Source organism: Pseudarthrobacter sp. H2, assembly GCF_050157045.1.
Classification (GTDB): Bacteria; Actinomycetota; Actinomycetes; order Actinomycetales; family Micrococcaceae; genus Arthrobacter.
This window is the reverse complement of the sequence record NZ_CP189594.1, coordinates 5,159,062-5,215,816: the sequence shown is the minus strand read 5'-3', so window position 1 is coordinate 5,215,816 and position 56,755 is coordinate 5,159,062. Positions and strand designations below refer to the sequence as shown.

At 67.0% G+C, this 56,755-nt stretch carries 47 protein-coding genes and 5 pseudogenes (2 of these 52 running past the window's edge); 23 read left to right on the top strand and 29 right to left on the bottom strand.

Annotated features, from left to right (window positions below):
* From ACQCSZ_RS24160 to ACQCSZ_RS24135, 6 genes are all read left to right on the top strand, one after another.
* Positions 1–278: the 3' portion of an XdhC family protein gene (locus ACQCSZ_RS24160; protein WP_427006101.1), read on the top strand. The gene continues 889 nt to the left of window position 1, outside the view; the window shows 278 of its 1,167 coding nt (coding positions 890–1,167); the start codon falls outside the window, past its left edge; the stop codon is at positions 276–278.
* A 91-nt stretch (positions 279–369) separates the two neighbouring features.
* A complete protein-coding gene (locus tag ACQCSZ_RS24155; protein WP_211881901.1) occupies positions 370–882 on the top strand; it encodes a (2Fe-2S)-binding protein in 513 nt (170 codons plus the stop codon).
* Positions 879–3,248 carry a xanthine dehydrogenase family protein molybdopterin-binding subunit gene (locus tag ACQCSZ_RS24150; protein ID WP_427006100.1) on the top strand — a complete coding sequence of 790 codons (2,370 nt, stop codon included), beginning with the start codon at positions 879–881 and terminating at the stop codon, positions 3,246–3,248. Before ACQCSZ_RS24155 ends, ACQCSZ_RS24150 begins: the two co-directional genes overlap by 4 nt.
* Positions 3,245–4,099: an FAD binding domain-containing protein gene (locus ACQCSZ_RS24145; RefSeq protein ID WP_211881899.1), complete on the top strand. Its 855-nt coding sequence runs from the start codon at positions 3,245–3,247 to the stop codon at positions 4,097–4,099. The genes ACQCSZ_RS24150 and ACQCSZ_RS24145 overlap by 4 nt, the downstream gene beginning before the upstream one ends.
* Positions 4,100–4,121: 22 nt before the next feature.
* The gene (locus ACQCSZ_RS24140; RefSeq protein ID WP_427006099.1) at positions 4,122–4,850 is read left to right on the top strand and encodes an SRPBCC domain-containing protein; all 729 of its coding nucleotides are present in this window, start codon (positions 4,122–4,124) and stop codon (positions 4,848–4,850) included.
* Positions 4,851–5,022: 172 nt separating this feature from the next.
* Positions 5,023–6,411, top strand: a complete 1,389-nt coding sequence (locus ACQCSZ_RS24135; protein WP_427008444.1) for an IS1182 family transposase — start codon at positions 5,023–5,025, stop codon at positions 6,409–6,411.
* A gap of 379 nt (positions 6,412–6,790) precedes the next feature.
* On the opposite strand, the gene ACQCSZ_RS24130 is transcribed toward ACQCSZ_RS24135, so the two are convergent.
* The gene (locus ACQCSZ_RS24130) at positions 6,791–8,185 is read right to left on the bottom strand and encodes an IS1380 family transposase (RefSeq protein ID WP_427004787.1); all 1,395 of its coding nucleotides are present in this window, start codon (positions 8,183–8,185) and stop codon (positions 6,791–6,793) included.
* A 181-nt stretch (positions 8,186–8,366) separates the two neighbouring features.
* Here ACQCSZ_RS24130 and ACQCSZ_RS24125 point away from each other — a divergent pair.
* A pseudogene (locus tag ACQCSZ_RS24125) lies at positions 8,367–8,726 on the top strand (transposase); the annotation flags it as partial.
* Between the two features lie 8 nt (positions 8,727–8,734).
* Here the strand turns inward: ACQCSZ_RS24125 and ACQCSZ_RS24120 are convergent.
* Positions 8,735–10,404: pseudogene (locus ACQCSZ_RS24120) on the bottom strand (ISAzo13 family transposase); the annotation flags it as partial.
* 53 nt (positions 10,405–10,457) lie between these two features.
* On the opposite strand from ACQCSZ_RS24120, the pseudogene ACQCSZ_RS24115 reads away from it, so the two are divergent.
* A pseudogene (locus tag ACQCSZ_RS24115) lies at positions 10,458–11,367 on the top strand (IS701 family transposase); the annotation flags it as partial.
* Between the two features lie 1,582 nt (positions 11,368–12,949).
* Positions 12,950–14,154: pseudogene (locus tag ACQCSZ_RS24110) on the top strand (IS30 family transposase).
* A 77-nt stretch (positions 14,155–14,231) separates the two neighbouring features.
* On the opposite strand, the pseudogene ACQCSZ_RS24105 reads toward ACQCSZ_RS24110, so the two are convergent.
* Positions 14,232–15,959 (bottom strand): annotated as a pseudogene (locus tag ACQCSZ_RS24105) (IS1634 family transposase).
* Positions 15,960–16,481: 522 nt separating this feature from the next.
* Between ACQCSZ_RS24105 and ACQCSZ_RS24100 the strand changes: the two are divergent.
* Genes ACQCSZ_RS24100 through ACQCSZ_RS24090 form a run of 3 tightly spaced genes read left to right on the top strand, consistent with a single transcriptional unit; the run spans position 16,482 to position 18,520 of the window.
* On the top strand, positions 16,482–17,174 hold the full coding sequence (locus tag ACQCSZ_RS24100; protein ID WP_427006098.1) for a histidine phosphatase family protein: 693 nt from the start codon (positions 16,482–16,484) through the stop codon (positions 17,172–17,174).
* Positions 17,175–17,198: 24 nt separating this feature from the next.
* Positions 17,199–17,753, top strand: coding sequence for a DUF3090 domain-containing protein (locus ACQCSZ_RS24095; RefSeq protein ID WP_427006097.1), 555 nt, complete (start codon positions 17,199–17,201; stop codon positions 17,751–17,753).
* Positions 17,753–18,520 (top strand): SCO1664 family protein, encoded by a 768-nt coding sequence (locus ACQCSZ_RS24090; RefSeq protein WP_427006096.1) that lies wholly within the window; start codon positions 17,753–17,755, stop codon positions 18,518–18,520. Before ACQCSZ_RS24095 ends, ACQCSZ_RS24090 begins: the two co-directional genes overlap by 1 nt.
* 460 nt (positions 18,521–18,980) lie before the next feature.
* Here the strand turns inward: ACQCSZ_RS24090 and ACQCSZ_RS24085 are convergent, their stop codons facing one another.
* From ACQCSZ_RS24085 to ACQCSZ_RS24045, 9 genes are all read right to left on the bottom strand, one after another.
* Entirely contained in the window at positions 18,981–19,121 is a 141-nt protein-coding gene (locus ACQCSZ_RS24085) for a hypothetical protein (protein WP_427006095.1), read from the bottom strand.
* Positions 19,122–19,274: 153 nt separating this feature from the next.
* Entirely contained in the window at positions 19,275–20,633 is a 1,359-nt protein-coding gene (locus tag ACQCSZ_RS24080; RefSeq protein ID WP_427004280.1) for an IS4 family transposase, read from the bottom strand.
* Between the two features lie 135 nt (positions 20,634–20,768).
* The gene (locus ACQCSZ_RS24075) at positions 20,769–21,551 is read right to left on the bottom strand and encodes a phosphatase PAP2 family protein (protein WP_427006094.1); all 783 of its coding nucleotides are present in this window, start codon (positions 21,549–21,551) and stop codon (positions 20,769–20,771) included.
* Between the two features lie 243 nt (positions 21,552–21,794).
* Positions 21,795–22,838 carry a sugar kinase gene (locus tag ACQCSZ_RS24070; RefSeq protein ID WP_427006093.1) on the bottom strand — a complete coding sequence of 348 codons (1,044 nt, stop codon included), beginning with the start codon at positions 22,836–22,838 and terminating at the stop codon, positions 21,795–21,797.
* On the bottom strand, positions 22,835–23,527 hold the full coding sequence (locus ACQCSZ_RS24065) for a bifunctional 4-hydroxy-2-oxoglutarate aldolase/2-dehydro-3-deoxy-phosphogluconate aldolase (RefSeq protein WP_427006092.1): 693 nt from the start codon (positions 23,525–23,527) through the stop codon (positions 22,835–22,837). The genes ACQCSZ_RS24070 and ACQCSZ_RS24065 overlap by 4 nt, the downstream gene beginning before the upstream one ends.
* A gap of 5 nt (positions 23,528–23,532) precedes the next feature.
* The gene (gene dgoD / locus ACQCSZ_RS24060; RefSeq protein WP_427006091.1) at positions 23,533–24,681 is read right to left on the bottom strand and encodes a galactonate dehydratase; all 1,149 of its coding nucleotides are present in this window, start codon (positions 24,679–24,681) and stop codon (positions 23,533–23,535) included.
* A 6-nt stretch (positions 24,682–24,687) separates the two neighbouring features.
* Positions 24,688–25,581, bottom strand: a complete 894-nt coding sequence (locus tag ACQCSZ_RS24055; RefSeq protein ID WP_427006090.1) for a carbohydrate ABC transporter permease — start codon at positions 25,579–25,581, stop codon at positions 24,688–24,690.
* Positions 25,578–26,531, bottom strand: a complete 954-nt coding sequence (locus tag ACQCSZ_RS24050; protein WP_427006089.1) for a carbohydrate ABC transporter permease — start codon at positions 26,529–26,531, stop codon at positions 25,578–25,580. Before ACQCSZ_RS24050 ends, ACQCSZ_RS24055 begins: the two co-directional genes overlap by 4 nt.
* A gap of 162 nt (positions 26,532–26,693) precedes the next feature.
* On the bottom strand, positions 26,694–27,989 hold the full coding sequence (locus ACQCSZ_RS24045) for an ABC transporter substrate-binding protein (protein WP_427006088.1): 1,296 nt from the start codon (positions 27,987–27,989) through the stop codon (positions 26,694–26,696).
* A 138-nt stretch (positions 27,990–28,127) separates the two neighbouring features.
* Between ACQCSZ_RS24045 and ACQCSZ_RS24040 the strand changes: the two genes are divergently transcribed.
* Positions 28,128–28,892, top strand: coding sequence for a FadR/GntR family transcriptional regulator (locus ACQCSZ_RS24040; RefSeq protein WP_427006087.1), 765 nt, complete (start codon positions 28,128–28,130; stop codon positions 28,890–28,892).
* A 2-nt stretch (positions 28,893–28,894) separates the two neighbouring features.
* On the opposite strand, the gene ACQCSZ_RS24035 is transcribed toward ACQCSZ_RS24040, so the two are convergent.
* The 4 genes from ACQCSZ_RS24035 to ACQCSZ_RS24020 form a co-directional block, all read right to left on the bottom strand.
* Positions 28,895–29,767 carry an NAD-dependent epimerase/dehydratase family protein gene (locus ACQCSZ_RS24035; RefSeq protein ID WP_427006086.1) on the bottom strand — a complete coding sequence of 291 codons (873 nt, stop codon included), beginning with the start codon at positions 29,765–29,767 and terminating at the stop codon, positions 28,895–28,897.
* 17 nt (positions 29,768–29,784) lie between these two features.
* Positions 29,785–31,137: a phosphoribosyltransferase family protein gene (locus ACQCSZ_RS24030; protein ID WP_427006085.1), complete on the bottom strand. Its 1,353-nt coding sequence runs from the start codon at positions 31,135–31,137 to the stop codon at positions 29,785–29,787.
* 118 nt (positions 31,138–31,255) lie between these two features.
* On the bottom strand, positions 31,256–33,601 hold the full coding sequence (mgtA, locus tag ACQCSZ_RS24025; protein WP_427006084.1) for a magnesium-translocating P-type ATPase: 2,346 nt from the start codon (positions 33,599–33,601) through the stop codon (positions 31,256–31,258).
* Positions 33,490–33,990 carry a cation-transporting P-type ATPase gene (locus ACQCSZ_RS24020; protein ID WP_427006083.1) on the bottom strand — a complete coding sequence of 167 codons (501 nt, stop codon included), beginning with the start codon at positions 33,988–33,990 and terminating at the stop codon, positions 33,490–33,492. Before ACQCSZ_RS24020 ends, mgtA begins: the two co-directional genes overlap by 112 nt.
* 221 nt (positions 33,991–34,211) lie before the next feature.
* Between ACQCSZ_RS24020 and ACQCSZ_RS24015 the strand changes: the two genes are divergently transcribed.
* Positions 34,212–36,692, top strand: a complete 2,481-nt coding sequence (locus ACQCSZ_RS24015) for an HAD-IC family P-type ATPase (RefSeq protein WP_427006082.1) — start codon at positions 34,212–34,214, stop codon at positions 36,690–36,692.
* A 35-nt stretch (positions 36,693–36,727) separates the two neighbouring features.
* Here ACQCSZ_RS24015 and ACQCSZ_RS24010 read toward each other — a convergent pair whose 3' ends face one another.
* Positions 36,728–37,573, bottom strand: coding sequence for an alpha/beta fold hydrolase (locus tag ACQCSZ_RS24010; protein WP_427006081.1), 846 nt, complete (start codon positions 37,571–37,573; stop codon positions 36,728–36,730).
* Between the two features lie 128 nt (positions 37,574–37,701).
* Positions 37,702–37,911, bottom strand: coding sequence for a hypothetical protein (locus ACQCSZ_RS24005; protein WP_427006080.1), 210 nt, complete (start codon positions 37,909–37,911; stop codon positions 37,702–37,704).
* 193 nt (positions 37,912–38,104) lie between these two features.
* On the opposite strand from ACQCSZ_RS24005, the gene ACQCSZ_RS24000 reads away from it, so the two are divergent.
* The gene (locus ACQCSZ_RS24000; protein WP_427006079.1) at positions 38,105–38,344 is read left to right on the top strand and encodes a hypothetical protein; all 240 of its coding nucleotides are present in this window, start codon (positions 38,105–38,107) and stop codon (positions 38,342–38,344) included.
* Positions 38,345–38,396: 52 nt separating this feature from the next.
* Here ACQCSZ_RS24000 and ACQCSZ_RS23995 read toward each other — a convergent pair whose 3' ends face one another.
* The 4 genes from ACQCSZ_RS23995 to ACQCSZ_RS23980 all read right to left on the bottom strand — a co-directional run bounded on the left by ACQCSZ_RS23995 (position 38,397) and on the right by ACQCSZ_RS23980 (position 40,652).
* Positions 38,397–38,810 carry a VOC family protein gene (locus ACQCSZ_RS23995; RefSeq protein ID WP_427006078.1) on the bottom strand — a complete coding sequence of 138 codons (414 nt, stop codon included), beginning with the start codon at positions 38,808–38,810 and terminating at the stop codon, positions 38,397–38,399.
* Between the two features lie 197 nt (positions 38,811–39,007).
* Positions 39,008–39,574, bottom strand: a complete 567-nt coding sequence (locus ACQCSZ_RS23990) for a type 1 glutamine amidotransferase domain-containing protein (protein ID WP_427006077.1) — start codon at positions 39,572–39,574, stop codon at positions 39,008–39,010.
* 57 nt (positions 39,575–39,631) lie between these two features.
* A complete protein-coding gene (locus ACQCSZ_RS23985; RefSeq protein WP_427006076.1) occupies positions 39,632–39,871 on the bottom strand; it encodes a hypothetical protein in 240 nt (79 codons plus the stop codon).
* 184 nt (positions 39,872–40,055) lie between these two features.
* Positions 40,056–40,652, bottom strand: a complete 597-nt coding sequence (locus tag ACQCSZ_RS23980; RefSeq protein ID WP_427006075.1) for a hypothetical protein — start codon at positions 40,650–40,652, stop codon at positions 40,056–40,058.
* 230 nt (positions 40,653–40,882) lie between these two features.
* Between ACQCSZ_RS23980 and ACQCSZ_RS23975 the strand changes: the two genes are divergently transcribed.
* Entirely contained in the window at positions 40,883–41,335 is a 453-nt protein-coding gene (locus ACQCSZ_RS23975) for a DUF4232 domain-containing protein (RefSeq protein WP_427006074.1), read from the top strand.
* A 67-nt stretch (positions 41,336–41,402) separates the two neighbouring features.
* Here the strand turns inward: ACQCSZ_RS23975 and ACQCSZ_RS23970 are convergent, their stop codons facing one another.
* Complete coding sequence (locus ACQCSZ_RS23970) at positions 41,403–42,380, bottom strand: ABC transporter substrate-binding protein (RefSeq protein ID WP_427006073.1); 978 nt, start codon at positions 42,378–42,380, stop codon at positions 41,403–41,405.
* A 215-nt stretch (positions 42,381–42,595) separates the two neighbouring features.
* Here ACQCSZ_RS23970 and ACQCSZ_RS23965 point away from each other — a divergent pair, with 215 nt between their 5' ends.
* Positions 42,596–43,105, top strand: coding sequence for a MarR family winged helix-turn-helix transcriptional regulator (locus ACQCSZ_RS23965; protein WP_427006072.1), 510 nt, complete (start codon positions 42,596–42,598; stop codon positions 43,103–43,105).
* Here ACQCSZ_RS23965 and ACQCSZ_RS23960 read toward each other — a convergent pair.
* Positions 43,086–44,183 (bottom strand): hypothetical protein, encoded by a 1,098-nt coding sequence (locus ACQCSZ_RS23960; RefSeq protein WP_427006071.1) that lies wholly within the window; start codon positions 44,181–44,183, stop codon positions 43,086–43,088. The two genes, ACQCSZ_RS23965 and ACQCSZ_RS23960, sit on opposite strands and share 20 nt — an antisense overlap.
* Positions 44,184–44,304: 121 nt before the next feature.
* On the opposite strand from ACQCSZ_RS23960, the gene ACQCSZ_RS23955 reads away from it, so the two are divergent.
* The 4 genes from ACQCSZ_RS23955 (at position 44,305) to ACQCSZ_RS23940 (ending at position 48,892) form a co-directional block, all read left to right on the top strand.
* On the top strand, positions 44,305–46,179 hold the full coding sequence (locus ACQCSZ_RS23955) for a Na+/H+ antiporter (protein ID WP_427006070.1): 1,875 nt from the start codon (positions 44,305–44,307) through the stop codon (positions 46,177–46,179).
* A gap of 90 nt (positions 46,180–46,269) precedes the next feature.
* Positions 46,270–46,524, top strand: coding sequence for a DUF2630 family protein (locus ACQCSZ_RS23950; protein WP_427006069.1), 255 nt, complete (start codon positions 46,270–46,272; stop codon positions 46,522–46,524).
* A 51-nt stretch (positions 46,525–46,575) separates the two neighbouring features.
* On the top strand, positions 46,576–47,553 hold the full coding sequence (locus tag ACQCSZ_RS23945; RefSeq protein ID WP_427006068.1) for a CapA family protein: 978 nt from the start codon (positions 46,576–46,578) through the stop codon (positions 47,551–47,553).
* A 94-nt stretch (positions 47,554–47,647) separates the two neighbouring features.
* On the top strand, positions 47,648–48,892 hold the full coding sequence (locus ACQCSZ_RS23940) for a multicopper oxidase domain-containing protein (RefSeq protein WP_427006067.1): 1,245 nt from the start codon (positions 47,648–47,650) through the stop codon (positions 48,890–48,892).
* A gap of 134 nt (positions 48,893–49,026) precedes the next feature.
* On the opposite strand, the gene ACQCSZ_RS23935 is transcribed toward ACQCSZ_RS23940, so the two are convergent.
* The gene (locus ACQCSZ_RS23935; protein ID WP_427006066.1) at positions 49,027–49,242 is read right to left on the bottom strand and encodes a hypothetical protein; all 216 of its coding nucleotides are present in this window, start codon (positions 49,240–49,242) and stop codon (positions 49,027–49,029) included.
* A 31-nt stretch (positions 49,243–49,273) separates the two neighbouring features.
* Positions 49,274–50,359 carry an LLM class flavin-dependent oxidoreductase gene (locus tag ACQCSZ_RS23930; protein WP_427006065.1) on the bottom strand — a complete coding sequence of 362 codons (1,086 nt, stop codon included), beginning with the start codon at positions 50,357–50,359 and terminating at the stop codon, positions 49,274–49,276.
* A 125-nt stretch (positions 50,360–50,484) separates the two neighbouring features.
* On the opposite strand from ACQCSZ_RS23930, the gene ACQCSZ_RS23925 reads away from it, so the two are divergent.
* Both ACQCSZ_RS23925 and ACQCSZ_RS23920 read left to right on the top strand, forming a co-directional pair.
* On the top strand, positions 50,485–52,653 hold the full coding sequence (locus ACQCSZ_RS23925; protein ID WP_427006064.1) for a transglycosylase domain-containing protein: 2,169 nt from the start codon (positions 50,485–50,487) through the stop codon (positions 52,651–52,653).
* 188 nt (positions 52,654–52,841) lie between these two features.
* Positions 52,842–54,161 (top strand): ammonium transporter, encoded by a 1,320-nt coding sequence (locus ACQCSZ_RS23920; RefSeq protein ID WP_427006063.1) that lies wholly within the window; start codon positions 52,842–52,844, stop codon positions 54,159–54,161.
* Between the two features lie 17 nt (positions 54,162–54,178).
* On the opposite strand, the gene ACQCSZ_RS23915 is transcribed toward ACQCSZ_RS23920, so the two are convergent.
* The 3 genes from ACQCSZ_RS23915 to ACQCSZ_RS23905 all read right to left on the bottom strand — a co-directional run.
* Entirely contained in the window at positions 54,179–54,784 is a 606-nt protein-coding gene (locus tag ACQCSZ_RS23915) for a DUF1992 domain-containing protein (RefSeq protein WP_427006062.1), read from the bottom strand.
* A 188-nt stretch (positions 54,785–54,972) separates the two neighbouring features.
* Entirely contained in the window at positions 54,973–55,896 is a 924-nt protein-coding gene (locus ACQCSZ_RS23910; RefSeq protein WP_427006061.1) for a DUF6282 family protein, read from the bottom strand.
* 35 nt (positions 55,897–55,931) lie between these two features.
* Positions 55,932–56,755: the 3' portion of an MFS transporter gene (locus tag ACQCSZ_RS23905; RefSeq protein WP_427006060.1), read on the bottom strand. Its footprint extends 565 nt past the window's final position; only the last 824 of its 1,389 coding nucleotides appear in the window; the start codon falls outside the window, past its right edge — the gene reads right to left on this strand; its stop codon occupies positions 55,932–55,934.

Genomic DNA, 56,755 nt, shown 5'->3' with positions numbered 1-56,755 from the left:
GGGCGATGGGGTCCCGGCGCACCCACCACGACCGGCTGGAGCGGCTGCGCGAGGCCGGCCTGACCGAGGTCGAATTGTCCAAACTTTCCAGCCCCATCGGCCTGGACCTGGGGTCCCGGACGCCAGAGGAGACGGCCGTCTCGATCGCCGCCGAAATCATTGCGCTGCACTGGGGCGGGGAAGGCGGACGATTGAGCAGCATGGACGCGCGGATCCACCACGAACCGATGGCCGACCCCGACCATGTGGACGCAGGGTACCAACGTGGGAATCCCTGACCCGCAAGCCTTCGCCGTGATGTAGCGTGTGACACATCAAGACTGGAAGCCGGGCAGCCGTGCTCGTCCTCCAAGGCGAGAGGAGATCTCAATGGCGAGTTCCAAAACGATCACCGTCGAAGTCGACAATGTGAGCTATACCGACGACGTCGAGCCGCGGCTGCTGCTGGTTCAATACCTGCGCGAACGGCTAGGCAAGACCGGCACATTGATTGGCTGCGACACCAGCAACTGCGGCGCCTGCACCGTCCATCTGGACGGCGTCAGCGTGAAGTCCTGCACCATGTTCGCTGTCCAGGCCGATGGCCACCGGGTCACCACCATCGAAGGCTTGGCCCGGGACGGGAAACTCGCCCCGCTGCAGCGGGCCTTCCACCAATGCCATGCGCTGCAATGCGGCTTCTGCACGCCGGGCATGATCATGCAGTCGGCGTCCCTGCTGGAAGAAAACCCTCACCCGTCCGAACAGGAAATCCGGGACGGTCTGGAGGGGAACCTGTGCCGGTGCACCGGGTACCAGAACATTGTTGCCGCGGTCCGGGCCGTCGCGGAGGGCACCGTGTCCTCGGACAGCGACGAAACGGAAACGGCAGGTGTGGCATGACCACCGCCGAAGTCGGCAGGGCCCGCCTCCGCAAGGAAGATGCCCATCTGATCACCGGGCGCTCCAGGTACACCGACAACATCACGCTGCCCGGCATGCTGCATCTGGCGATGGTGCGCAGTCCGTTCGCCCACGCGAAGATCACCTCGGTCGACGTCGCCGCCGCGGAGTCTTCCCCCGGCGTCGTTGCGGTGCTCACCGGAGCCGATGTGGCCGCCGAGCAGGGCAGCCTGCCCAACGCGTGGCCGATTACGCCCGACCAAAAGGCCCCCGCGCACCCGGCGATCGCCGTGGATGAGGTTGCCTTCGCCGGCGAGGTGGTTGCCTGCATCATCGCCCGCAGCGCCGCCGCCGCCCGCGACGCTGTCGAGCTGGTCGACGTCGACTACGAGGGGCTGCCCGTCGTCCTGGATCTGGAGGAAGCGGCGAAGGACCTGGTGCTGGCCCACCCGGGCCTGGGCACCAACAAATCGGCCACGTGGGTCTTTGACTCGGGCGAGGCCGGCACCGGTAAACCGATCCGTGAGGCACTGGAGGGCGCCGAGGTCCTCATTGAGCGTACGTTCTACCAGCAGCGGCTCATCCCGTCGTTCATGGAGCCCCGCTCGACGGTAGTGGACCCCACGGGTGAGCAGATCATTGTGTGGTCCGCCACCCAGATACCGCACATTCTGCGATTGATGCTGGCGCTGACCCTGGCCATCCCGGAAAGCAAGGTGCGCGTGATCGCCCCCGACGTCGGCGGCGGCTTCGGCGGAAAATTGCAGGTGACCCCCGAAGAGGCCATTACCGTGCTGGCGGCCCGGCACACCGGCAAGCCGTGCAAATACACCGAGACCCGCAGCGAATCCCTGATGGCGGCCCACCACGGCCGGGCCCAGGTACAGCGGCTGAAGCTCTCGGCCACGAAGGAGGGGATCGTCACAGGACTGGACGTTAACCTGCTGGCGGACATGGGAGCCTATCTGGGCCTGGTCACCTCCGGCATCCCGATCCTGGGCGCCTTCATGTACAACTCGATCTACAAGTTCCCGGCCTACCGGTTCGAATGCACGAATCTGTTCACCAACAAGGCGTGGACCGACGCATATCGCGGTGCCGGGCGTCCGGAAGCCACTTTTGCGATCGAGCGGATGATGGACGAACTCGCCGCCGAACTGGGGCTGGACCCGCTTCAGGTCCGGGAAAGGAACTGGATCAAACACGAGGAATTCCCGTTCACCACCGTTGCCGGGCTCGAATACGACAGCGGCAACTATGAGGCGGCCACCGCGAAGGCGCTGGAGCTCTTCGGCTACGATGCGCTCCGGGCTGAGCAGGCCCGGCGCCGCGAAACGAACGACACAGTCCAGCTTGGCATCGGCATCTCCACCTTCACCGAAATGTGCGGCCTGGCCCCGTCCCGGGTGCTCGGTGCGCTCAATTACGGCGCCGGCGGCTGGGAGCACGCCCAGGTGCGCGTGCTCCCCACCGGCAACATCGAGGTGGTCACCGGGTCCTCCTCCCACGGCCAGGGCCACGAAACCGCGTGGAGCCAGCTCGTGGCGGACAAGCTCGGCGTGCCGTTCGAGAACGTCGAAGTGCTGCACGGCGACACGCAGATCTCCCAGCGGGGCCTGGATACCTACGGATCCAGGTCGCTGACAGTCGGCGGCATGGCGGTGCTGGCCGCTGCGGACAAGGTGATCGAGAAGGCCAAGGTCGTGGCCGCTCACCTCATGGAGGCCAGCGAAGACGACATCGAGTTCGCCGATGGCAGGTTCAGCGTGAAGGGCACCGATCAGTCGACGGCGCTGGGCGAAATCGCGCTGGCGACTTTTTCGGCACACAACCTGCCGGACGGGTTTGAGCCGAACCTGGATTCCGACGCGACCTTCGACCCGCAGAATTTCTCCTTCCCGCACGGCACCCATCTGGCGGCCATTGAGGTGGACACCGAGACCGGACGGGTCTCGATCCGCAAGTACGTCTGCGTGGACGACGTCGGGGTTGTGGTCAATCCGCTGATTGTGGAGGGCCAGGTGCACGGCGGTCTGGCACAGGGAATCGCGCAGGCACTCTATGAAGAGGCTGTGTACGACGACGCCGGAACCCTGGTCACGGGCTCGTTTGTGGACTATCTGGTTCCCGGCGCACCCGACCTGCCGCACTACACCACGGCACGCACCGAGACGCCCTCGACCACCAACCAGCTGGGGGCCAAGGGGGTCGGGGAGGCGGGTACCATCGCCTCGACGCCCGCCATCGTCAACGGTGTGCTGGACGCGGTGCGGCATCTGGGCGTGAAGGACATCAGGATGCCCTGTTCGCCGTCCCGTGTGTGGGCCGCACTTGAAGAAGCCAGGATGACCGGAGGTGTCCGATGATTCCGAGCGCATTCGACTACGCCGCGCCCAATACCGTCGCGGAGGCGTTGAGCCTGCTGGCCTTGGCCGGCGACTCGGGGAAGCTGCTGGCCGGCGGGCAAAGCCTGATCCCGGTGATGAAGCTGCGTCTTGCCGACCCGCAGATGGTGATCGATCTGGGCCGGGTTGAAGGGCTGGCCGGGGTGCGCGAGGACGGGGATGCCCTGCTGATCGGCGCCATGACACCGCACCACCAGGTGGCCACCGACCCGCTGGTGGCCGCCTATGTGCCTTTGCTGGCAAAGGCCGCGGCAACGGTGGCGGATCCGCAGGTCCGCCACCGCGGCACGTTCGGCGGCGCCCTGGTGCATGCCGACCCGGCGGGCGACCTGCCCGCGCCGGTGTTGGCCGCAGAGGCGACGTTCATCCTGGCCGGCCCGGGCGGGGAACGCCGGGTGGCCGCCGCGGACTTCTTCCAGGGCTACTTCACCACCGCAATCGCCGAGGACGAAATTCTGACCCACGTGCGGGTGCCGAAGTACACCGGCTGGGGCGCGCACTACGAGAAGTTCACCCGGGTGGCCCAGCAGTGGTCCATCGTCGCGGTCGCCGCGATGGTCCGGGTGGAGGGCGGCACCATCGCCGAGGCCCGGATCGGGTTGACCAATATGGCCAGCACTCCTGTGCGGGCCACGGCGGTCGAGCAGGCGCTGGCGGGTGCTCCGCTGACCCGGGACGCGATCGCGGCCGCCAGCTCGCACGCAGCCGAGGGGACCGATCCGGCCAGCGATCTCAATGGCGACGCAGCTTACCGACGCCATCTTGCGGAGGTTTTGACCAGGCGGGCGGTCGTCACGGCCGCGGGACTCTAGCGGAACACGTCGAGAGGCAGACGTGGAACTCAAACATCACTTCGTCGTTCCCGGTTCGCTGGAGGACACCTGGCATTCCTTCAACCAATTGGAAGATATCGCGCCGTGTTTCCCGGGAGCGGCTCTCACATCCGTGAGCGGCGACCGGTTCACCGGAACGGTCAAGGTCAAGCTCGGACCAATCGCCATGATGTATGCCGGCACCGGTGAATTCCTTGAACGCAACGAGGATTCGCACACCGTGGTCATTGCCGCGACCGGGAAGGACAAGCGCGGCAATGGCACGGCAGGTGCCACGGTGACAGCGGTGCTGACGCGGGATGGCGACGGCACCGCCGTGGACGTGGCCACCGACATGAACGTCACCGGCAAACCGGCCCAGTTCGGCCGGGGTGTCATCCAGGACATCTCGGACAAATTGCTGGCCCAATTTGTCCAGTGCGTGGTCGGGAAAGCGGGCGGCGGGGAGGCCGGGCAGACCGCGGAACCGGCAGCCGGGACGACCACGGGACCTTCGGCGACAGCACAGGACACCGTGGAACCGGCCGAGCCCGCCTCCACGGGGGCCGCGCCACCGGTAACCCGGCCTTCGGCGGGAGAGCCTCCGTTCAAACCCCAGTCCGTGCCGGCAGCCGAATTGGACCTTGGCTCGACCATGTGGCCGATACTGGTGCGCCGTTTTGGTCCTGTCGCGCTCTGCGTCGTCGCCGTACTGGTGCTCATCGTCTGGCTGGCTCGCCGACGCCGCTAGGACAGTGCGTGGGTCAGTAGTGAGGGTGCCGGTTTTTAAAACGCCGGCAGATTAACCGGGGCCGGTTGGGGGTGGCTGGGAGAATCGGGGTATGGATACCGGTTCTTCCGCGCAGGATGGTTTGTTCGACGAGTCGCTCGTGGAGCGGGTCGGGCAGCCCACCGATGTGCCGATGGATGCCAACGGCGGGGTCAACAAACGCTTCAAGGCCTTCGAGCCCGATGCGGTGATGCTGGTCCCGCCGTCGCTGGATGAATGGTTGCCCCAGGGCCATCTGGCCCGGTTCATCGCCGAACTCGTCGACGGGGAACTGGACCTGACCCGGTTCCACGCCTCCTACGCCAAGGCCAAGGGCCAGCCGCCGTATGATCCGCGGCTGATGCTGCGGATCCTGCTCTACGGGTACTGCGTCGGGGTAAGGTCCTCGCGGGAACTGGAAAAATCCTGCACGGACGTGGTCGCGTTCCGCTGGCTGGCCGCCCAGCAGGCCCCGGATTTCCGGTCCATCGCCCGGTTCCGCGAACGCCACCTCGCGGCGCTGGCCAACGTGTTCCTCCAGGCCCTGGAGCTCTGCCGGGCCGCGGGCATGGTCTCGTTGGGCCATGTCGCACTGGACGGGACGAAGGTGCGTGCCAACGCCTCCCGGCACAAGGCCATGAGCTATGCCCGGCTGACGGAGAAACAGAAGGTCCTGGCCGATGAGATCAGCGACCTGATGGCGGAGGCGAAGACCGTGGACGCGGCCGAGGACGCCCGCTTCGGGCCGGGCAAACGCGGGGATGAACTGCCTGCCGAACTGGCCAACCGGGCCCGGCGCGCCGAGGCGATGAAGACCGCCCGGGCATCCATCGAGGCCGAGGCCGCGGACAGGGCCCGCCGTGAGGCCCAGGAGAAGGCCCGGTCCCGCGGGGACGACGACGGGGATGTCTCGGGCAAGGGCGATGCCGCCGCTGCCGCGGCGGTGCCCAAGCCCACCGCCCAGCGCAACTTCACCGACCCCGACGCGAGGATCATGAAGACCGCGGACGGTTCCTACCACTACTGCTACAACGCCCAGGGCGTCGTTGATAAAGATCACCAGGTCATCGTTGCCACCGAACTGACCAACACCGCGGTGGACGTCCAGCAACTGGTCCCGATGGTCCAGAACGCGCAGGACACCCTGGAAGCCATGCCCCGGAAGTGGAGCGCCGACGCCGGGTACTGCTCGGCGGCGAACCTGGAACACGTCAAAGACCTCGAAGCCGGTGGCGGCACCGAGTTCTTCATCTCCACCCGGCGGATGAAACACGGACGCCCGGTCCCGGAATCGCCCAGGGGCAGGATCCCGGCGGACGCGACCCTGGCCGAGCGGATGGCCCGGAAACTGAAAACGAAGAAGGGCAAAGCGGTCTATGCCCGGCGCAAAGCCATCGTCGAACCGGTCTTCGGACAGATCAACACCCGCCAGGGCAAGCATGTCCTGTTACGCGGGCTGGAGAAGGCATCCGGGGAATGGAAGCTGATGGCCGGCTGCCACAACCTGCTCAAACTCTTCAGCTACCGCACCGCCACGGCCTGAACACGGCCGGGACGGTGCCCCGGGATCGGGCCTGCGCCACCGAACCGCTACCCATCGGAACCTTCACCGCTTCCTCCCGCGAAAACGCCGGAAGGCCCGCCCCCTTCCCAGGAAAAATAGACCGCCCCCGGGCCCGCACGGCCCAAACCGGCCGAACCGTCAAACCACTAACGACTCACGCACCAAGACAAACACCAAAGTTCTGACCCCCAAGGAACGCTAGTAGTACTTAGCCTTGATCCACCGATCCGCCTGGGTGGATGGTCTGTATCCGGTTTCGGCTCGTTGTGCGGCCTGAGGGTATGCCGGGGTGCCGGGCCTCGCTGCCCTGGGTGTTCCACGGGTTTCCTGGTTGCGCCGTGCGGCTGGGTGGACGGGTTCAGGCGGCTTGCGGCGGCGGGTAGAGCTGGTCGAACAGGTCCTGCCATGATGTTTGCCAGGGCCAGGCTTCGGGGAGGTGAAGACGGATGCGTCGGGCGCTGGTGGCGATGCGGGCCGGGACGTGGATGAGTTTGCGGCGGATCGTGCCGGTACGGGCCTTGCCGAAGGGCCCGGAGGCGAGGATCCCGGCGGCGCGGGTGAGGTTGTAGGCCATGACCGCGGCAACGAGCCATGCCGAGTTCGCGGCAAAAACGCTGGAGGGCAGGTGCGCCAGCGCACTGTCCTTCAGGTCTGCATTGACCTGCTCGATAATGGCGTGTTTCCGGTGGGTCTTGTCCGCCGCGACGGTGTCCAGGACCCCGGCGTCCACGGTGGTGAAGAACCCGTGGTGCCGGTGAGTTTGGAACAGGGTTTCCTGCCCCTCGTCGGCTTTGCGGTTCAGTTCCGGGATGCGGCGCACGACCAGGCGGCCGGTGATCTGCTCGTCCTTTTTGCGGGAGCTGAACGCGGTGAACACGGTCTCGGCGACCTCGGCCTTCGAGACCCAGGTGTTGGTGGTCTCGTCGAAGACCGCGTCGGTGTATTCGATTGTTTCCCACGCCGTCTCCGGGATCCCGGCGATGGCGCGTTTGACGGCCGGGTCCATGCGCGCGGTCACCGAGACCTCCGCCCCGCCGGCCAGCGCTGCGGACACCGCGGCATGGCCGTAGAAGGCCGAATCGAAACGGCAGAGCACCCGCCCGCCGGTGTGGACGCGCTTGAGCGTGGACAGGGCGTCGGTGATCAGGCGTTTGGCTCCGCGGGCCGAGTTCGCCGCGCCCTTGCGCAGCCGCTGGGCGGCGACCACGGGGGCGGTGTCCTTGGTGGAGACCGTGGCCAGCAGGGCGTTCAGCCCGCGGACTCCCGAGTATCCGTAGCCGGAGCCCTGCTTGGCGTAGCCGTGGACCTCGATGATCGTGTCATCGACATCGACGAACACGAAGTCCTCCACCCCGGGACGCCCGAGCAGCGGGGCCCGGGTCCCCAGGTTGGCCAGGAAACGGGACGCGACAGCGTCCAGTTGCCGCACGTGACCGAACGTGAAGGACCGAAGAAACGAACCCAGCGTCGAGGGCGCGTAGCAGGCCTTGAAAAGCCGCTTCATTCCGCCGTGGCGCAGCAGGGCCATGTCATCGATGCTGTCCGCGCCGGCGACCATCCCGGCGACCAGGGACGCGACCTTCAGCCCGGCGTTCGCACCCTTGTCCGTCGGGACCGACAGCCATTCATCGGCCAACTCATGCAGCCCGGCGTCCCGGGCCAACGTCATGACCGGCAACAGCCCTGCCGCCGACACGAGATTCGGCTCGTCAAAGGAAACTGACACCGCGGACGGTTTATGGGAAACTTCCACTTACGAGATGCCTCTCTTTTCGGTGGTCAAAGGGTTCTAGACAAGCTCCATTTTCCTTGAAAAGACGGGCATTCTCGGTTTAAACCGCCGTCGGCGCCCCGACCAACATCGGTGGATCAAGGCTTAGTTAGGTCGGCGTGGCGGCTTTTAATCCCTGACCGATCCTGTTAATTTTCGAGGCATGAAACCGGATGAGCTTGCCGAGACCAAAGCGGAACTGGAAGCGTTCGTTCAGGATGTGTTCGCGTCGCTTCCGCGTAAGGATCAGCGGAACAAGGGGAACCTGTATCTGCACGGTCTGATGCTGGACGGGCGGCGGAAATCGATGCAGCCGATGGGCGGCCGGCTCGGGGTCGATTACCAGCAGCTGCAGCAGTTCGTCTCGTCCTCGCCCTGGCCGGTCGAGCCGGTCCGCCGGGTCCTGGTGCGCAGGGCCGTCGAGGTGATCGGCCCGGATGCGTGGGTGGTTGACGATACCGGGTTCAAGAAGGACGGCGGCTCCTCGCCGTGCGTTGCGCGGCAGTATTCGGGCACCCTGGGGGCTTGTTCCTGAATAACTGTCAGAGTTGATCTGATGGGTGGTCCTCGCCGGACAAGCGGGCTCGGATCTGTTCCAGGGTGCGGGCGGGCGATCCGGGCAGCGGTGTGACGGCGACGCGGTGCAGGTCCAGAAGGCGGTGCCCGTCCTGGAACTGGTTGGAAAGGTTGGTGCGGCCGACCCCCAGCAGTTGGGCCAGTAAGGTGCTGGTGATCGCCTTGCGGCGGCGTAACAGCGCCGTCAGGAGGCGGTGGTAGTGGTCCAGACTGCTGGTCTGCGGGTGGAGGTAGCTGCGCGGGCGATGGAAGCGCCGCCGAAAGGCCGCCTCGGCCAGAGCATCCCAGTACGGCTCCGAGGCTGCCGCCAGGCGTTCGAAGTTAGCCCGTGGCATGCCGGTCAGGGCCGGATCGCTGAGCATCGTGGTCAGGGCGGGGTCGATCCACCGGATGGTCGCCGGCACTTCCGGGGCTCGGGGAGGAAGGGGTGCCACGGCGTAGTTCCAGTCGCCGTGGAACGCATTGGGTGTAATCGGCAGGGCGTTGAACTCGGCGGCGGATACGGTGGTGCCCAGGCAGTAGCTGCCGGTATCCAGCTCGGCCCCGATGCTTAACCCGCCCCGGGTGGTCGTCGCGGCGATGGTTTCGATGACGACCTGGTAGCTGGTCAGCGGCCGGCCCCGCCAGTTCGCGGTGATGTGGCAGAACATCCGGTGTTCGATTTTGTTCCATTTCGACGTGCCAGGCGGAAAGTGGCAGACCGTGATCTCCAGCCCGCTCGCGAGGGCGAAGGCGGCCAGGTGTTTCTTCCAGGTCCAGCGGCGGGGATCGTTGGAACCGCCGGCGTCGGCGGTGATCAGCAAGCAGGTGGCGTCCGGGTGATCGGCCCGTCCACGGCGCTGCCACCAGCGGCGTATGGATTCCACCGCGAACTCGGCGGTGTCGTGGTCAGTCCCGACGTTGACCCAGCCGGTGTTGGTGGCGATGTCGTAGATCCCATAGGGAATGGCCACCGACTGGTCGCTGGTGGTGAAGGTGTGGCAGTCGACCCTGATCGGGTCCTTGCCCGGCCGCCAGGTGCGGCCGGGCCGGTCACGGTTGCCGAGCCATTCCTTGGCCTTGGTGTCGACACTGATCACCGGCTGCCCATCGTCGAGGAAGGCGGTGGCCGTAACGTTCAGATGGGCGAACTGGGCATCGCGATCCAGGTGGTCGGCACCTTCGGTGGTCTTGACGGTGCCCTGCAGGCTGTGGCCCAGCTTGTGCAGCAGGCGTCCAACGGTTGCGGCACTGACCCGATGGCCCTGTGACGCGAGGGTCGAGGCGAGGGCGCGCAGCGACAGGGTGGTCCATCGCAACGGGGAGACAGGATCACCACGGGTGTGCGGCTCAATCAATGCCTCCAGCGCTGGCAGCAGACCGGGGTCGGTGACCGTCAACGGCTTACGGCCGGCTCCCGGAGCCCGGACCCTGCTCGTCGGCACCGGGTCTCCGGCCAGTTCAGTGACGCCCCGAGTGACGGTGGCGATGCTGGCTCCGGAAGCAGCAGCCACCAGCGTGATCCCGCCGTGGCCGATGGCCGCAGACTCGCTGGCCAAGTAGAGCCGACGGCGGCGTTCATCAAGATGCGGCAGGATCCGATCGAACTTTGCCCGTAACACGGCAACGGGCGGACACACAGTCATGGTCCACCCTCCCACCAACTCCACCTAAGCAAGCACTAATTGAAATACAAGACCTGGGCAAGATCGGCAACTGCCAGATCGCCGTCAGCATCCACGCGGCCACCGACCAGGCGTCCTGCCCGCTGGACTGGCGGCTCTATGTGCCAGAAGCCTGGGATGACACGTCCGCGGACACGAACGCCCACGCCGAAATGATCGCCGCCCGCCGGGCCAAGGCGCAGATCCCCGAGGTCCAGCGCCATCGTACGAAGTGGGCGATGGCGCTGGAGATGATCGACGAGCTCGGCGTCTGGGGCTACCGGCCCCCGATCATGGTCGGGGACGCCGGCTATGGGGAGATCACCGCGTTCCGGTCCGGGCTCAGCGAACGAACGATCCCCTACATGGTCGCCGTCAAGCACTCGACGACCGCGCACCTCCAGGACACTCCCATCGGCGTGGCTGAGTACGCCGGCAAAGGCCCCCGCTCACACCAGCGCCGCTACCTGGACGCCCCACAATCACTCAAAGACCTCGTCATGGACGCCGGCCGCCGGAAGCTACATCAGGTCACCTGGCGGCACGGCACCAAGTCCACCACGAACAACAAACACGCCTCGATGACCTCCCGGTTCATCGCACTGCGTGTCCGGGCAGCCAACCGCGACATCCCCCCGCGCCGAGGACGGTTCCCTCCCCGCCGAGTGGCTGCTCGCCGAATGGCCCAAAGGCGCACCCGCACCCACCGACTACTGGCTCTCCACATTGCCGGAGACGACACCGCTGAAGGAACTCGTCCGGATCGCCAAAATCCGGTGGCGCATCGAGCACGACTACCGCGAACTGAAAACCGGCCTCGGGCTCGACCACTTCGAAGGCCGCACCTGGCTCGGCTGGCACCACCACGCCACCCTCGTCACCGCCGCCCACCTCTTCATCACCACACTGCGCCTCACACGCCCAAAAGCGCCTGGGGCAGCCTGAGCCTCTACGGCATCCTCCGCGAGCTCCAACACCTCGTCGCCGCACGGACCGGATACTGCCCCTACTGCCAGCCACGAGCCCCAACCTAACTAAGTACTACTAGTCACGGGGAATACTCACACAACAGGTACCGGAACCTCGACGACGCGGTTCCGTCCGCTCACGGGGATCTAGTGAGTGGACGGAAGTACAGCGGCAAGCCTCGCGTTCTGAGCCTTCACACAACGCTCTCTGAAGCCTGCAAAAGCTCATGGAAGGCTTTGGCCACCAGCAGCACGGCCACCAGCAGCACGGGCGGCGGCGGGCGGCCAGCGGGCGGCGGGCGGCCAGCGGCCAGCGGGCGGCCAGCGGGCGGCGGGCGGCCAGCGGCCAGCGGGCGGCCAGCGGGCGGCGGCGGCCAGCGGGCGGCGGCGGCCAGCGGGCGGCGGCGGCCAGCGGGCGGCGGCGGCGGCCGGCGGGCGGCCAGCGGGCGGCGGCGGCCAGCGGGCGGCGGCGGTCAGCACGGGCGGCCGCCATGGCGTTGTGGCTCCTAAAACGCCGACGCATCTGACGCATGTCAGATTGAGCCCTCAGAACCCCGGCGAGGGGCGTCAGCAAATGCAGCATGCAATCCTAGCCTGACATGGGAGCCGGTCCTGCCCTGACGTCCATTTGGGGTATGCCCCAACCGGACGGTCAAAACGCTCCCCCACGCTTTATGACCCACTCCGGCGTCGCGGACATGAAGTCCATTGGGACTTCTCTTCGCCAGGCATGCGAGCAGTTCGAGCAGTTCGAGCAGTTCCGAACCAAGATGGGCGCTGCCCTGGCGCAAGCCGCCATCTGGTAGGCGTTTGAGGCGGGCCGTTCGGGCCGCGTCGTAGCCCGCCGTCTTCTCCTAAGCCGAAGTTACGTCTGGCATGACGTGCGGAATCCCCGCGTTCTTCAGTTCTAGCGGTCGTTGCAACACCCCAGATTTTCGGGAGTTGCAACGACCTTGCCGTCTTCAAATCAAGAATCTTCTTTAAAGGGAAAATCGGGTCCTCCGCCCACGCCGTCACAGAAGAACACCTACAGGCGGTACTCGCAGGCCGAGAAGGATGAATTCTTCGCTGTGCTGGAGCGGCTGGAGTGTGCCGCCGCGGCGGCCAGAGAGCTCGGATTCAAGGCGGCAACGTGCCGCAAGTGGGTCCGGCAAGCAGGGATCCACCTCAAGTCGGGTGTGAAGGGTTCGGAACCCCGCCGGGAGTATACGCAGGCTCAGAAGGACGAGTTCTTCACGCTCCTGGACCGCCTCGGGAACGTCTCGGCTGCGGCTTCAGAGCTGGGGCTGAGCACCGCCGCCTGCTACGCCTGGGTCCACGAGACCGGAGCATTGCCTAAACGGGCAAGGAAGATCAAGGGGCCCAACCGGAAATACTCGCAGGCCCAGAAAGCCGAATTCTTCACTGTCCTGGATAGTGTCGGCAGCGTCACCGAAGCGGCCAGGCAGCTCGGCCTGAGCAAAGATACGTGTCATAACTGGGCCAAGGCCGCCGGCATCCGCAGTGTCCGCGTGACGGTGGGAAAACGCGAGGAGTTCTTCCGCCTGCGCGCAGCCGGGGTGGGCCGGCGTGAAGCAACAGCGGCCGTCGGTGTTGACCGTAAAACGGCCTTCATGTGGGATAACGGCATAGTCCAGGCCAAGGGGAAACTTGTTTACCCTGAGCCCGCTGCCGTCGACTATAAACGGGAGGTGACTACTGCGATTGCGCCTCCCGAGGCCACCGGCGGAACAACGAATGTTTCGATTCCCCAAACGGCACTGGAGAAGGTGATCGATCCCCGGTACCTGTCGCTGCGGGACCGCGAGAGGATCCGGGACATGAAGTCCCAGGGCTCCTCCATCAGGGCCGTGGCAGCGGCCCTGGGGCGCTCCCCGTCCTCGATCAGCCGCGAGGTTTCCCGCAACAGCCACCCGGTGCTCGGCTACCAGCCCTACGGCGCCCAGCGGGCCGCCGTGGCGCGCCGGTCGCGGCCCAAAACCAGTAAGCTGAGCGGCAACCGGCGGCTGCGGGATTTCGTGAAGGGCAAGCTGCTCACCCGGTGCTCGCCCGAACAGATCTCCCACTTGCTGATCAAGGATTTCCCCGATGACGAGCAGATGCGCGTGAGCCACGAAACGATCTACCAGGCCCTCTATCTCCAGGCCCGTGGCGGGCTCAAGCGCGAGGTCAAGGACGCCCTGCGCACCGGGCGCACCCGCCGCAAGGCCCACAAGAACCCGGAGGAACGCACCAGCCGCTTCCGGGACCCGATGATCAATATTTCCGAACGCCCGCCCGAGGTCGAAGACCGTGCGGTCCCGGGCCACTGGGAGGGGATTTGATCACCGGCGCCTACAACCAGTCGGCGATCGCGACTCTCGTGGAACGCACCACACGGTACGTGATGCTGGTGCACCTGCCCACCGACCACAACGCCGAATCCGTGCGTGACGGGCTCATCGAGACCATGAGCGACCTGCCTGCACACCTGCGCGGCTCGCTCACTTGGGACCAGGGCGCGGAGATGGCCCTGCACAAGGCCTTTGGCATCGCCACGGACATGGATGTCTACTTCTGCGATCCGGGAAGCCCCTGGCAGCGCGGGTCCAACGAGAACACCAACGGGCTGCTGCGCCAGTACTTCCCCAAGGGAACCGACCTGAACGCCTACGGGCCCGAAGACCTCGAACACGTCGCCCAGGAACTCAACGCCCGCCCACGCAAAACGCTCGACTGGGATACCCCCGCCGAGCGCCTTCGTGATCTACTGGTAACCACCTAACCACCACAGGTGTTGCAACGATCCCCAGAATTCGCCGTTGGCGGGGATTCCGCTGTTTCCGGGGTTCCTCCTTCTGTCTACTTCAGGGTCAGCGGGAAGCTTTGGCCGATCAGGTCGAAGGCCTTGTGTTGGATGGGGGTGGGCACGGCCAGGGTGGGGATCAGGGGCGCGGTCTCCTCGGCGCCGTAGCGGATCTCGTTGCGGGTCAGGGTTCCCAGGTGGTCCAGCAGGGACCGGAAGCTGTGGGCGGGGTGTCCGTCTGGGGTGGTGCGCCGGCTTGCTTTGGTCTGCGCTGCGGCCGATCGTTTTGCGGGGGCGACGGGGTTCTCCGGTTCGGGGCGGTTTTCGTCGGTGAACGTCAGGGGTGCCCAGGCCCGGCGGAGGTGCCAGGTGAGGTAGGCGGCGAGCATGCAGATGAATACGTGGGCGCGGACCCGGGTTTCGGTGTGGTGGTGGATCGGGCGCAGGTCCAGGTCGATGGCCTTGATGGAGCGGAAGTCGCGTTCGACGTTGGCCAGGGACTTGTAGGTCGCGACGACTTGTCCGGCGTCCATGTGGGTGTCCTGGATGGTGGTGCGGATGATGTAGATTCCGTCCAGGGCCGCCTCGGCGGCGATTTGTTCCTCGTTGCGGGCGTACGCGAACGAGGTGTCGCCGATGGTCAGGGTGTAGTGCTTTTCCATCTTGTATCTGCCGACGACCTTGCCGGCGCGCACGCCGATCTTCCCGGCGTCTTTGAGCCGCCCGGCTTCGGCGGCGGCGGTGATTTTGGCCAGCTCCGTGTCGGTGGCTGCGAGCAGTGCGGTGCGTTTGCGGGCCCGTTCGGCGGCCAGGAGCGGGTTGCGGCAGGCGATGAGGCGTTCGCCCGGGTAGTCCGGGTGGGCGATCTCGGCCAGGTCCTGCTCGTCGAACAGGCTCATCTGCAGGGGCCGTCGTCGGCGGCCAGGGCCTGGATGGCGGGGGCGCGCAGCGCGGTGACCCAGCCCAGTCCGCCGAGTTCCTTGAGCTGTTCGATCCGGGCGGAGGTGATCATGCCGCGGTCTCCGACCATCACCATGTCCGCCAGGCCGTAGCGGGTTTTGAAGTCCTTGGCGAGGGCCTCGAACGCGGCCGGGTCCGCGGTGTTCCCGGGCACGACACGCACCGAGACCGGCCGGCCCTCGGGGTCGGTGAGCAGACCGTACTCGATCTGCTCCAGACCTTTCTTCCCGTCGCGGGAGTAGCCGCGGGCCGCGAGCGGGCACTTGTGCCCGGTGACCCAGGACGAGGACAGGTCGAACAACGCGAGCCGGTCCGGGTTGGCCTCCGGGGACAGATGCCTTTTCGCCAGCGCCTTCTCGATGGTTTCCTGCCGGCCTGCGAGCCAGTCCATCGCGGCGTAGACCTCATCGGTCGTGGCGCCGGCGACTCCGAGGTCTTCGGCGAGGGTTGTCGGCGGCCCACCAGCGGGTGGTCGCCAGCTTCGAACCGGGTCTGCAGACCCGGGCGATCACCAGGGCCAGGGCCAGGTCCCGCTGCCCGCAGGCCGGGCCGAGCAGAGCGGGAATGCCGAGGGCTTTGGCCTGGGCGAAGACCGCGGCGACGTGGCCGTGCGGCAGGGACCGGGTGATGGTGGCCACGGCGTCCGCGGGCACCAGGTGCCGGCCCTTGAGCCCGGCGTCGATGAAGTCGACCACATGCCCGGGCAGGGCCGAAAGGTTCGCGACCGTTTCGTTGCGGACCTTCCCGCCCTCGCGGTAGGTCCGGCGCAGGTACGCCGACCGGTATACGCGCTCCTGGCCATGCTTGTCCGTATGGGACTTCACAACTCTGACTACATGAACCGCGCCGCCTCGCTTCATCATAACAACATTTTAGAGTGCTTTTCCCTCACATTCGGGAAAGACACGACAACTATTCTGACTACGCGAAACCGTATAAAACGGGCCCCCCGCCCGGAAACTCAACGAATCCGGGCGAGAGACCCACGTAACTTCCGCCTAAGAGTGCCGCGCCCTGGTTCCGGGCGCACAGCGCGGGGTCGGTGTGGTCCATCACAACCAATGGCACACGACCCGCTCTGAGAGGGCGGGAACTACTGGATCCGACGCGGAGCGGGTACAGGACGTCCTCCATGCGGGGGTCGACTTCGGCCGGGGGTTCGGGCTGTGCCGGTACTTCCGGTTTTGCTGCGTCGGCCATGAGCTGGTCAATGCGTGCCGAGTCCGTCTGGGCGGCTTTGAGCGCGTCGGCGTGCTTGAAGGGTTCCGCCAGTGCTTTATCTGCCTGTTCGACGCGCGACCCGGTACGGTTCACACCGCCATCGAGCGGGTGGTTAGGCTGGGTGGATGGCGACAGTTATTCTCGTGCGGCACGGCCGCACCACAGCCAATGCCACTGGACTGCTGGCCGGTCGGGCCGTCGGCGTCAGCCTGGACCAGATCGGGCGCGACCAGGCGGCCCTGACCGGAGACCGGCTCGCGGCCGTGCCCGTAGTCGGGGTGGTGTCGAGCCCTCTTGAGCGTTGTCAGCAGACCGCCCAGCTCATCCTCGATCGCCAGGCCGGCACGCCGTACGCGCCGGTCGATCTCGATCTCACCGAGTGCGATTACGGCCAGTGGCAGGGCCGCACGCTCAGTGATCTCGCGACCGAGGATTTGTGGCCGGTTGTGCAGTCGCAACCGTCCGCCGTCGTCTTTCCCGGCGGTGAATCCATGGCCGCGATGCAGGCCCGGTCGGTGGCAGCGATTCGACGCCACGATGCAGCCTTCGAAGCCGAGTACGGGCCAGGGGCCGTGTGGGTGGCGGTGAGTCACGGTGACATCATCAAGTCAATCCTCGCCGACGCGCTCGGCATGCACCTTGACCTGTTCCAGCGTATTAACGTGGGCCCCGCCTCCGTATCGATCGTGCGCTACGGCGCTAGCCGGCCGAGCGTCTACGCGACCAACACCGACGCGGGTGATCTGTCGTGGCTGTCGAACGGCATCCACTCCGGCGATGCGCCGGTGGGCGGCGGTGCAGGGCAAAAGGCGACATGAACCTCATGTGCCTAAAATACTGACATGCCTACACGTGTTCACGAGTTTGCCTGGCCTGATCGGGTCGTCGTTGGCACCATTGGCCTTCCGGGGGCGCGCACGTTCTACCTGCAGGTGCGCGCAAGGACGCAGATCGTGAGTATTGCCCTGGAGAAGCAGCAGTCGGCTCTGCTCGCCGAGAAGATCGAGGAAATTCTCGACCAGCTCATCACCGTCGAGGGCAACCCCTTCAGCGTTCCCACGAGTACTCCCATTGAACTCGTCGACAATGACCAGCTCGAGGCCGTTCAGGAGCAGTTTCGCACCGGCGCCATGAGCTTAGGTTGGGACCCAACCACGGCCCAGGTCGTAATAGAGGCCTACCCCATCACCGATGTCGATGCTGATGACAACGACGAATCGCTTGATGAGGACGGCGCCAACGAGCCCGAAATGCTGCTGGTGCGAATGCCGGTCGGCACCGCCCGCGCATTCGCCAAGCGCACCCGTGAGATCGTGGGCGCCGGGCGTCCGACGTGCTCGCTCTGCGGTTACCCCATAGACGCCGACGGGCACATCTGCACCCTTCCCGAGGTCTGATGCCAGCGCCGGACCTAGTGACCGCCGAGCTGACGCTCACCGGCCGCATCACGACGGCTTCAAACGCTACATTCCTGGGCAGCATCGGCGACGTGGCGGTCGTCTATAAGCCGATAGCAGGCGAAAGTCCGTTGTGGGATTTTCCCCACGGCACCCTGGCTCACCGGGAGGTGGCCGCCTACCTGGTCTCGCAGGTCTTCGGCTGGGACGTCGTGCCGCACACCTGGCTGCGCGATGGTCCGATGGGCGAAGGAATGGTGCAGCTCTGGCAGGAGCAAGACCCCGCCCAAAGCGCCGTGAACCTGGTCGCGACGGACCACGTGCCGGAGACGGGCTGGAAACACGTTCTCGAGGGACGAGATGAGAGCGGACGGATGGTCGCCCTCGTTCACGAAGACTCGCCAGCGCTCAGACGCATGGCGGTGTTCGACATGGTCGTCAACAACGCCGACCGCAAAGGCGACCACATTCTTGCCATGACGGACGGACACCGGCACGGCGTGGACCATGGGCTCACCTTTCACCGTGACCACAAGCTGCGCACGGTGCTGTGGGGGTGGCTGGGAGACGCTCTGACCACCGAGGAACGCGACGGCATCGATCGTGTCAGCGAAGGACTGCACGGTGGGCTGGGCCGAAACCTGGCGGACTTGCTCAGCGCCGAAGAAATCGCATCGCTCGCCGCGCGCTGCGCCCGATTGCGCTTGGCAGGGCGGTTTCCGGCTCCGAGCGGTGAGATGTCGGCGGTGCCCTGGCCGCTGTTCTAAGGGACTTACGGCTACGGGCTTCGCAGGCTGCGTCACGTTGATGGCATGGATCTTAAGGTAGCGACGGAGCTCATCATTCCTGAGCGCGAGCCCGGCTGGCAATTCGCCAAGGAGCCAGGCCCCGGCGGGCAACCCTCTGTTCCGAAGGTTTGGCGATGGGATGTATGTGTGCTCGTCCCCTTGGTCGGAGATGTCGGAATAGTCGGGCATTGGGGGTGGCCATGAACCGGCCGGCCAGGTTGGTGCCCGCACTTGAGGCGGTTGATTTGGACGGAGCGAAGCTCGATTTGATTCCATTCGGTCAGGGTGTCCACAACGGAACGCAGGACGGGTGCAGTGTGGTCACCGTGGACTGGCATTCGCAGCCTACCCGCGGCCACTTCGCTACAAGGGCTGCCGCCGGCGACCCGGGTACCCAGCCTCCGCGGTCAATACATTGAGATCGACGCGCCCGCATGGGTCATGCCTGCGTGAACCAGCCGATGGCCCAGAGCATGACGAGGCCGATGAAAGCGAATACCGGAATCAGACAGCCGATCATCAACTTGGAGGGTGCGTCGACCTGGAATGACCGATTCGGGTCAGCAGGGTCGTAGGCCACCTCCAGAATCTCTCCGGGCGTCGGCCGGTTGGCGTAGGAGACTTCGGATTCCCCGACGTACAGGACGCCGCGCTGGTCAATGAACTGATATCGCGGCCAGAAGCGGACGTTCCGGTTCGTGTTTCCCCCGCCGTTAGTCCCAATGCCGTTCGGTTAGGGGCCGGGATCCGGTGTCAAGATCCTGGTGTCGAGTGTCGCGGGATAGGTCCGACGGTCGACATCCCGTTCCTTGGCGCGGTACTTGGAGATCGCGCGTTTGACCACCCGGGGCCGGGAGCGGATGCGGCGGGCGGGCAACGGTTCGGCCAGCATGGCCGCCCCGATGCGACCGACCAGGTCCACCACGGTTCCGCTGAGGATCCCGCGGGCCTGGACCACCTGGTCGCGGGCGGACCTCAGTCCGATGGTGAAGGACAGGCGGTCCGGATCGATCTCGGGATGCCGCAGCGTCACATCGGTCATCGCGGTGCGCAACACCTGGTAGCAGGACAGCAGCGCCCAGGTCTCCTGGATGACCGCGGCAGGGTGCCGGCCGCGCAGCACCCGGCCGTTCAGGATGCGTGATTTCAATTCGCAGTAGGCCGTTTCGATCTCCCAACGCTCATGGTAGAGCCTGACCAGTCCCAGGGCGGGAGCCTGGATCGGGTCGAGCAACGTGGTGACCAGCCGGTATTCGGCGGTGAGCGTTTTGGCCTCGGTGGTGACCGTGAGTTCGGCGTCGATGACCCGTACGCGTTGGCCGGCGGCATGGGAGAGGTAGGAACCGTCGGCCAGCTGCTGAAGGACCGGCAGTTTCATGGCGCTGAGACCGGTCCTGGCGCGGAAAAGGAAGTCCGCGCCCGTTTCGGCCACTTCACGGAAGAAGCCGTAGGTGGCGAAGTTCCGGTCCCCGAGCAGCACCATGCCCGGTTGCAGGCAGGAGATGAGCTGCCGGGCGTAGGTCAGCTCGCCCACGGCGTCGGTGCCGAAGGCCGCGTCGATCACCGAACGGGTCCCGGCCGTGAGGATCGCAACCAGCCGGATCATCGGGTACCCGGCCTCCCCGTTGACGCCGCCGCGCGGCTTGGGGTACCTGGCCCGGTTGGCCTCGGTATCGGCCACGGCCATCTGCGTGCCGTCGATGGCCACGACCAGCCGGCCAGCGAACCGGGTCACCTGCCGGGACCCGCACACCGCAGGGCCCTTGAGAAGGGTGAACAGCTCACGCAGCGGGGCCGTTCCCACCCGGCGCATGGCCTGGCTCAAGGATGAGGCCGAAGGTGTCTTCACCGGTGCCGGCGGCCCCGTGACCAGGCGTGAAAAGACCTGCTTCCAGCCCTGGTCGGCGAACAGGACCCCGGCGAGCAGCAGGTAGATCACCACCCGTGAGGGCAGCCTGCGCACCCGGCGTTCCCGGCCTCCGGCGGCCTCGAGCGCGGCATCAACCATGTCGAAGGGAACGACACGGGTCAGCTCGCCCAGATGCCCGGGTGCGAATACCCCCGGAGCGTGATTGATGGCAGAATCGGGCATAGTGGCTCCCGTGGGGGTGGATCAGTCTTGGTGGACCGAACTACTCAAGCAGGAGCCACACCCATATCCCCACGGACACGCCGATTCGACGGGACTTGACCCTGGACCCGAACGCCTAACCGAACGGCATTGGGGTTAGTCCTCGCCGGTATCGGCTTTCGAGAGGGTCCCGGTGACCTGCTCGCCCCGGATCCGGGCGGTCCGCCAGGTATCCACGGCCATCACGGCCCCCAGGATGACCAGCGAGATGGCGAGGGACGCGAGGGCATCAGTCATCCAGTGATAGCCGAGGTACAGCCGGCTGACCGCAGCGAAGAACACGCCGACTCCGGCCACCACGAAGCCTACGACGGCGGCCCTGGGGTTGCGGCGGCGCGAGAAGACGAGAAACGTCGTGATGAGCAGGAAGTCGCAGGCCCCCAGGACGTGTCCGGACGGAAACGAGAAGGTGTGGTCGGCGCCGAAGAGCATGAGGTCTACGGGAGGGCGTCCGCGGTTCACAATGTGGCCGATCAGCTGGGCAAGGACGACGCCGGTCAGCATGGCGGCCGCCAGCAGGACCGGGCGCCAGGCGTGCTTGGCCAGGAACGCCCAGGCCACCGTGACCACCAGGACGATAATCGGCAGGCCGACCGGGCCGAAGATGACCGCCAGGATGATCATCACCGTGGTCAGCGGCTCGGACCGCAGCGTCAGGAGCCAGGACCGCACGGGTTCGTCTCCGTCGGACAGGCCGCCCCGCAGGAGGACACCCGCCAGGACAGCCGTGAACAACAGGGCACCCGCGATCATCAGGACAACGGCAAGGCGGTACAGATTCTTCCGCGCCTGCACGCTCATGAACCGTTCTTCCACCACGAACTTCTCATGGAACACCCGCCACCGGCCCCGCGGCTTGCCCGTTCGACCCTCAGCCATTGTCCGTTTCCTCCTCTGTGCCGTGTGTGGACCTTCTCTGCTGAAGATTACCGCCATTGTGGAGTTCAGGGGCGCCCGGGCATGCCGGCGGCTGCCGGGCTCCCCTGTCCGGCCCGGCTCCCTTCCGCGGCAATGATTTTCACGGCAGTTCCAGGCTTTCTGAGTCGATGGCAGGTTGAAAACGGTCGGTTCGGTGGAGGACCGGCGGCCGGGCTGTGGCTTCGCCGGCTCTGCGGGTGTTGTTCAGCGCTGCGTCGTTCCGCTTCGCGTGGTTCCGAGCAGCGCGAGCTCCTCGGAGCGGGGCAGGCCTTCCCAGTCCCCCGCGGTACTGACGGCGAACGCCCCCGCGAGGATGCCACGCTGCAGGCGTCCGGCAACGTCCTCGCCGTCGAGCAGCGCGGAAAGGTAGCCGGCGGTGAAGGCGTCCCCGGCCCCCACGGTATCGACGCTGGTCACGGGGAACGCGGGCGCTTCCCAGCGTCCGTCGGCGGTGTGGACGCCGGCCCCCGCGGCTCCGCGCTTGACCACGACTTCCCGGACGCCGCAGTCCAGGAGCTGGGCGGCTATGGCCGCCTCGTCGGCGCCGGAGTTCCCCGGACCGCCGGCTTCCCCGGCGTCGGAGCCGGCGTCGGAGTCGGAGTCCGCGGGAGCGTCCGGCGCGGTGGCGACGAGGCCGAGTTCGTCATCGGAGGCGATCAGGATGCTGGCGTGCCGGGCGAGCGGGGTGAGCACGGCGCGCGCCTCGTCCCGGGACCACAGCTTGCCGCGGTAGTTGACGTCGAGGGAGACCACCATGCCCTCTCCGGCGGCGCGTTCGGCCGCGTACTCCACGGCCCGCCGCGACTCGGGGCTGAGTGCGGCGGTGATGCCGGTCAGGTGCAGGATCCGGACCCCGGCCCCGGCTCCTGCAACGGCACCGAAGGCGCGCTCCACGTCGTCGCGGCCGAGAGTGGACCCTGCCGAACCCGCGCGGTAGTAGAAGGCCCGGGTGACGTCCGCCGTGCGCTGCTCGAGGAACATCGCCCCGGTGTTCCGGGCGGCGTCAATCCGGTGCTGCACGCCGATGCCCTCGGAGCGCAGCTGCCGCAGGATGTACTGGCCGTGCGGGTCGTCGCCCACGACGCCGGCCCAGGCGACCCGGTGGCCCAGCCGTGCGACGCCGACGGCCACGTTCGATTCCGCCCCGGCCACGTGCATGGCCAGGCTGCCGCCGGCGGACAGCGGCCCGGCGGACCGCAGCGACACCATGGCCTCCCCGAAGGTCAGAAGGTCGACGCCGGCGCTCACGAGAGCTTCGCTTCCAGCCGGGTCGCTTCCATCCGGTGTGTTCCGGCCCGCGCGTCCGCGAGGGCCACGAAGGCCCGCGCGCGTTCCCGGAGCGCGTCGAGGTCACCGCCGGAGGCGGCGTCCCCGATCAGCGGGCCGCCCGGCCCCACGGCGATGGCCCCGGCCGCCCAGAACGCGGGCGCATCGGCGAGGCCCACCCCGCCGACGGCGATGAACGGGATCTGCGGGAACGGATCGCGCAGGGCTTTCAGGTAGGACGGTCCGCCGACGGAGGCGGGAAAAAGCTTCACGGCGGTGGCGCCGCGGGTCATGGCCTGGTATGCCTCGGTGGGCGTCAGGGCGCCCGCGAGCACCGGCAGCCCGAGGCCGGCCCCGACGTCGATCGACTCGGCCAGCGCGGGGGTGACGATGAACTGGCCGCCGGCGGCGACGACGTCGTGCACGTCCCGGGCGGTCAGCACCGTGCCGGCGCCTACCAGGCAGCCTTCCGGGGCGGCGTCGCGGATCCGCCGGATGGCGGCGAGGGCGTCCGGCGTCGTCAGGGCGACTTCCACGGAGCGGAAGCCCTCCGCCATGACGGCCAGGGCGGCGCGGGCCGCGGCCGGGCCGTCGGTCCCGCGGACGATCGCGATGAGCCTGGACTCCTTGAGCCCGTGCAGGAACTTCTCAGGGGTGTTTCCGGAGGTCATGTCGTTCACCATTCTGCGTAGGATCCGTCGGGGTGCCGCCAGACCGGGCCGCGCCAGGCGTGGCCGCGCTTGTCGGCGGCGCGGACCACAGCCTCGTCGATCTCGATGCCCAGGCCCGGGCCGGTGAGCCGTTCGATGTGGCCGTCCACGAACTTCAGCGGGGACTTGTCCACCACGTAGTCCAGGACCTCGGCGCCCTGGTTGTAGTGGATCCCGATGCTCTGCTCCTGGATCAGGAAGTTGGGCGTCGCGAAGCCCACCTGCAGGCAGGCGGCCAGCGCCAGCGGGCCGAGCGGGCAGTGCGGGGCGAGCTGGACCTCGTAGATTTCGGCGAGCGAGGCGATCTTGCGGACCTCGGTGATGCCGCCGGCGTGCGAGAGGTCCGGCTGGGCCACGGCGATGCCGGCCTGCAGCGCGGGCAGGAATTCCTGCCGGCTGTACAGCCGCTCGCCGGTGGAGACGGGCGTCGTGGTGGAGGAGGTGAACTCGCGCAGCAGATGGGTGTTTTCCGGGACCACGGGCTCTTCGAGGAAGAAGGGCCGGTACGGTTCCAGCAGCGGCGCCACCCGCCGGGCATTGGCGAGGCTGAAGCGGCCGTGGAAGTCCACGGCGACGTCGCGGTGGTCCCCGAGGACCTCGCGGGCGGCGGCCACCCTGCGGACGACGCCGTCGAGCTCCGCGACGGAGGCGACGGGGCTCATCCGGCCGCTGGCGTTCATCTTGACGGCGGTGAGCCCGACCTCCAGCTGCGCGCTGATCTGGTCGGCCACCTCGTTGGGCTCGTCCCCGCCCACCCAGCCGTACATCCGGATCCGGTCGCGGACGTGGCCGCCGAGGAGCTGGTGCACGGGGGTGTTGAAGTGCTTGCCGGCGATGTCCCAGAGGGCCTGGTCCAGGCCGGACACGGCGCTGGCGAGGATGGGGCCGCCGCGGTAGAAGGAGCCCTTGGTCATCACCTGCCAGTGGTCCTCGATCCGGAGCGCATCGTTGCCGATCAGCAGCTCGGAGAGCTGGCCGACGGCGGTGCGCACCGTTTCGCTGCGCCCCTCGCAGGTTGCCTCGCCCCAGCCGACGATCCCGCTCTCGGTCTCGATCCGAACGAAGAGCCAGCGCGGCGCGACGAGGAAGGTTTCGATCCTGCTGATGAGTGTCATCTGTGCCTAGCCCTTGGTCGCGCCGGCGGTCATGCCGGAGACGATGTACTTCTGCGTGAAGAGCGCAATGATCATGATCGGGATGGTGACCACGGTGGCGGCCGCCATCAGTCCGCCCCAGTCGATGCTGGCGTAGGAGACGAAGTTGAAGATCGCGACCGGCAGGGTCTTGGTCTTGGACCCGGAAAGCACCAGGGCGAACATGAAGTTGTTCCAGGAGAAGATGAAGGACAGGATGCCCGCGGTGGCGATGCCGGCGACGGACAGCGGCAGCGTGATGCGCTGGAAGGCTCCGATCGGGGTCAGCCCGTCCACCTGGGCCGACTCCTCCAGCTCCAGCGGCATCGAATCGAAGTAGCTCATCATGATGTAGACGATCAGCGGCAGCGAGACAAACATGTGGCTGAGGATCAGCACCTCGAAACCGCCGACCATTTTCAGGTTGGAGAACACGTAGTACCAGGGCACCAGCAGCGAGACGCCCGGAATGACGCGGGCCATCAGGACCACCAGGGCCGAGCGGTGCATCGTGAAGCGGCTCATCGCGTAGGCGGCCGGCACGCCCAGGACCAGCGACAGTGCCGTGGCGACGAAGGCCACCCAGAAGCTGTTGAAGATGAAGACGAGGTAGTTGTTGCGCTGCAGGACGTTCGCGTAGTTCTCCCACGTGGGAGTGAAGAGGAACGACTTGCCGGTGTCGTAGATGTCCACGTTCGTCTTCAACGAGGCGAGGAACATCCAGAACAGCGGCGCGACGAGGAACACCACGACGGCGGCCAGCGCGGCGACGCGGAAGACCTTGTAGGCGCGGGTGGCCAGCGGCTTCCGGCGGCGCGGGGCCGGCGGGGTGGCGGGCGCCGCGGCGGTTTTGATTTCGGTGTTTTCGTTCAGGACGGTCATTTGCTTACCGCTTTCTTACGCATGGTCAGCAGCCACATGGAGCCGATGATGATCATGAAGAACAGGATCAGCACCGCGGAGGACAGCCCGTACTGGTTGTAGTCGAAGCTCAGGCCGTAGGCGTAGACGTTGAGCGTCTCCACCTCGTGGAAGGATCCGCCGCCCTTGCCCTTGGTGGCGTAGAGGATGTCGAAGGTCTTCAGGGCGTCGATGCCGCGAAGCAGGATCGCGACGATCACGGTGGGCATCATGAGCGGCAGGGTGATGTAGAAGAAGCGCTGGACGGCGTTGGCGCCGTCCATCCGCGCCGCCTCGTCCGGTTCTTCGGACAGGGAGGTCAGGCCGGCGAGCAGGATCAGCACCACCATGGGGGTCCACTGCCACACGTCCATGAAGATGGTGGTGCCCAGCGCCGTGTCCTGGCCGGAAAGCCAGGGCTGGGCGGGGATGCCGACCATGCCGAGCAGCTGGTTGACGAAGCCGATGTTGGGGTCGAAGATCAGCCGCCACATCATGCCCACGGCCACCGGAGTGGCGACGAGCGGCATCAGGATGGCCACGCGCACCCACTTTTCGCCGCGGAAGGGCCGCCACAGCAGGAGCGCGATGCCCATGCCGAGCACGACTTCGCAGGCCAGGGCGACGCCGGTGAAGGACAGGGTGCGCCCGACGGCGGGCCAGAAGCGTTCGGCGTCGGACAGGACCGTGAGGTAGTTCTGCAGGCCGACGAACTCGGACGCGGCGCGGACCGAGCCCTGCGAATCGGTCAGGCTCAGGTACAGGGTCCAGGCCAGCGGGAAGACGATCAGGACGCCGACGAAGACCATCGCAGGGGCCGCGAAGAGCCATTTGCGGTGCCGGTTGGCCCAGGCGGAGAAGTTCTCACGCGCACCGGGAGGGCGGCCGGTGCGGCGCGCGTGCGTGCTGCGGGGAGGAGTCAGTACAGACATGGTTCACCTAAGGAGTTGGGGGTGAAGTGAAGAGCCGGCCCGGCGGGACGGCAGCAGGGCCGCCGTCCCGCCGGGCTGTTTAGCACTCCGGCGCGGAGCGCGTACTCCGGCGCGGGGCGCGCCGGGCGCGTACTGCGTCAGGTGCGTAGCGCGCCGGGCGCGCTATTTCTTTTCGCCGTCCAGGAACGTCTGGAAGGCCGCGTGGGCCGTGTCGGCGGCGGCGGAAGCGTCCGCGCCGGTGATGGTGGCCACGATCGGGCCGCCGACGATCTCGCGGGCCTTGCCTACCGTGACAACCTGGGGACGGTCGTGGCCGACGCCGTTCTTGGCGCTGGCGGAGATGGCCTCGGCGAGGTCCTTCGGGTAGGTGGAGGTTCCGGCAGGGTCGGCCCAGACGGAGGCGCGGGGTCCGGGGACACCGGCCTTCTGCGCGGCCAGGGTGCGTTCCTTGCTGGTGGCCCACTGGATGAACTTCCAGGCGTTGTCCTGGTTGGTGGAGGCCTGGTTGACGGCGAGGCCCCAGGACGGGATGTTGTACGGCTTGGAGCCTGCCGGACCGGCGGGCAGCGCGGCGAAGCCGACCGTGTCGGCAACCTTGGACTTGGCCGGATCGGTGGCGTTCTTGTAGAGCGAGTCGGCCTCGGTGTAGAAGGCGGCCTTGCCCTGGGTGAAGATCGCCATCGCCTCGGGCCAGCTCATGTCCGTGCTGACGTTCTTGGGACCGTAGTTCTTGATCAGCCCGCCGTAGTACGCGTAGGCCTGCTTGGCGGCATCGGAGCTGACGGCGGACTTGCCGCCGGCATCGGTGAAGTCGCCGCCGAAGCTGTACAGGAAGCTGGAGAACTGGGTGACGGCGGCGGACTTGCCGGTGCGGGCCACGAAGCCGGCGGTGTCCGGCGAGGAGGCCGAGATTGTCTTGGCCGCTGCCTGGAGCTCGTCCATGGTCGTGGGAACCTTGATACCGGCGGCCTGCAGCAGGTCCTTGCGGTAGTAGAGCACCTCGCGTTCGGTGATGATCGGCACGCCGACGACCTTGCCGTCAGCGGTGCTGGCCTTGACAGGGCCGTCCTGGTAGTCCTTCCAGTCCCAGCCGGCGTCCTGGGACACCTTGGACGTCAGGTCCGCGAGATAGCCGTTCTTCGCGAATGCCTTGCCCTCCTGCAGCGGGCGGTACATCATCACGTCGATCTCGTCGCTGCCGGCGTTGAGCTTGACGTTGTACTGGTCCGAGAGCTGGTCTTCGCCGAGCTGGGTGAGCTCGACCTTGAGTCCGGTGGACTTCTCGAATTCCGGAATGGCCGCCTTGATGCCCTCGGTCCAGACGTGGTTGGCAAGGGTGACCCGGACGGTCCCCGAGGCCTTGGCGTCGCCGCTGCCGCTCCCGCCACCGCAGGCCGTCAGGCCCAGCGACAGGGCCGCAGCGACCGCCGCATACTTCACAATTGCATGCCGCTTCATTACGACTCCCTTAGTTTTTGGGGCCGGACACGGCGTCCGGCCAGCTGCAAATGCGTCTTTACATCTGCTCTGGAAGCGATCATAGGGAAATAAAGCATACTTAAACAACCCCTTGAGGCACTTCGGTATGATTTATTTATGAAAACCCCAAAGGCGGAGCCCACAACGGACCTGCACTCGGTGCTTGTCCAGAATCTGGGGCTCGCCATTGCCGAGGGGACCCTGGCTGCCAATTCGATCCTGCGCCTGGACGAGCTCGAAACTCGCTACGACGTCTCCCGCTCTGTGGTCAGGGAAGCCACCCGTGTGCTGTGTTCCATGGGAATGCTGGAGTCCCGGCGGCGGCTGGGCACGGTGGTGCAGCCCGACGATTGCTGGAACCTCTATGATCCCCAGGTCATCCGCTGGCGGCTGGCTTCATCCAAGAGGCTCGAACAGCTGCGGGCACTCAATGAGCTCCGTGGCGCAATCGAACCACAGGCTGCCCGGCTTGCCGCCGCGCGCGCTTCCTGGGACGCCGGCAGTGACCTTGTGTCCCAGGCTGCGAGACTTTGGGCGGCAGGCCAGCGCGGGGACAAGGAGGAGTTCCTCCGGCTGGACATAGAGTTCCATGGGGCCGTGCTCAAGGCTTCCGGGAACCCGATGTTTTCCCAGCTGCAGAATCTGGTCGCGGAAGTCCTGACCGGGCGCACCGAGCATGGCCTGACGCCCCACCTCCCCCACCATGAGGCGCTGCAGCTTCATGTCGATGTGGCCAGCGCCATCCAGCGCGGCGAGGCAAATGCCGCCCACGCGGCCATGAGCAGGATCGTCGAACAGTCCACCGAGGAAATGGGCACCATCTGGTCCCGCCACCAGCAAGGGGCGACGGCGGAGCCGGCGTCCGGGGCCGGACACCCCTGACGTCAGTCTTCGGTGGGTGTGGTGCGGTTCGAGTGGTAGTGCCGCCAGCTGTGCTCGGGTGCGTAACCCAGGAGCCGTTTGGCCTTGTCGATCGAGAGCAGGGTCTCGTGCTCGCCCAGTTCCTTGACCACCGTGACGTTCGGGAACACGTCCGCGGCGAGGCTGGCGCTGGAACGGCCCATCACGGTGTCCCCATTGGCGATGATGAACGCCTCGAACCCCGGCTTGCCGCGCTCCAGGGCGCGGGCCACCGCCTGGGCGCCGTCCCGCCCGTCGATGTAGCCCCACAGGTTCCACTTGCGCAGTGCCGCGTCGGCGTCGAAGGAGGGGAACTCCTCGTAGTCGGCCGGGTCCATCACGTTGGAGAACCGCAGTCCCGTGATGCTCAGTTCCGGGTCCCAGCGGGTGAGCTGGACCGCCAGCTGCTCCTCGAGGTGCTTGACCAGCGAGTAGGTGCTTTCCGGCCGGGCCGGGTATTCCTCGTCGACCGGGAGGTAGGGAGGGTCGACGTCGAACGGCAGTCCCAGCACCGTCTCACTGGAGGCGTAGACAATCTTCTTGATCCCGGCCCGCCGGGCCGCCTGGAACACGTTGTAGGTGGACTGCATGTTGTTCTCGAAGGTGGCGGCGTCCGGGGCAAGCCCGGGGGCCGGGATCGCGGCAAGATGCACGACGGCGTCGAAGCCGGTGTGCCGGTCGTCCAGGCCCAGGAAAACGTCGACGACCGCCCCGTAGTTGCGCAGGTCCAGCTGCACAAAGCCGGGCCCTCGCTCGCCGGTGCGGTCCAGGTTGGTGACCCGGTGGCCGTCCTCGGTGAGCCTGCGGACAACGCTCCGGCCCAGCTTTCCGCTTCCTCCGGTCACTGCAATTCTCATCAGGATCTCCTCTGTCGTCATCCGGGCACAGGTTCGGCCGAGGCCATCAGGTACCGCTTGAACCAGTCCCTCGCGAGGATGGCCGCCGCTGCCAGGGTGCCCGGTTCCTCGAACAGGTGGGTGGCGCCCTGGACCACGGCCAGCTGGTTGGGGCAGCGCAGCATGGCCTTGGCCCGCCGGTTGAGCTCCAGGACCTGGTAGTCGAGGCTGCCCACGATCATCAGGGTGGGCGCGCTCACAGCCGAAAGCCGGGGGCCGGCGAGATCCGGACGGCCGCCGCGGGAGACGACGGCGGCGATCCGGGCGGCGGGTTCGGAGGCGGCCCACAGCGCAGCCCCCGCGCCCGTGCTGGCGCCGAAGTAGCCGACCTCGCAGGAGGCGGTGTCGGCCCGGGTGGCGAGCCAGTCCGTGGCCGAGGACAGCCGGCGTGCGAGAAGTTCGATATCGAAGACGTTGGCGCGGTTGTGCTCCTCACCGGGCGTCAGCAGGTCCAGGAGCAAGGTGCCGAGCCCCGCTTTTTGCAGGACGGAAGCCACGAACCGGTTCCGCGGGCTGTGGCGGCTGCTGCCGCTTCCGTGGGCGAACAGCACCACGCTCGTGGCCGGAACCGGAAGATGAAGCTGTCCCTGGAGCCGGACGCCCCGTGACGGGATCTCCACTTCCTCGTCGGATTCGACGGGGTCAGCGGCCTCGGCTGCGGCGGCCCGGCGCGACGCTGCCGGGGAATCCCGGAGGCGCTTCGCCGCGAGGTCGAGCAACGCCAGCACCTCGTCGTCTTCGGTCGGCGAGAAGTCACGGTAGTGGTAGCCGACGGCGGTGAACTGCCGGGGCGTCGCCAGGCAGACCAGCTCGTCCGGTTCGGTCAGGGCCGCGAGGGTATCTGCCGGTGCCACCGGCACGGCCAGGACCACCCTGGCGGCGCCGAGCTTCCGGGCTATCCGGCAGGCCACCCGGGCGGTGGAGCCGGTGGCGATCCCGTCGTCGACGATCACCGCGATGCGTCCGGTGAGGTCCTCCCGGCCCCGGCCCTTCCGGAACCGGGCCACCCTTTTCTCCAGCACGGCGCGCTCATGATCCTCGACGGACTGCAGTTCCTGCTCCGTTACCCTGGAGTGGGTCAGGACCTGGTCATCCAGCACCCGCACCCCGCCCTCCCCGATGGCGCCCATGGCGAGCTCGGGCTGGTACGGAAGTCCGAGCTTCCGCACGATGATCACGTCCAGAGGCGCGTCCAGGGCTGCCGCAACCTCGAAGGCTACCGGCACGCCGCCGCGGGGAAGGCCCAGGACCACGGTGTCCTGGCCCCGCAGTTCCGCCAGGCGCCGGCCCAGTTGCCGGCCCGCGTCAACCCTGTCTTCAAAAATGCTCATTGCCGTGGCTTTCCAGTCGGGAAGTCGGCCAGTGGCCTCGTCAGCAGCGCGTGCTGCGCTCCGCAGGCTGCACTGCGGGCTGCACTGCGGGAATGGACCTCATGGCCGCTGCCTCCAACTATCCGCCGGACACCCTGGCGGGGCGAGGGCCTTTGTGCCCGGTTTTGCGCCTTCGACGCTGTCCCGGGCCGTGGTTGATGAGCAGCGGCCCGGCCACCGGGATGCTGAAGCGTGCGGCCCGGCGGGCGATATGGTGGGTCGTGCCACGGCGCCGCACGGCAGCAGGTCTGGCAACAGCAGGCTGCTGGGCTGCGCGCGAGAAGAACCAGTGCTTGGCAGTTTCCACCAGGACCAGATACACCACCGTCATGCCCAGCAGGGCCAGGAAGAACGGGACGGGCAGGGGATCGAAGCCCAGCACTCCGGCCAGCGGCGAGAGCGGAAGGAAGATACCCAAGGCCACGACGCCAAGGGACGCGCAGGCCAGGCCCACGGAAGGCCGGCTGCGGAAGAACGGGACGCGCCGGGTCCGGATCGCGAAGATGATCAGCGTCTGGGTCCCGATGGACTCGATGAACCAGCCCGCCCGGAATTCCCCGGGGACGGCGTCGAACGCGAAAAGCATCAGGGCGAACGTCGCGAAGTCGAAGACGGAGCTGATCGGCCCGAAAAGGAACATGAAACGACGGATGAAGCCGATGTTCCAGTGCGAGGGCGCCACCAGCTGCTCCCTGTCCACGCGGTCACCCGGGATGGCCAGCTGGCCCGTGTCGTACAGCAGGTTGTTCAGCAGGATCTGGCCCGGCAGCATCGGCAGGAAGCTCAGCACCACGGAGGCCGTGGCGGCGCTGAACATGTTGCCGAAGTTGCTCGAGGTTCCCATCAGCACGTACTTGATCGTGTTGGCGAAGATCCGGCGCCCTTCCATCACCCCCTCGGCCAGGACGCCCAGATCCTTGTCGAGCAGCACCACGTCGGCCGCGTCTTTGGCTACGTCAGTTGCGCTGTCCACGGAAATGCCGATGTCGGCGTCGTGCAGGGCGAGCGCATCGTTGACGCCGTCGCCCATGAAACCGACGGCCCCGCCGCTTTTCCGGAGCAACCGGATGATCCGGGCCTTCTGCTCGGGCGAGACGCGCGCGAAGATACTCGCCTCATCTGCGGCGGCGGCCAGCTCGGCGTCGGACATGGCCTCCACCTCGGCGCCGGTCAGCGTCCCGCCGGAGAGTACCCCGAGCTCGCGGCAGACCTTTTCGGCAACCTTGGCGTTGTCGCCGGTGGCGATCTTGACTGTGATGCCGAGCGCATCAAGCTGGTCCAGGGATGCCCGGGCATTGGCCTTGGGCCGGTCCAGGAAGATGAGGAATCCGGCCAGGACAAGGTCCTTTTCATCGGCCGGCGTCATGTCCGCCAGGCCGGCGGCCGGCCTGCTGGCCACGGCCACCACCCGGGAACCGGCGTCGAACTGCTCGTCCAGTATGGCCTGGACGCCGGCCGGGGCATTCATGCACAGTGCGAGGACGTCTTCCGGCGATCCCTTGGTGATCATCCGGGCCGCGCCGCCGCGGTCCCGGACCAGCACGCTGGTCCTGCGCCGCTGATGGTCAAAATCGATCACGTCCAGGCGCTCGTAGCGTGCCGGCTGGAAAGCCGTTGCCTGCGGCGACTCCCATAGCGCGGCGTCCAGCGGGTTCAGGCCGACGGCGGATGCCTTCGCCTCGGAATACTCTGCCTCCGTGGCCAGCAGGCCCAGGGTGAAAAGTTCGCTCTCGGAGATGCCCGGGGCCGTTGGCAGAGCGCCGGTGAAGCTGATCCGTCCCTCCGTCAGGGTGCCGGTCTTGTCCGTGACCAGGATGTCCATGTCGCCGAGGTCCTCGATGCAGACCAGGCGCTTGACCAGAACCTTCCGCCTGGCCAGCTGCCTGGTTCCCGTGGCCAGGCTGGTGCTGACGACGGCGGGCAGCAGCTGCGGCGTGATCCCGACGGCGATCGCCAGCGAGAACAGGAGTGATTCGATGAGGGGCCGGTGCAGCAGCAGGTTTGCGATGAAAATCAGCGAAGTGAGGCCGATCGCGACCTGCAGCAGCAGGTACGAGAAGCGTTTGAGCCCCAGCTGGAACTCGGTCTGCGGGTGCCGCTGGCCGAGGCCGAGGGCGATCCGTCCGAACTCGGCCCGGCCGCCGGTGGCGACCACCACCCCGGTGCAGTTGCCCGACTGGATCACGGTTCCCATGAAGAGGCAGGATGCCAGGTCGCCCAGCGCCGCGCCGCCGGGCACCGGGGCCGGGTCCTTGCCGACCGGCAACGATTCCCCGGTCAGGATGCTTTCGTCGCACAGCAGGTCCTTGGCCGTCAGCACCCGCATGTCGGCGGGGATGATCGCACCGATCCCCAGATGCACGACGTCGCCCGGCACCAGGGCGGTGACGTCGACTTCGCCGGCGGCCCCGTCGCGGACAACCACCGCGCGGTGCGTGACCCGCGAGTGCAGGCCTCGGCGGCGCGCTCGGCCCGGAATTCATTGCTGAAGCCAAGCCCGACGCTGACCAGCAGGATCACGCCGATCACGACCGCGTTTGTGGCGTCGCCCAGGAAGAGGGAAAGCCCCGCGGTGATGAACAGCAGGATCAGGATGGGGCTGCGGAGCTGCCGGCCCAGCACGGACCAGCCGCTGGCCTGGTGCGTGCGCACCGCGTTCGGCCCGAGTCCGGCCAGGCGTTTGGCCGCTTCGCCGCTGCTCAGTCCGCCCGCGCCGGAGCCCAGCTGCTTAAGGACCTCGTCCGCGGGGCGTCGGGCGGCGTCGGCGATGGCTACCGGCGGGGAGTGCGGCTCCTGTACATCGAGCTCTGGCATGCAGGATCCATTCGGAAAGGTCACGTTGGACTCAGGGTACGTCGTCGAGCTGAACGGTTGCCAAAAATCCCGTCAACAAGAGTGCTGGAGTCGCTCGGCCACGGCCCGACACGGACCCACTTCGAGGTCGGAGCGGGTCCGCTGTGGGGTGCAGGCCCATGCCACACTGAAAGCGGAGGGCACCAGCTTAGGATGCCCTCGACCACCGGAGAATGGCACACATGGCTCAGCGAGACACCCAGGACGTGGCCGGCCACCGGAGTCCGGCCCGGCACTCCTTCAAGGCACTGACCCGTCACGGGCTGACTGCCAACGACGTCGCTGACCGCGTCCGCGACGGCCGGAGCAACGCCGTTCCCAACAACACGAGCCGGAGCCTGTGGCACATCTTCCAGGCCAACGTGCTGACGCTCTTCAATGGGATCGTGGGCGCCAGCTTCCTGCTGCTGCTGTTCCTGGGCCAATGGAAAGACGCGCTCTTCGGTTTTGCCGCGGTCGGAAACGCGATCATCGGCGTGGTGCAGGAGTTCCGGGCCAAGATGCAGCTGGACCGGCTGGCTGTCCTCAATTCGCCCACGGCGCGTGTCCTGCGGGACGGCGTCGTCCAGGTGATCGCACCGGCCGACGTGGTTCAGGACGACATCCTGGAGCTCCAGACCGGCGACCAGGTCCCCGCGGACGCCGCCGTCCTCGACGAGGACGGCCTTGAGCTGGATGAATCACTGCTCACCGGGGAATCCCGGCCCGTGGGCAAGAACGCGGGCATGGAGGTGCTGTCCGGCTCAAGCGTGGTCGCCGGCCACGGCAGGGCCCGAGTGATCCGGGTGGGGGCCGACTCCTACGCAGGCAGGCTGACCGCGCAGGCGAAGCTCTTTTCCCTGGTCCATTCGGAGATCCGGGACAGCCTCAACCGGATCCTGCGATGGATTACGTTCGCGCTCCTGCCCATCATGGCCGTCGTCATCAACGGCCAGATGCAGGCCCTGGGCGGCTGGGAGGAAGCCCTCCGCACCGGAACCTGGCCGACCGGGGCAGTAGGGTCTGTGGCGGCCGTCATCGCCATGATCCCGCTGGGCCTGGTGCTGATGACCAGCGTCGCCTTCGCCGTCGGCGGCCTCCGCCTGGCCCAAGGGAAGGTCCTCATCCAGGAACTGGCAGCCGTGGAGGGCCTTGCCCGGGTCGATGTCCTGTGTCTGGACAAGACGGGAACGCTGACCGAGGGCAAGATCATTTTCGACGCCGTCCACCCGGCCAGCGGCACACCGCCCGAGGGATGGAAACTGGCGCTCGGGTGGTTCGGCGCCGACCCCCACGCCAATGCCACTGCCCGGTGCGTGGCCCCGCACTTTCCCCATCCTGAGGCCGTCGCCCCGGTTTCCACCGTCGCGTTCTCGTCGGCGACAAAATGGAGCGCGGTCAGCTTCGGCTCTGCCCCTGCCGTCGCTGGCGTGTCCACGGGGCCCGGCAGCGCCGGCAGCGAGGACGCCGCGGGCACGTGGGTGCTCGGGGCGCCTGACATAGTGCTTGACGCCGGGGCGGAAACCGAAGCCGCCCTGGGCAGGGCATCGGACCTTGCGGCCTCAGGCCTCCGCACCCTCGTACTGGCCCACGCCGCGGGCACCCTGAAGGTCCCCGGCGCCGGAAGCCCGTCGCTGCCGGATGGGCTGGTTCCGGCTGTGCTCCTGACCTTCCGGGAGAAGATCCGTCCCGATGCGGCACGGACCCTGGCGTATTTCCGGGAGCAAGGTGTCGGGCTCCGCGTCATTTCCGGGGACGACCCCCGGACCGTGGCAGCGGTGGCCCGCGAGGTCGGGCTCGAGTCCGACGGCGGCTATGATGCCAGGCAGCTCCCCCAGGATCCTGACGAACTGGCAACTGTGATGGAGCAGCACACGGTGTTCGGCCGGGTGACCCCTTCGCAGAAGAAAGACATGGTCCTTGCGCTCCGCCGCTCCGGCCATGTTGTCGCCATGACCGGTGACGGTGTCAACGATGCGCTGGCCCTCAAGGAGGCGGATATCGGCATCGCCATGGATTCGGCCGCGGCGGCCACCAAGGCGGTATCCCGGCTTATTCTGCTGGACGGCCGCTTCGACCGCCTTCCGGGTGTGGTGGCGGAGGGACGCCGGGTCATCGCGAACATTGAGCGCGTGTCCATGCTGTTCCTCGCCAAGACCGCTTATGCCGTCGGATTGTCGGTCGTCTTCGGCGCCCTGCTGTGGGGGTTTCCGTTCCTCCCCCGCCAGCTGTCGGCCACCGATGGGCTGACCATCGGAATCCCGGCGTTTTTCCTCGCGCTGATGCCGAACCTGCGCCGGTACCGCCCGGGATTCCTCCGGCGGTCCCTGTCCTTCGCCGTGCCAGCCGGACTGATCGTCACCACCACGATCTTTGCCATCTCGCTTTACGCCCGGGTCAGCGGGGGCTTTACCGAAAACGCAGTGCGGACGGCGTCAGTCCTGGCGTTGTCGCTGACGGGGCTGTGGATTCTTTCGGTCCTGTCCCGGCCGTTCGATCTGCGCCGCCTGGGCATTATTGGCGCCATGTACACCGCACTGGCTTTCGTGCTTGGAGTCCCGGCCGTGGCTGACTTCTTGGGTATCGAATGGCCCCCTGTCGCGCTGCTGACGGCAACGCTTATTTCTTCCTTCGCCGCCAGCCTCGCCATCGAAGTCCTTGGCCGGATCCGGGCCCGCGACTGACCACGCTCCGCACCCGGCCCCTCCTGTGGCGCCGCTCACGCCCTGAATTCCTCCGTAGCCCCGGCGGCGGCAGGAAGCCCGGCAAAGGACGTGATGGCCTCTGCCACCTCGACGGCCCGGTTGTGCTGGACGACGTGCCCCGTTCCGGGGATTTCCCGCAACTGCCCGGCCTTGGCCCGTCCGGCCAGCCGGCGGGACCAGGCCACACCGGCCACCGGATCTTTGGCGCCCCGCAGCACCAGGACCGGCGCAGTGACGCCGGTGATCCGTTCTTCCGTGGGGTAGCCCATCATCACCCGCAGGGTCTTGAGGTACCAGGACGGGCCGCAGCGCAGGTAGTCGGTGAAGACGAGGGCATTCGCGGACGGGCTTTCGAAGAACAGGCTGTCGTAGCCGAGGGCGAGCGCCTGCTGGGCCACGGTGCGGCGCTTCGGATCCACGACCGGTCCCATCAGCACGAGTTGGCGGATCCGCTCCGGCTGCTGGAGTGCCGCCTGAATGGCGAACTGGGTGCCCATCGAGTGGCCCACGAGCACGAAGTCCAGGACGCCGAGCTGCTCCAGGGCACCCAGGATGTACGTGGCGTGGTCAGCCACGCTCAGGGTGTGGTCCGGCCGCGGGGTGGCGCCGAAGCCGGGCAGGTCAACCGAGTAGGTGTCCACCGTCTCCGCCAGCACGCCGTGGAGCCGGCCCAGGTAGCGGTGCGAGACACCGATGCCATGAACCAGCACGACGGCGGGGCGGGGCCTCCCGCCGGCGGGGCCGCCGCCGTCGGGGCCTGAATGCTGGTTTCCCTGCAGGCCGGCGGGCGGACGCCGCGAGACAAAGACATGGCCGAGGTGGCCTGCGGCCTCGATCTCGAAGCGGACGGGGCTGCTCATGGGAACTCGTTTCTGCTCAGCGTCGGGGCTCAGCGACTCCCGCGAGCTGCAGCTGGTTCGCCCATTGTAGTAAGCAGGATCAGCAGGGCCGCCGGACCAATGACCGCCCCGGTCAGGCCGCGTGCCCGCTAGGCGTCCCGTTTGTCCCGTTCACTGAATTCCTCATCGAGGTCATAGTGCCGGAACTCGGTTTCCGGGTTCGGTTCCCCGTCGGCAACGTATTCGTAGTCAAGCTGGCGCTGGACCTGGCTGTCGAGAACCTGCAGTTCCCTGTCCTCGACCTTGCTCAGGTCCTCGGGAAAATCGTCGTCGGGTGTGAGGTGCAGCTTCTCGGTCATGGGTCGCCTCTCTGGATCGGGAGGAACGGACTCGCTCATGCGGTGTCCCGGGCAGATTAAGGATAGCCGCCGCTCCCCGACAAGGGAATCCTGCGGAAGAACAGGCGGATCCTGTACGGGCGGGGGAGGCAGCGGTATCTTGGGCGGATCAGCGCCCCCGACGGGGCTGGAGCAAATGAGCCGGGAGGGATCGATGGGCACCGAAGCGAAGGACCCTGAAGAGATCGTGAAGGACGGGGTGGAGAGCCAGGCCAAAGCTGTGCCGCGGGAGGAGGAGGCCGGCCGGGCGTCCGGGACGCCGCCGTCGCACTCGGAAGCCGACCAGGACGCCGGAGCCGCCGGCGACACCCGGAAGGTGCCGGGCCCGGCCGAGGAGCAGGACGAGGAAACGGGCGATGACCGGGGCCTCACCACGGACGCGAGCCCGGACTGAAGCCCGGGTCCGTGGTCCGCGGTCCCGGGCACCAGCCGGCCCGCCGTGGCGCCTAGCTTGCCGCGGGCGCGATGTTGACCAGCCAGTCCACCCCGAACTTGTCCTTGCACATGCCGAAGGTATCGCCCCAGGGCGCCTTCTCCAGCGGCATCGCGATGGTGCCGCCCGCGGCCAGTTTGTCGAAATAGCTGCGGAGTTCGGCCTCGTCGGAGCCGCTCAGGGACACAGAGAAGTTGGTACCGGGCGTGTAGTCCATGCTGTTGGGCGTGTCCGCCCCCATCAGCACCATGCCGTTTTCCGTGGTCAGCATGGCATGCATGATCTTGTCCTGCTCGGCCGCATCTTCGCTGGCATGGTATTCGCCGAAGGTGCTCATGGCCAGGTCGCCGCCGAAGACGCTCTGGTAGAAGGTCATGGCTTCCTTCGCGTTGTCACGGAAACCAAGGTAGGGGTTGAGCGTCGTCATGTGCGGACTCCTTGCAGCGTTGGGGCGCCGCCCAGGTGCCCGGTGGCAGCGGCGGCGCACGTTTACACGGCATATCCTGCCCCATACAGGCCGCCCTTGATAGGCCTGATGCCTGCGGCAAGCGGGACAGGGACCGACGGCGGCACGCGCCGCCGTCGGTCCCTGTCCGCTTGTTCCGTTCCGTTCCGGACCCGTGCTCAGGCCGTCTGGCCGGCGTGTCCGCCTTCTTCGATCTCCTCCAGCATCTTGTCGTTGAAGGCCGGGAGGTCGTGCGGTTTCCGGCTGGTCACCAGGCCCTGGTCCACCACCACTTCCTCATCCGTCCAGTTGGCCCCCGCGTTCAACAGGTCCGTCCGGAGCGTGTGGTACGAGGTCATGTTCCGGCCCTGGACCACGCCGGCATCGATCAGCAGCCACGGTCCATGGCAGATCGAGGCAACCGGCTTGTGCTGTTCAAAAAAGGCCCGGGCAAAGGCCTGGGCGTCCTTGTCCACCCGGAGATGGTCCGCGTTCACGACGCCGCCGGGGATGACCAGCGCATCGAAGTCTGCCGCGTCGGCCTCGGCCACCGGGAGGTCGACGGCGAAGGTCCCACCCTTCTCCCTACCGTCGTAGCCCTGCAGCTTCCCGCTCTTGGGAGATACCAGGACGGGTTGCCCGCCGGCTTCCTTCACGGCGTTCCACGGGCTGGTCAGCTCGACCTGTTCCACGCCGTCGGTCAGCAGGAACGCGACCTTCTTGCCCGCAATGTTGTGCTCCGACATGTGTCCTCCTCTGTACCGGGGCAGGGGGATATCAGGACGGTTGCCCCGCCCGTGCGCCTACCCGACGGGGTCCGGAGCGTCAGGCTCTCCGGTCTGGGGATGATCGGATGGATGCTTGGCACGCGCTTCCAGCAGATGATGTTCGAGCTTCTCTTCGGCATCCCGGCGACGTTGACCGACGATGCGCATCTGCTGGGTGATCGGACTACCAAAACCGTCCAGATGCCCGGATGACACCGTCTTCATCTGCCCGGTGACGGGAGACGAAGTACCTCCAAGTTCAATATTTTCGCCCATATATGAATGATCCCACCCCGCCGAACGGCTGAAAAGATTCATCCCGCACCCGAAGCGGGACGTGGTCGGGACATCGTAGCGGCGGCCCTGGCGGGTTCGAATTTCCCGCCCGGGCCGCCTACCCCGGCTTCAACCGAGTCATTGCGTGACCGCACCGCCGTGGTACTTCTACACGTACCCATCATCAGGCCGGCCGAGAAGGGCCGTAGGACCTGTTTGCCCCACACCCTGGTCCGGCAGCCCAGGCTCCCCCAGTTAGGCTGGCTGCCATGGGGAATCGTGTGGGTGTTACGGCAGGCAACGCGTGGACGGCAGCGGCGGCAGGATGCGGGTGGCTGTTAAGCGGTGCCCTGTTCGCCATTCTGAGCTGGTTCAGCATCGTTCCCATCTCCTTCGCGCGGCTGGTGGTTCCGGAAACAGTGGCTGCCTCCGCCTGGCGGTCGGTGATGCCCTGGCCCGTCATCGTCCCTGCATTGTCCGCGCTGACCCTGATGGGATTGACAGTGCTGCTCCTGCACTTTGCGTCCCCCCGCCCGGCTGCGGGGAAGGCCCGCGCGACGCCGGCCTTCATGACTGTGTGGCTGTGCGTCGTGCTGGCATCGTTCACCAGCAGCGTGCTGTGGTCCGCCGGGACCATCCTGGCGGCGTGGCCCCCGCCGCGGGCGGCGATGCTGTTCAGCAACGTCGAGTCCGCGATGCTGTCCGCGGGATACTGGGGCATCATCTGGGGCTGGATCCCGGCTTTGGTGTGGACGCTGATGGCCCGCCGCCGGCCCGGCATCGGCCAGCCCGGCGACGCACCGGAACGCACCGCCCGCCCGACGCCGGCGCGCACCCTGCTGCTGGGCGCGACGGCTGCCTGCGGCGTGCTGCTCGTGGCGGCCGCGCCGCTGTCCGGCGCGGCGGGCCGCGCCGCTGTCCGGCGCGGCGGGCCGCGCCGCCAAGGCCGTCCAGGTCCGCCCGGCCCTCACACCGGCCCCGTCCGAGCCCCCGGTGGTCTACGGCTCCCCGATGGTGGGCCCCTCCCTGCAGGCTCCGGATCCGGCCTGGTGCCGCGGCGAACAGGTCACCGTCTCCCTCGGGGAACCGGACGCCGCCACCGGGCACCGGGGCATGCCCATCCGGGTCGTGAACACCGGCGGCAGTCCCTGCGTCCTCAACTCCTATCCGGATGTCGCCTTCAATGACACCGCCGGATGGGCCATGGAGGTCCTGCTGGTCCGCGGCGGTTCCTTCATGACCACGGATCCGGGCGTCCGCCCCGTCACCGTGGCCCCCGGCGCCACTGCCGAGGCGCACCTGGGCTGGAACGCCATGGCCGGCGCCGGCGACACCCGGGTGGGCACCGTCCTGGTCGCGCCGTTCTCCGGTGCGGCCCGCAGCAGCCTGGCCATGGACCTGGACATGGTGAACGGCGGTTACGTGGCAGTCACAGCCTGGAGCCTGCCCAAGTCCGCCGGTTAGGCAGAAAGCCGCAAGAGGACGACGGCGGAACCTCCCGCCGTCGTCCTCTTCATTTCACCGACGGCCGCTATTTCAGGATCGTGCCCGAAACGTCTGGCGTTGAGGGCACAATTCCGTACTTGGCCATCAGCTCGCCAAGTTTCCCCAGGGTGGGTTCATCCAGCTTGCCGTCGAATGCCTCCAGCCGGAGTTCCTTGGCCACGGCCTCCGGCATCTTCATAAACCCGGGCAACAGTGCCCGGACCTTGTCGGGGCTGCCCTGCGCCAGGGCAAGGGTCTCCGTCATGGCCGCCTTGAAGTCAGCAACCACCTGCGGATTCTGCTGGGCATAGTTGCCGCTTGTGAAGGTGACCATGGTGGGCAGGCCCGGCAGCGCCGCCTGGTTGTTGTAGGTCACCAGCTTGTTGCCTTCCGACAACAGCTTTGAGAGGAACGGTTCCGGAACCCAGACAGCATCCACGTTCCCCTGGGCCAGCTGGGCCCCCATGTCTTGGAACGGCAGTTCGAGGAATTGGACCGCGCTCGGATCGCCGCCCTGTTTGGACACGACTTCCTTGATGGTCAGGTCCCCCTGCGCATTGATGGTGTTGACCGCGACCTTCTTGCCTACAAGGTCCTTGGCCGAGGTAATGCCGGACTGCGCCTTGGCGACGACGCCATTGATGTCATTGCCGGTGGCGAGGGAGTTCGAGTATCCGGAGACGATCTTCATGTCCAGACCCTTGTTTTTGGCCAGGATCACGGACAGCGGGTTCCCCACGGAGAAGTTCATCGTTCCAGTGGAGACGGCGGGAAGCATCGCTGCGCCACCCTGCCCGCTCTGCAACTCGACCTTCAGCTTGTGCTTCGCAAAGATCCCCTCGTCGATGCCCAGCTGCACGGCAGCCGACGGCGCAATCGAGATCACACCGACGCTGATGTTGCGGACACCATCGCCTCCGGCGGCCGGGGTGTTCGAGGCGGACCCGGACAGCGACGCGCCGCCGCAGCCGGTGAGCAGCAACGCCGCGGCAACTCCGACGGCGGCAAATTTGAGTCTATTCATAACAGTCCACTTCCTTGGGGTGAGTTATCAGACGATCGGGGCACTTTGCAGGGCAGCGCCCTGGAGGGCAGCACCGAAGCTACATAAATGACAACCCATATAGTTGAGATTGTCAATGATAATTTTCTCAACTATTTTCGGGACAGCAGGAATGCCGACGGTATCGTTGGAGCTGTCAAGCGTTCTTAGGCGCCAACCAGAAGCTGCGAGGACCTGTGGCCGAAACAACTCAGCATGGGGACAACCCTTGGGAAACCGGTTCGATTCCAGCCGCCCCGGACCGCCTGCTCGCCAGCGATCTGGTGAATGAAATAGAATTCCTGGCAGCGCGGGCGCGATCTCTGGGCAGCGGCCACGCTAACGCCTTGCTGGCCTCGCTGGATCTCCGGGTGCGCTCCTACTCGGTCCTGGCGATGGCATGCAGCGACTCGGAGCCATCGCAGCGCGAACTCGCTGATTTCCTGCGCTTGGATCCCAGCCAGATTGTCTCCTTGGTTGACGGACTGGAGCAGCGCGGACTGGTGTTTCGCGCGGCTGATCCCCGCGACCGGCGATCCAAGGTCATCCGCCCGACGGCCGCCGGCAAGGAGCTGCATCAACGTGCCGCGGCAGCTGTCCGGGAGGCCGAAGATACTTCCCTGGCACCGCTCGACGGTCCGGAACGGGATCAGCTCCGGGTCCTGCTGCGGAAGATCGCGTTCGGCGTCAGGACGCCGGGCGGGTGAACGGAATCCGCTCAAAGCTGAGGGCTTCCCGGGTCCCCTCCGGGGTGCTCGTGACCTTGAGCCAGTCCTGGGCGTTGTTCGAGCCGTCCACCGTGACCCGCGTGAGGTTTTTCGCCGGGGCCAGCTGGCCGTAGAAGGCCAGCCACGGGGATCCGGCCGCCAGCGGGTGGTCCTGGTTGAACACGTGGCTGTCGCCGTTGATCAGGTACACCGGGCCGCCAAAGGCGTTCGACTCCTCGATCAGCGTCTGGACCAGCGGCTTGTAGGCGCCGAAGTCAGCCTGCGAAGGGTTCGGAACGGTCGGGTCAAACATGTCGGCCTGGGTCATCACGACGACGGCCCGGTTGCCGTCCCCGCGGGCCTTCCGGAAGGTTTCCTTCAGTTCCTGGATGTCCGCCGCCGTCCGTGCGCGGACTTCGCTGAGCTGCTCGGCGGTGGGCGCCGTCTTGCCCAGCCCGGACCAGGGCAGCATCGAGTTGTCGCTGCCCGGAATGTTCACGGCGGTGAAGGCGATGTCCTTCTTCTGGAAGCTGACGTTTTCCGGAAAGCCCTGGCGCGCCTGGGACTTGACCTTCATCGGGGCTCCCAGCGTGATTCCGGGCTGCGGGACGAAGATTTCACGGACCTTCGCCAGGCGTTCGAGCGGGTTGTAGGCACCGTTGTTCGTCCGGTGGCAGTCCGTCCATTCGTTGTCCCCGGGCGTGTAGACCAGCGGCAGCGTGAACGTGTCGAAGTTCTGGCGGATTCCGGCAAAGTACTCGTCCGTGCACGGCGAGGAGCCGTTCTTGATATCTCCGACATGCCCGACGAAGGACAGTTCCTTATGTGCATTGATGTCCTGGATGTAAGACGGGAAGGCCTGGATTTCGGCGGCACCGTAGGGGACATCGCCGATCATGGCGAAGCTGAGCCGGCTCCGCGAGCCGTTGTCGCCGTCGTTACGGCCCGCGGTGCTGTTGCTTTCCTGGCCCTGCCCGCCTGGGGGATTTCCTTCTGTCGCCTGCGCCGGGACTGCCAGCAGCGATGCCGACATCATGGCGGCGGCGGTGGCCATCAATACTTGGTTCAGGGGGCGCATCTCGTTCTCCTTGTTCAGGGCATCCGATTCCTGGACAAGGCTAGGGCCGCGATCCGAACGGAGTGGGTCAGGGAGATGAACTCAGGGCTCCGGCGGTCTCCGCACCTGAAACAATGGTTCCATGGACGTCGCCCTGGGAGTGCTGGCCCTCGTTGCGGTCGTGTGCGCGGGAAGCGCCCTGGGCCGGAAGCTCAATGTCCCGGTACCGCTGCTGCTGGTGCTGGCCGGCGTCGGGTGTTCCTTTCTGCCGTTCGTCCCCAGGATCGAGCTGAATCCCGAACTGGTCCTCATCGGGCTGCTGCCTCCGCTCCTCTACGCCGCGGCGCTGCGGACCTCGCTGTTCGACTTCGGCTCCAACCGGCGCGCCATCGGGCTGCTGTCCGTCGGCTACGTCATCTTCGGCACGGTCGCCGTCGGCTTCGTTGTCAGCTGGCTGTTTCCCGAAATCCCGCTCGCTGCGGCCATGGCACTCGGGGCCGTCGTCGCACCGCCGGATGCCGTGGCGGCGACAGCCATCGCGCGCAAAGTGGGCATGCCCCGCCGGATCGTCAACATCCTGGAAGGCGAATCGCTGGTCAACGACGCCACCGCGCTGGTCTGCCTGCGCGCCGCCATCGCCGCGATCTCCGGAGCCGTCTCTGCCACGGAGATCGCTGCCGGATTCCTGCTTGCCGCCGGCGGCGGCCTGGCGGTCGGCATCGCCGCGGCCTACGTGCTCACGGAGCTCCGCCAACGGATCCGCAACGTCCCCATCAACACCTCCATCTCCCTGATCGCGCCCCTCGTCGCCTACCTGCCGGCCGAGGCAATCCATGCCTCGGGCGTGCTGGCCGTGGTGGTGACCGGCCTGGTCATGGGCACCAAGGCGCCATTAATGCCGAACGGGGCCGCACGGCTGAGCCAGCGCAGCAACTGGAACACCGTCCAGTTCCTGCTGGAGAATGCCGTGTTCCTCCTGATCGGGCTGCAGGTCCGCACCATCATCGAGGGCGTCCGGGATGACTCACTGGGCGCGGACCGGATCTGGCTCGGCTGCGCGGGGGTGCTGCTGGCCGTGCTGCTCCTGCGTCCGGTCTGGGTGTTTCCGGCCACCTATCTCCCCCGGCTCATCCCGGCCGTCCGCCGGAATGACCCGGCACCGTCATGGCAGTTCCCGGCCATCGTTTCGTGGGCGGGCATGCGCGGCGTGGTGACGCTCGCGGCCGTGCTGGTCCTGCCGGCGGAGATGGAACACCGCTCCGTCCTGATCCTTGCCGCCCTCGTCGTGGTGGCCGGCACCCTGGCACTGCAAGGCTTCACCCTGCCGGCCCTGGTCCGGCTGCTCCAGATCCAGGGCCCAGACCCGCGCGAGGACGCCCTGAACCAGGCCTCCCTCATGCAGCTGGCCACGGCCGCGGGGGTGCGGCGCCTGCACGAGCTGCGGACGGCCAGCGACCCGCCGGAAGTCGTGGCGATGCTTAAACGCCGGACCCAGGAGCGCGGCCTGGCGGCGTGGGAGCGGCTCGGCCGGCCGTCGGCGGAGGCCGCCACGCCCAGCCAGCGCTACGCGCAGCTGCGCCTGGCGATGCTGGAGGCCGAGCGCGCCAAGGTCCTGGAACTGCGGCGCGGCGGGGAGTATGCCCACGAAGTCCTCAGCGAGGTCCTCGACAGGCTCGACGTCGAGGAGTCCATGCTCGACGCCAGCCTGGATGAACTGGACATGTCCCCCGGTGGCCGCGGCGAGGGGATCGCCAGGCCGGGCGGGGTCTGCGAACATCTCGGGTCGGCTCCCGATCCGGCGGTCCCGCCGGGCGCCGCCTGCAGGCAGTGCCTCCGGGAAGGCACGACGACGGTGCACCTGCGGATGTGTGTGGCGTGCGGAAACGTCGCCTGTTGCGATTCGTCCCCGGGGACCCATGCCCTCAGGCACTTCCAGACCAGCGGCCACCCCGTCATGCGGAGCATCGAACCCGGCGAAGACTGGCGCTGGTGCTACGCGGACGAGCTGCTGGGCTGAGCCGCCGGAACGGCTGGGCACCCTCTGGTCAGGGCCGGCCACCGTCCGTAGGCTGGGAAAGGGACCGCCGCCCGACGAGAAGAGGAAACTGTGGACAACCAAGACATCCTGGAACGCATCAAGGCGCTGGTGGAGGAAGAGCACAGCCTCCGGGAGACGGCGGAAGAGTCCAATGAGATCAAGTCCGGCGGGATTCCCGATCCCCACCGGCTCCGGCAACTGGAGGAGCAGCTGGACCAGTGCTGGGACCTCCTCCGCCAGCGGCGAGCCAAGAAGGACTACGGCGCGAACCCTGACGAGGCCCGGACCCGCCCCGCGAAGCAGGTGGAAGACTACAACGGCTGAGCCGCCGGGCCCTCGGCCGGGCCGCCCAAACCGCAGACGGGCAGGTGCGCAGTGCAGATTGCATTCCTGGGGGACGTCATGCTGGGCCGGCTGGTGAACCAGCGGCTGAGGACAACCGGCCCGGATTATCCCTGGGGAGACACGGGCCCCGTCCTGCGGCAGGCGGACGTCCGCTTCGCCAATCTCGAATGCGTCCTCGCCGACGGCGGCACACCCGAGCCCGGCAAGGTCTTCCACTTCCGCTCCGACGTCAAGAATGTGGAGACCCTGCGGCGCGGCGGGATCGATGTGGTGTCGCTGGCCAACAACCATGTGCTGGACTTCGGCACCGACGCGTTCCGGGAGATGCTGCCGGCGCTGGACGCCGCCGGCATCCTGCATGCGGGGGCCGGTCTGGACAGCGAAGCGGCCCGGCGCCCCACGGTGCGGCGGGTGGCGGGCGCCGCCGTCGGCTTCATCGCCTTCACGGACAACCAGCCCGGCTGGGAGGCTTCGGAGGCGTCGCCCGGCGTCCACTTTGTTCCCGTGGGCGACGGCGGGCGCCGGGTGGCGGAGCTGCTGGAACTGGTATGCGGGACCAAGACGCGCGTCCAGCTGCTGATAGTTTCCGCGCACTGGGGTCCCAACTGGGGTTCCGAGGCCCCGCCCGGGCATCAGGACCTGGCCCGGGCGCTGATAGATGCGGGGGCCGACGTCGTGTTCGGGCACTCGCCGCACATCTTCCGCGGCGTCGGGCTCTACCGGAACCGGCCGGTCATCTACAGCGCCGGCGACTTTGTGGACGACTACGCCGTGGACCCGGTGGAACGCAACGACCAGTCCTTCATCTTCATGCTGGAAACCCGGGGGAACGCGCCCCACACGCTGCGGCTGCATCCGACGCTCATCACAGATTTCCAGGCCCGACTGGCGCACGGCAGCTCAGGGGAGATAGCCGGACGCATGCAGCGGCTGTGCCAGGACCTCGGAACCCGGAGCCTCTGGAACGCTGCCGGCGGTTTCCTGGAGATCCCGATCGGCCAGGCATAGCCGGGGCAAGAAAAGTCCAAGCTGTCCGTCCTACGTTTCCCATGTTGAAGCTGCGTCACTCCGCACAGCATGGATTTGAAGGTGGGAGCATCACATGGGCAGTCACGTAATGACACCGGAGCAAATGCGCAGGGGGCCATTGTTCTGGCCCCGGTGGGTCTTGTTGTTGCTCCTGCTGGGGATGGTCGCGGCGCTGACGCCGATCTTCGTTCTCTCGGGTTCGGCAACGGCAACGGTGCCGGCCAAGGGACAGTACGTTCCTCAGGCCCGGACGTACTACATCGGCGCCGACGAGGTCGACTGGAACTATGCGCCGTCCGGAATAAACCAGATCACGGGCGCCGCCTTTGACGATACCGCGGCGGTCTTCACCAAGCCTGGCCCCCAGCGGATCGGCACCACCTACGTGAAGTCGCTGTATCGGGAATACACGGACGCGTCCTTCACATCGCTCAAGCCGCGCAGCGCAGCAGACCAGCATCTCGGCATGCTCGGCCCGGTCATCCGCGCCGTCGTCGGCGACACGATCAAGGTGGTCTTCAAGAACAACCTCGACCGTCCGGTCTCCGTTCACGTCCACGGCGTGTTCTACGACAAGTCCAGCGAGGGCGCTCCGTACGACGACGGCACGGGGGCAGCGGACCACGGTGACGACGCCGTCGCCCCGGGAACCGCATACACCTACAGCTACAAGGTTCCGGATCGCGCCGGCCCCGGCCCGATGGACGGGAGTTCTGTGATGTGGATGTACCACTCCCACACGAACGAGGTCGGAGACGACTACGCCGGCCTGGTGGGTCCGATGGTGATCACCAAGGCCAGTGCCGCCCGCGCGGACGGCACCCCAAACGACGTCGACCGTGAGTTCTTCGTCCAGTTCAAGGTCAGCAATGAAAATGCCAGCCCGTATCTGCAGCGCAACATCGACCGCGTCGCCGCCGACCCGGCCAGCGTTGACACCGGCAGCGAAGGGTTCGGGGAGAGCAACCTGATGCACTCCGTGAATGGGTATGTCTTCGGCAACCTGCCGCTGGACGCAATGACCATGCGAAAGGGGGAACGGGTCCGCTGGTACCTGATGGGCATGGGCACCGAGGTGGACCTGCACACCCCGCACTGGCACGGCAACACCGTGACCGCGCTAGGGATGCGCACGGACGTCGTGAGCCTGCTGCCGGCCAGCATGGTGGTGGCCGACATGGTCCCGGATGACGTGGGCACCTGGCTGTTCCACTGCCACGTCAACGACCACATCAGCGCCGGCATGCTCGTCCGGTACCGCGTCACCGACGCGGATAGCTCCGGGAACGGCAACGGCAACCATTCCGGGCACTCCTGAAGGTCATGACGGGATGGCGGATCCTCGGCACGCAATCCGCCATCCCGCAAGCCCCCATTCCTGGCACGGCTGTGTGAGACTTGGGCATCGGGCTCAACAGAGACTGTTTATACCCTGCCGCAAGGCAGGCGCTCCTAAGGAGTCATGCAGACGTGAACAGTCCAGAACGAGACGAATCCGGCGATCGTGGGCCGCAGGAACACCATGAAGATCGCCCCGATCTGAGCAGTCTTCACATCCGCGAGGACGTCGCAAAGGCAGGCTGCTGCGGCAATGTCCACCTTCCCACTGGCCGCACCTGCATCCAGCCTGAGCGCCACCGGGGCTCGTGCGCGTTCGTGGAGCCGCACGCCGCAGCGGATATTGCCGTCCGGTAGCTCCTCAGTTTCCCGTGGACGTACCGGTTTCGGCCAAGCCAGCCGCCGCCGCGCCGGGACCGGCCGCGCCGATTTCGCGGTTCACGGCGGGCATGATTTCGGTGGCGAGCAGCTCGATGGACCGCGCCGTCTCCGCAAACGGCAGGCCGCCGAGCCCGATCTGGGCCATGTACCGGCTGTTGCCGAGGGTCCCGTGGATTTCCAGCAGCTTCTCGATGACCTGCTGGGGGCTTCCCACCAGCAGCCCGCCGCCGGGCTCGGTCCACTCGTCGAAGGTCGCGCGGGGGAAATGGTCCACCGGGCGGGGCATGTTCTGCTCGAAGTAGGCCCGGTAGTAGGGGTAGAACGTGTCGCGCGCCTGCTGCGAGGTGGGCGCGGCATAGAAGTGGCCGCCGGCCCCGACCTGCAGCCCGGCGGCGTCATGGCCGGCGTCGGCAGCGCTCTGGCGGTAGAGCTCCACGAGGCGGCGGAACCGGGCGGGGCCGGACAGCAGCGCAACGAACAAGGGCAGCCCCAGCCGCCCGGCCCGGGCAAAGCTAGCCGGCGTTCCGCCGACGCCGACCCAGACCGGAAGCTTGTCCTGCACCGGCCGCGGGGCGATGTCCAGCCCGGCGAGGCTCTGGGTCAACTGTCCCTGCCAGTCCACGACGGCGTGGTCCCGGAGTTCCAGCAGCATGCGCAGCTTCTCGTCGAAGAGCGCGTCGTAGTCTTCCAGCCTGTGGCCGAACAGCGGATAGGACTCCACGAAGGCGCCCCGGCCCGCGATGATCTCGGCCCGCCCGTCGGAGATCAGGTCCAGGGTGGCGAACTGCTCGAAGAGCCGCACCGGGTCCTGGGTGGAGAGCACAGTGACGGCGGTGCTGAGCCGCAGGTTCTTGGTTTCCCGGGCGATCGCGGCCAGCACGATTTCGGGGGCGGAGAGGGCGAAGTCGTGCCGGTGGTGCTCCCCCAGCCCGAGGAAGCCCAGACCGGCCTGGTCGGCCAGCTTCGCCAGTTCGATGATCTCCTTCACGCGCTGCTGCGGGGACAGCGCACTGCCCGTCCTGATATTGCGGGAAAGCTCGCCAAAGGTAAAAATGCCAAAGTCCATATTTATTGAACATTCAAGTATTGAATTTCATTCCCCCGCCGGAAAATCGACTCCCGCGGTCTGGCCCGGAGCGGCCTTCCGGCGTATTCTGAAGGCACGTTTCGAGCGTGATGGCTGGACAGAAAATGGCGCCGCAGAACCGAATAGGATCCCGTCTGGCCGCGGCCCTCTGGAGGGTCTTGGGATTCTTGATCGTGAGCGCGATCTGCGGCGTGCTCACTGCCAGCCTGGTGGTCCCCGGTGTTGCTGCTGCCGGCCTTGCCGTCAGCAATTCGATCACGTTCTTCAACGGCCTCCCCTCTGACCTGACCGTCAATTCGCCGTCGCAGTCAACCAAAGTGCTGAGCGCGGACGGGAAGCCGATCGCCACCTTCTATGCGGAGAACCGGGTGAAGGTCGGGCTGGACCAGATGTCCCCCTACATCAAGGACGCGATTGTCGCCATCGAGGACAGCCGCTTCTACCAGCACGCCGGCGTGGACCCGCAGGGGATTCTCCGGGCGCTGACGTCCAACCTGACCAGCGGCGGCCGGCAGGGCGCATCCACGCTGACCCAGCAGTACGTCACCAACGTGGTCAATGAGTCCCTGTTGTCGGCGGACAGGGGTGACCAGGTCATCCTCAGCGGCCAGAAGAGCTTCGGCGACAAGGTGCGCGAGATGAGGCTCGCCATCGAACTGGAGAAGAAGTACAGCAAGGACCAGATCCTCGAGGGCTACCTCAACATCGTGTTCTTCAACCGGGACGCCTACGGCATTGAGGCCGCGGCGCGGCATTTCTTCAGCACCACGGCCAAGGACCTCACCCTGCCCCAGGCCGCCCTTCTTGCCGGGCTGGTTAACAGCCCCACCTTCTATGATCCGTCGGTCCATCCGGAAAACTCCGTCAAGCGGCGCAACCAGGTCCTGGAGGCGATGCTCCGCCAGGGCAAAATCACCCAGGCCGACCATGACCCCGCTGCAGCCAGCAGCGTCGAGCTGAAGATCGCTCCCGCGAAGCAGGGCTGCGCCGCCGCGGAAATGGCGCCGTACTTCTGCGACTACGTTTCCCACCTCATCCTCAACAACCCGGCGTACGGCGTCGACGCCGCCGACCGCGAGAAAAGGCTGTACCGCGGCGGCCTGACCATCACCACCACCCTGGACAGCAGGCTGCAGGCTCCCGCGCAGGCACAGGTCGATGCCACCGCCGGGGCCAACCCGGACAAGTGGGGGGCTTCCCTGGTCTCGATCCAGCCCGGCACCGGCAAGATCCTGGCCATGGCGCAGAACACGGTGTTTCTTCCCGAACCCGGGAAATTCGACACGCAGCTGAACTTCAACGTCGATTCCAAGGACGCCAGCGGCAATGACCTGAACGGCGCCGGCGGGTTCCAGCCCGGGTCCACCATGAAACCGTTCACGTTCGCGGAATGGCTCAATGAGGGCAAGTCCCTGGTGGCCGAGGTGGACGCCTCCCGGCGGACCTACCCGCTGGACTTTCCCTGGAGGTCCAGCTGCGGAAAGGTCCTCGGCGCCTACGCTACGGCGCAGAAAGCCCTCGGCGCCGCGGACGACCTCCAGAACAACGATGCGGGCTATTACCGCAAGATGCCCGTCAACTACGGGCTCTACAACTCCATCAACACCGCCACCTTCGCCGAGGCCGCCCAACTGGACTTCTGCGGCATCCAGAAAATAGTCGACACCGTAGGGCTCCACAGCGGCGTGGACAACGCCCCGGTGAACATGCTTCAGCTGGGCAACCTGCTGGGTGCCATTGGCGTGGCGCCGCTCCACCTGGCCAACGCGTTCGCCACGTTCGCCAATGACGGCAAGTACTGCGCCCCGATCGCCATTGTGGACGTGACCGATGCGGCGGGGCGGAAGCTTCCGGCCGAGACCAGCAGCTGCCGTGACGCCGTGAAGCCCGAGGTTGCCCGCGGCGTGAACTCCGTGCTCCAGGACGTGCTGAAACGGGGGTCCGGCATCTACATCGCACCCAAGGTCCAGGACAAGGTTCCGGTGGCGGCAAAGACCGGCACCTCCAACAACAACGGCGCGACCTGGGTGGCCGGCTACACCACCGGCCTTGCCACCGCTTCCTTCTTCGGCGACACCCTGGAAGGCCAGAAACGGCCCGGCCAGAACATCACCATCAACGGCAAGTTCTACAAGAACATTGACGGTTACATGCTCGCCGGCCCGCAGTGGGCGAACTACGTGCTCCAGGTCGCCGGACTCTACCCGGCCGCCGCTTTTCCCCCGCCGCCCGAGTCCATGACCAAGCCGCCGGCGCCGGGCCAGGCACGCTGACAGAGAGGCCCCGTTAACGTTCCCGAAACAAACCTGACACGCCATCTTCACGCAACGGCCGTTCCTGAAACCTCCCCGCAATCTTTTTCCCCACTTTCGGAAACACGGTTCCCGGAGGATTGACCACGGACAGGGGGCCGGCGGCGATGCGTCCCGGTACGGCAGAGTGAATGAGAAGGGACGCGCACGTGGAACTCACTGCGGGAAACGTCTGGATGATGTTCTCGGCGGCGCTTGTGTTGCTGATGACCCCGGCTCTGGGCCTCTTCTATGGCGGCATGACCCGGGCCAAGGCGTCGCTCAACATGATGATGATGAGCTTCATCTCGGTCGGCATCGTCGGCGTTATCTGGGTCCTCTGGGGCTACTCGATGAGCACCGGCAAGGGCATTCTCGGCATCTTCGGCGACCCGTTCGCCAGCTTCGGCCTGAGCAACATCATCGGTTCGCCGGACCTGATCAAGGCCGGCTACAGCGCAACCTTCGCCATCATCACGGTGGCCCTGATCAGCGGCGCCATCGCGGACCGGGCCAAGTTCACCTCCTGGGCCATCTTCGTCCCCATCTGGATCACCCTTGTCTACTGCCCGCTCGCCTTCATGGTCTGGGGCGGCGGCCTGATGAACCCCGGCGGCGCCGTGAGCGCCGTGTTCGGCCAGATGATCGACTTCGCCGGCGGCACCGTCGTCGAGATCAGCTCCGGCGTCGCCGCGCTGGTCCTGGTCCTGATCCTGGGTAACCGCCACGGCTTCGGGAAGGACCCGAACCACCGCCCACACAACATCCCCTTCGTTATGCTCGGCGCCGGCATCCTGTGGTTCGGCTGGTTCGGTTTCAACGCCGGGGCCGCGGCCTCGGCGGAGCAGGCCGGCCTGATCTGGGTGAACACCCTGGCGGCCCCGGCCGCGGCCATGCTCAGCTGGCTCGTGACCGAAAAGATCCGCCACGGCCACCCCACCTCCCTCGGGGCGGCCTCAGGCGTTGTTGCCGGCCTGGTCGCGATCACCCCGGCCTGCGCCAACGTCAGCCCGCTCGCGGCGCTGGGACTGGGCCTGCTGGCGGGCGCGGCCTGCGCCGTGTTCGTGGACCTGAAGTACAGGTTCGGCTTCGACGACTCGCTCGACGTCGTGGGCGTCCACCTGGGCGGCGGGCTCATCGGCACCCTGTCCCTGGGCTTCATTGCCCTCCCGGTCAACGGGGCAGGCGGGGGCCTGTTCTATGGTGGCGGCCTGCAGCAGCTCATCGCGCAGACCGTCGCCGTGCTGATTGCCGTCACGCTCTCCGGCCTCGTGACCGGCGTCATCGGTCTCGCCATCCACAAGACCCTCGGGTTCCGGGTCAGCCTCGAAGACGAGATCGCCGGTGTGGACCGCTCCGAGCACGCCGAGAGCGCCTACTTCTTCGCCGAGCTGGGCCTCAGCCGGTTCAGCCCCTTCCATCCTCATGCGACTGCTCCCGCCGCGGAGCCGCAGCACATGAAAGAAGAGGCGTACGCCTCAGGCGTGTAGCCTCCCGTCCGGGCGGCCTAGCTCCAGAAGCGCCGCCACCAGGGGCGTTCGGGTCCGGGCTCCGGCGGGTCCGGGGCAGCCTTCACGGCAGCCGCCACGGCGGCCCGGCGCTCGTGCCAGCGTTGCACTTCAACGTCGACGTCGCGGGTTTTCGTGACCACGGGCGGCCCGCCCTGTAGTTGCCGGCGGGCATCGATCACGCGTGCGTTGAAGTCCTCGACGATGTCGCGCACCTGCCTTTCCGAATACCGGGCGTCGAGCCGGGCATCCAGTCTTGCGTCCTCGGCGCGGAGGAGGATGGCTTTCGGGCCCAGCCCGCTGATGTTCTCGCGCTGGATCAGGCCCTTGACCCACCAGTCGAGATCATAGCCCTCCCCCAGCCCGGGAATCGGTTTGCCGGCGTATTCCAGGTTGTCGAATTTCCCCTGCGCCATGGCGTCCCGGATCAGGTATTCAGCCCTGGCGGCATCATCGACCTTATTTCGTTTCTGCCGGACTTCTTCCTCGGCTGCCGTCACCTCCGGGTCCTCCTGCGCTGTCCCGCCGGCGGCCCGGACGGCCCGGAGCTCCGCGGCACGCTCCACGCGGCGTTTGAACTCGCCCGCTGCCCCGCCGCCCGTCATTGGCCCCACCCTCAGCTTCCCGTCTCGTCCGGGACTCGGCCCTCGTCCGGGTTTTTGCTCATGTGACAACGGTAGGCCTGCCGGGAATCAGTGTCGAGAACGCGCCCGGACAGCAGCGGACGACGGCGGAACTTCCCGCCGTCGTCCGCTTGCCCCCCGTCACATTTCCCGCGAGCCAGCCCGGCTGGCTAGCCGTCCAGGACGCGGCCCGTGTTCACGGCGACGAGCTTCCGGATGTCTTCCCGGCTGACGCCGGCATCGAGCAGCTGGCCCAGGACCCGCTCGTAGGAATCGATGGGGAAGGGATTGTTCTTCTGGCCCAGGTCGGAGCCGATGATGGTGTTGTCGACTCCCACCGCGTCGATGAAGCTCAGCATGGTGTCCACCTTCCACTGGAAGAACGTGGTGCGGTCGTCGTACTGGACCAGGCCATGCTCGACGACGGCCCCGAGGTCCACCCACTCCCGGGCCTGGGCCGGGTTGGCCTCGATCACGAAGTTCGGGTGGTTTACGACCAGCCGGCGCAGGCCCATCTTCTTGGCAGCACGCAGGACCGCCGTGATCTCCGGCGGTGACATGTGCCCGGTGGAGAGGATCGCATCGGCGTCCTTGACCAGCTGCAGGACTTCCACGGTGGCCGGAAGCAGGTTTCCGGCCTCGTCGAGCACCGGGATCGGTGTGGTCTTCCGCAGCTTGATGCTGGTGGCCGGGAATTTCAGGTGCTCCTCGCGTTCGTGGACACAAATGTGCTGCCCGGAGGACACCGTGGGCATCCAGACCATCCGGCCGCCCATCTGCAGGCTGAGTTCGACAGCGTACGGGTTGATGCCGCCCACGTAGTTGTTCAGGGCCACGCCGCTGTAGACGGGGATCGGCAGGCCGCCGATGGCATCGTCGACGGCGGCGATGTCGGTCACCATGCTGTGGTGGTGGGACTTGACCAGGATGGCCCGGAAACCGGCGGCGTGGGCTTGGTCGGCAACGCCGCGGATGCCGATGTTGCGCGGGAACGGCGAGGGGGCGGGGTGCACGTGGAGGTCCACGGCGCCGAGGAGGAGTTCGGGGATCCTGTCGTCGGTGAAGACGTGTTCGCCAGTTGCGAGGGTGGTCATGGTTTCTCCTTGGGAACGGATGGAAGTTTTGGGGGTTAGGCCGGTGAGCCGGCCGGGTCTACAGCTCGGGAGCCCATGTCGACGTCGCGCGTCTCGGGGCCGAGGTAGGCGCCCACCGCAAGCAGCAGGCCGCCGATGACGATGAGGACCACGGGGGTGAAGGCCAGGGGCATGAAAGCCGTGAGGCCGCTCATGTAGAAGGTGTAGAACGCGGGGATGATCAAGGCGAAGCTGTAGCCGATGCCGTAGCCGCTCGCCCGGATGGCCGCCGGGAAGCGCTCGGTCAGGTAGGCGGCGATGGGTCCGAAGGCGGAGATGGTGAAGACGTCGATCACGATTGCCAGGACCGTGATCGCCACGATGTTCCCGGCCGGGGTGTTCAGCAGCAGCACGAAGGCTGTGCCGGAGACGGGAAGCGAGGTGATGCCGAAGCCGATGTAGAAGCGCCGCCGGCCGATCTTCTGCGACAGTACCGCTGCCCCCAGGAAGCCGCCGATGGTGACGACGGAGGCAATCAGCATGATGACGCTGACCGTCTTGTCCGGTACGCCGACGGCATTCTTCAGGGTGGCGGGCAGGATCGCGGCGGCGACATTGGTCAGGAACCACATGCCGGTCATGAGGATGAAGACCTGCATCAGGCTGCGGCGGTGGCGGCCGAGGAAGAGTGCCTTCACTGGTGATTCGGTGGCAGCGGAGGCCTCGAAGTCCGGGGCCTCTTCGACGTTGCGGACGTAGTAGAAGAACACCGCAAAGGCGAGGAGTCCGCCGATGACGAACGGGATGCGCCAGCCCCACTGAACGTAGGGCGAGTCAACGCTGCCGGCCGGAAGGATCATCAGCAGGCCGAAGGTGAGCA

Excerpts from the sequence above, each read along its gene's own strand:
- ACQCSZ_RS24155 (WP_211881901.1), top strand. The coding sequence starts at position 370 with ATGGCGAGTTCCAAAACGATCACCGTCGAAGTCGACAATGTGAGCTAT.
- ACQCSZ_RS24150 (WP_427006100.1), top strand. The coding sequence starts at position 879 with ATGACCACCGCCGAAGTCGGCAGGGCCCGCCTCCGCAAGGAAGATGCC.
- ACQCSZ_RS24145 (WP_211881899.1), top strand. The coding sequence starts at position 3,245 with ATGATTCCGAGCGCATTCGACTACGCCGCGCCCAATACCGTCGCGGAG.
- ACQCSZ_RS24135 (WP_427008444.1), top strand. The coding sequence starts at position 5,023 with ATGGATGCCAACGGCGGGGTCAACAAACGCTTCAAGGCCTTCGAGCCC.
- ACQCSZ_RS24100 (WP_427006098.1), top strand. The coding sequence starts at position 16,482 with ATGGCGACAGTTATTCTCGTGCGGCACGGCCGCACCACAGCCAATGCC.
- ACQCSZ_RS24095 (WP_427006097.1), top strand. The coding sequence starts at position 17,199 with ATGCCTACACGTGTTCACGAGTTTGCCTGGCCTGATCGGGTCGTCGTT.
- ACQCSZ_RS24090 (WP_427006096.1), top strand. The coding sequence starts at position 17,753 with ATGCCAGCGCCGGACCTAGTGACCGCCGAGCTGACGCTCACCGGCCGC.
- ACQCSZ_RS24080 (WP_427004280.1), bottom strand. The coding sequence starts at position 20,633 with ATGCCCGATTCTGCCATCAATCACGCTCCGGGGGTATTCGCACCCGGG.
- ACQCSZ_RS24075 (WP_427006094.1), bottom strand. The coding sequence starts at position 21,551 with ATGGCTGAGGGTCGAACGGGCAAGCCGCGGGGCCGGTGGCGGGTGTTC.
- ACQCSZ_RS24065 (WP_427006092.1), bottom strand. The coding sequence starts at position 23,527 with ATGACCTCCGGAAACACCCCTGAGAAGTTCCTGCACGGGCTCAAGGAG.
- dgoD (WP_427006091.1), bottom strand. The coding sequence starts at position 24,681 with ATGACACTCATCAGCAGGATCGAAACCTTCCTCGTCGCGCCGCGCTGG.
- ACQCSZ_RS24055 (WP_427006090.1), bottom strand. The coding sequence starts at position 25,581 with ATGACCGTCCTGAACGAAAACACCGAAATCAAAACCGCCGCGGCGCCC.
- ACQCSZ_RS24050 (WP_427006089.1), bottom strand. The coding sequence starts at position 26,531 with ATGTCTGTACTGACTCCTCCCCGCAGCACGCACGCGCGCCGCACCGGC.
- ACQCSZ_RS24045 (WP_427006088.1), bottom strand. The coding sequence starts at position 27,989 with ATGAAGCGGCATGCAATTGTGAAGTATGCGGCGGTCGCTGCGGCCCTG.
- ACQCSZ_RS24040 (WP_427006087.1), top strand. The coding sequence starts at position 28,128 with ATGAAAACCCCAAAGGCGGAGCCCACAACGGACCTGCACTCGGTGCTT.
- ACQCSZ_RS24035 (WP_427006086.1), bottom strand. The coding sequence starts at position 29,767 with ATGAGAATTGCAGTGACCGGAGGAAGCGGAAAGCTGGGCCGGAGCGTT.
- ACQCSZ_RS24030 (WP_427006085.1), bottom strand. The coding sequence starts at position 31,137 with ATGAGCATTTTTGAAGACAGGGTTGACGCGGGCCGGCAACTGGGCCGG.
- ACQCSZ_RS24020 (WP_427006083.1), bottom strand. The coding sequence starts at position 33,990 with ATGCCAGAGCTCGATGTACAGGAGCCGCACTCCCCGCCGGTAGCCATC.
- ACQCSZ_RS24015 (WP_427006082.1), top strand. The coding sequence starts at position 34,212 with ATGGCTCAGCGAGACACCCAGGACGTGGCCGGCCACCGGAGTCCGGCC.
- ACQCSZ_RS24010 (WP_427006081.1), bottom strand. The coding sequence starts at position 37,573 with ATGAGCAGCCCCGTCCGCTTCGAGATCGAGGCCGCAGGCCACCTCGGC.
- ACQCSZ_RS24005 (WP_427006080.1), bottom strand. The coding sequence starts at position 37,911 with ATGACCGAGAAGCTGCACCTCACACCCGACGACGATTTTCCCGAGGAC.
- ACQCSZ_RS24000 (WP_427006079.1), top strand. The coding sequence starts at position 38,105 with ATGGGCACCGAAGCGAAGGACCCTGAAGAGATCGTGAAGGACGGGGTG.
- ACQCSZ_RS23995 (WP_427006078.1), bottom strand. The coding sequence starts at position 38,810 with ATGACGACGCTCAACCCCTACCTTGGTTTCCGTGACAACGCGAAGGAA.
- ACQCSZ_RS23990 (WP_427006077.1), bottom strand. The coding sequence starts at position 39,574 with ATGTCGGAGCACAACATTGCGGGCAAGAAGGTCGCGTTCCTGCTGACC.
- ACQCSZ_RS23985 (WP_427006076.1), bottom strand. The coding sequence starts at position 39,871 with ATGGGCGAAAATATTGAACTTGGAGGTACTTCGTCTCCCGTCACCGGG.
- ACQCSZ_RS23980 (WP_427006075.1), bottom strand. The coding sequence starts at position 40,652 with ATGCCGGGCCGGCGGCGGGCCATCAGCGTCCACACCAAAGCCGGGATC.
- ACQCSZ_RS23975 (WP_427006074.1), top strand. The coding sequence starts at position 40,883 with ATGGTGGGCCCCTCCCTGCAGGCTCCGGATCCGGCCTGGTGCCGCGGC.
- ACQCSZ_RS23970 (WP_427006073.1), bottom strand. The coding sequence starts at position 42,380 with ATGAATAGACTCAAATTTGCCGCCGTCGGAGTTGCCGCGGCGTTGCTG.
- ACQCSZ_RS23960 (WP_427006071.1), bottom strand. The coding sequence starts at position 44,183 with ATGCGCCCCCTGAACCAAGTATTGATGGCCACCGCCGCCGCCATGATG.
- ACQCSZ_RS23955 (WP_427006070.1), top strand. The coding sequence starts at position 44,305 with ATGGACGTCGCCCTGGGAGTGCTGGCCCTCGTTGCGGTCGTGTGCGCG.
- ACQCSZ_RS23940 (WP_427006067.1), top strand. The coding sequence starts at position 47,648 with ATGGGCAGTCACGTAATGACACCGGAGCAAATGCGCAGGGGGCCATTG.
- ACQCSZ_RS23930 (WP_427006065.1), bottom strand. The coding sequence starts at position 50,359 with ATGGACTTTGGCATTTTTACCTTTGGCGAGCTTTCCCGCAATATCAGG.
- ACQCSZ_RS23925 (WP_427006064.1), top strand. The coding sequence starts at position 50,485 with ATGGCGCCGCAGAACCGAATAGGATCCCGTCTGGCCGCGGCCCTCTGG.
- ACQCSZ_RS23915 (WP_427006062.1), bottom strand. The coding sequence starts at position 54,784 with ATGACGGGCGGCGGGGCAGCGGGCGAGTTCAAACGCCGCGTGGAGCGT.
- ACQCSZ_RS23910 (WP_427006061.1), bottom strand. The coding sequence starts at position 55,896 with ATGACCACCCTCGCAACTGGCGAACACGTCTTCACCGACGACAGGATC.